General features: G+C 40.0%; 55 protein-coding genes, 6 tRNA genes, 3 rRNA genes and 2 pseudogenes (2 of these 66 only partly in view). 47 read left to right on the top strand and 19 right to left on the bottom strand.

All coding sequences use genetic code 11. The annotated features are described in order from the left end of the window. The 15 genes from rpsN to ABLC00_RS16340 form a co-directional block, all read left to right on the top strand. A protein-coding gene (rpsN, locus tag ABLC00_RS16410; protein WP_002049689.1) for a 30S ribosomal protein S14 crosses the window boundary here: on the top strand, positions 1-42 show its final stretch. It extends 264 nt beyond the left edge of the window; 42 of the gene's 306 nt are visible here — the last part of the coding sequence; the start codon falls outside the window, past its left edge; its stop codon occupies positions 40-42. A gap of 11 nt (positions 43-53) precedes the next feature. After that, complete coding sequence (gene rpsH, locus ABLC00_RS16405) at positions 54-449, top strand: 30S ribosomal protein S8 (RefSeq protein WP_002049732.1); 396 nt, start codon at positions 54-56, stop codon at positions 447-449. 13 nt (positions 450-462) lie between these two features. Then, a complete protein-coding gene (gene rplF, locus ABLC00_RS16400) occupies positions 463-996 on the top strand; it encodes a 50S ribosomal protein L6 (protein ID WP_002049709.1) in 534 nt (177 codons plus the stop codon). A 14-nt stretch (positions 997-1,010) separates the two neighbouring features. Beyond that, complete coding sequence (rplR, locus tag ABLC00_RS16395; RefSeq protein ID WP_002049741.1) at positions 1,011-1,361, top strand: 50S ribosomal protein L18; 351 nt, start codon at positions 1,011-1,013, stop codon at positions 1,359-1,361. 2 nt (positions 1,362-1,363) lie between these two features. Next, positions 1,364-1,861 carry a 30S ribosomal protein S5 gene (gene rpsE / locus ABLC00_RS16390; protein WP_001141025.1) on the top strand — a complete coding sequence of 166 codons (498 nt, stop codon included), beginning with the start codon at positions 1,364-1,366 and terminating at the stop codon, positions 1,859-1,861. A 6-nt stretch (positions 1,862-1,867) separates the two neighbouring features. After that, positions 1,868-2,044 carry a 50S ribosomal protein L30 gene (gene rpmD / locus ABLC00_RS16385; RefSeq protein ID WP_000849088.1) on the top strand — a complete coding sequence of 59 codons (177 nt, stop codon included), beginning with the start codon at positions 1,868-1,870 and terminating at the stop codon, positions 2,042-2,044. 3 nt (positions 2,045-2,047) lie between these two features. After that, positions 2,048-2,488, top strand: coding sequence for a 50S ribosomal protein L15 (gene rplO / locus ABLC00_RS16380; protein ID WP_002049750.1), 441 nt, complete (start codon positions 2,048-2,050; stop codon positions 2,486-2,488). Between the two features lie 45 nt (positions 2,489-2,533). After that, positions 2,534-3,853 (top strand): preprotein translocase subunit SecY, encoded by a 1,320-nt coding sequence (gene secY / locus ABLC00_RS16375; RefSeq protein ID WP_170318186.1) that lies wholly within the window; start codon positions 2,534-2,536, stop codon positions 3,851-3,853. 20 nt (positions 3,854-3,873) lie between these two features. Continuing rightward, complete coding sequence (gene rpmJ, locus ABLC00_RS16370; protein WP_000867907.1) at positions 3,874-3,990, top strand: 50S ribosomal protein L36; 117 nt, start codon at positions 3,874-3,876, stop codon at positions 3,988-3,990. A 107-nt stretch (positions 3,991-4,097) separates the two neighbouring features. Next, the gene (gene rpsM, locus ABLC00_RS16365; RefSeq protein ID WP_000090816.1) at positions 4,098-4,454 is read left to right on the top strand and encodes a 30S ribosomal protein S13; all 357 of its coding nucleotides are present in this window, start codon (positions 4,098-4,100) and stop codon (positions 4,452-4,454) included. Positions 4,455-4,473: 19 nt separating this feature from the next. Continuing rightward, positions 4,474-4,860: a 30S ribosomal protein S11 gene (gene rpsK, locus ABLC00_RS16360; protein ID WP_001040166.1), complete on the top strand. Its 387-nt coding sequence runs from the start codon at positions 4,474-4,476 to the stop codon at positions 4,858-4,860. Positions 4,861-4,872: 12 nt separating this feature from the next. Beyond that, positions 4,873-5,499 (top strand): 30S ribosomal protein S4, encoded by a 627-nt coding sequence (gene rpsD, locus ABLC00_RS16355; protein WP_002049716.1) that lies wholly within the window; start codon positions 4,873-4,875, stop codon positions 5,497-5,499. Positions 5,500-5,516: 17 nt separating this feature from the next. Further along, positions 5,517-6,524, top strand: coding sequence for a DNA-directed RNA polymerase subunit alpha (gene rpoA, locus ABLC00_RS16350; RefSeq protein WP_002049752.1), 1,008 nt, complete (start codon positions 5,517-5,519; stop codon positions 6,522-6,524). An 18-nt stretch (positions 6,525-6,542) separates the two neighbouring features. Next, positions 6,543-6,920 (top strand): 50S ribosomal protein L17, encoded by a 378-nt coding sequence (gene rplQ / locus ABLC00_RS16345; protein WP_002049717.1) that lies wholly within the window; start codon positions 6,543-6,545, stop codon positions 6,918-6,920. A 181-nt stretch (positions 6,921-7,101) separates the two neighbouring features. Beyond that, complete coding sequence (locus tag ABLC00_RS16340) at positions 7,102-8,592, top strand: NAD(P)/FAD-dependent oxidoreductase (protein WP_006582603.1); 1,491 nt, start codon at positions 7,102-7,104, stop codon at positions 8,590-8,592. A 48-nt stretch (positions 8,593-8,640) separates the two neighbouring features. Here ABLC00_RS16340 and ABLC00_RS16335 read toward each other — a convergent pair whose 3' ends face one another. Beyond that, complete coding sequence (locus ABLC00_RS16335; protein ID WP_348941196.1) at positions 8,641-9,813, bottom strand: acyl-CoA dehydrogenase family protein; 1,173 nt, start codon at positions 9,811-9,813, stop codon at positions 8,641-8,643. A 189-nt stretch (positions 9,814-10,002) separates the two neighbouring features. Here ABLC00_RS16335 and ABLC00_RS16330 point away from each other — a divergent pair, with 189 nt between their 5' ends. From ABLC00_RS16330 to ABLC00_RS16310, 5 genes are all read left to right on the top strand, one after another. Beyond that, positions 10,003-10,260 carry a succinate dehydrogenase assembly factor 2 gene (locus ABLC00_RS16330; protein WP_002049719.1) on the top strand — a complete coding sequence of 86 codons (258 nt, stop codon included), beginning with the start codon at positions 10,003-10,005 and terminating at the stop codon, positions 10,258-10,260. 6 nt (positions 10,261-10,266) lie between these two features. After that, on the top strand, positions 10,267-10,656 hold the full coding sequence (locus tag ABLC00_RS16325) for a hypothetical protein (protein WP_025466887.1): 390 nt from the start codon (positions 10,267-10,269) through the stop codon (positions 10,654-10,656). A 767-nt stretch (positions 10,657-11,423) separates the two neighbouring features. Next, positions 11,424-12,509 (top strand): hypothetical protein, encoded by a 1,086-nt coding sequence (locus tag ABLC00_RS16320; protein ID WP_002049690.1) that lies wholly within the window; start codon positions 11,424-11,426, stop codon positions 12,507-12,509. 83 nt (positions 12,510-12,592) lie between these two features. Further along, positions 12,593-13,159 (top strand): rhombosortase, encoded by a 567-nt coding sequence (gene rrtA / locus ABLC00_RS16315; protein ID WP_004711824.1) that lies wholly within the window; start codon positions 12,593-12,595, stop codon positions 13,157-13,159. A gap of 187 nt (positions 13,160-13,346) precedes the next feature. Then, on the top strand, positions 13,347-15,542 hold the full coding sequence (locus tag ABLC00_RS16310; protein WP_006582604.1) for a TRAP transporter large permease subunit: 2,196 nt from the start codon (positions 13,347-13,349) through the stop codon (positions 15,540-15,542). Positions 15,543-15,689: 147 nt separating this feature from the next. Here the strand turns inward: ABLC00_RS16310 and ABLC00_RS16305 are convergent, their stop codons facing one another. The 4 genes from ABLC00_RS16305 to rnr all read right to left on the bottom strand — a co-directional run bounded on the left by ABLC00_RS16305 (position 15,690) and on the right by rnr (position 20,988). Further along, positions 15,690-16,121: a hypothetical protein gene (locus ABLC00_RS16305; RefSeq protein ID WP_006582605.1), complete on the bottom strand. Its 432-nt coding sequence runs from the start codon at positions 16,119-16,121 to the stop codon at positions 15,690-15,692. 11 nt (positions 16,122-16,132) lie between these two features. Continuing rightward, positions 16,133-16,342: a YheV family putative zinc ribbon protein gene (locus ABLC00_RS16300; RefSeq protein WP_000745518.1), complete on the bottom strand. Its 210-nt coding sequence runs from the start codon at positions 16,340-16,342 to the stop codon at positions 16,133-16,135. A gap of 40 nt (positions 16,343-16,382) precedes the next feature. Beyond that, complete coding sequence (locus ABLC00_RS16295) at positions 16,383-18,437, bottom strand: M3 family metallopeptidase (protein WP_006582606.1); 2,055 nt, start codon at positions 18,435-18,437, stop codon at positions 16,383-16,385. A 133-nt stretch (positions 18,438-18,570) separates the two neighbouring features. Next, entirely contained in the window at positions 18,571-20,988 is a 2,418-nt protein-coding gene (gene rnr / locus ABLC00_RS16290) for a ribonuclease R (protein ID WP_006582607.1), read from the bottom strand. A 261-nt stretch (positions 20,989-21,249) separates the two neighbouring features. Here rnr and ABLC00_RS16285 point away from each other — a divergent pair. From ABLC00_RS16285 to ABLC00_RS16270, 4 genes are all read left to right on the top strand, one after another. Beyond that, positions 21,250-21,340 (top strand) — tRNA-Ser (locus ABLC00_RS16285). A 10-nt stretch (positions 21,341-21,350) separates the two neighbouring features. Then, a tRNA-Arg gene (locus ABLC00_RS16280) sits at positions 21,351-21,427 on the top strand. 39 nt (positions 21,428-21,466) lie between these two features. Further along, positions 21,467-21,543 (top strand) — tRNA-Arg (locus tag ABLC00_RS16275). A 107-nt stretch (positions 21,544-21,650) separates the two neighbouring features. Next, entirely contained in the window at positions 21,651-22,244 is a 594-nt protein-coding gene (locus tag ABLC00_RS16270) for an HAD family hydrolase (RefSeq protein WP_002049730.1), read from the top strand. Between the two features lie 69 nt (positions 22,245-22,313). On the opposite strand, the gene ABLC00_RS16265 is transcribed toward ABLC00_RS16270, so the two are convergent. After that, positions 22,314-25,037: a hypothetical protein gene (locus ABLC00_RS16265; RefSeq protein WP_032066787.1), complete on the bottom strand. Its 2,724-nt coding sequence runs from the start codon at positions 25,035-25,037 to the stop codon at positions 22,314-22,316. Between the two features lie 592 nt (positions 25,038-25,629). Between ABLC00_RS16265 and ABLC00_RS16260 the strand changes: the two genes are divergently transcribed. Then, a tRNA-Arg gene (locus ABLC00_RS16260) sits at positions 25,630-25,706 on the top strand. Positions 25,707-25,824: 118 nt separating this feature from the next. Here the strand turns inward: ABLC00_RS16260 and ABLC00_RS16255 are convergent. Beyond that, the gene (locus tag ABLC00_RS16255; RefSeq protein ID WP_006582610.1) at positions 25,825-26,517 is read right to left on the bottom strand and encodes a nitroreductase family protein; all 693 of its coding nucleotides are present in this window, start codon (positions 26,515-26,517) and stop codon (positions 25,825-25,827) included. A 223-nt stretch (positions 26,518-26,740) separates the two neighbouring features. On the opposite strand from ABLC00_RS16255, the gene ABLC00_RS16250 reads away from it, so the two are divergent. Then, positions 26,741-27,238: a YcxB family protein gene (locus ABLC00_RS16250; RefSeq protein WP_004711841.1), complete on the top strand. Its 498-nt coding sequence runs from the start codon at positions 26,741-26,743 to the stop codon at positions 27,236-27,238. 39 nt (positions 27,239-27,277) lie between these two features. After that, positions 27,278-27,919 (top strand): fumarylacetoacetate hydrolase family protein, encoded by a 642-nt coding sequence (locus tag ABLC00_RS16245; protein ID WP_006582611.1) that lies wholly within the window; start codon positions 27,278-27,280, stop codon positions 27,917-27,919. Positions 27,920-27,994: 75 nt separating this feature from the next. Here the strand turns inward: ABLC00_RS16245 and ABLC00_RS16240 are convergent, their stop codons facing one another. Beyond that, on the bottom strand, positions 27,995-28,789 hold the full coding sequence (locus ABLC00_RS16240; RefSeq protein WP_033847086.1) for an AraC family transcriptional regulator: 795 nt from the start codon (positions 28,787-28,789) through the stop codon (positions 27,995-27,997). A gap of 105 nt (positions 28,790-28,894) precedes the next feature. Here ABLC00_RS16240 and ABLC00_RS16235 point away from each other — a divergent pair, with 105 nt between their 5' ends. After that, the gene (locus tag ABLC00_RS16235; protein WP_033847087.1) at positions 28,895-29,806 is read left to right on the top strand and encodes a DMT family transporter; all 912 of its coding nucleotides are present in this window, start codon (positions 28,895-28,897) and stop codon (positions 29,804-29,806) included. A 20-nt stretch (positions 29,807-29,826) separates the two neighbouring features. Here the strand turns inward: ABLC00_RS16235 and ABLC00_RS16230 are convergent, their stop codons facing one another. Continuing rightward, positions 29,827-31,074 (bottom strand): YihY family inner membrane protein, encoded by a 1,248-nt coding sequence (locus ABLC00_RS16230; protein WP_002050751.1) that lies wholly within the window; start codon positions 31,072-31,074, stop codon positions 29,827-29,829. A gap of 280 nt (positions 31,075-31,354) precedes the next feature. Here ABLC00_RS16230 and wrbA point away from each other — a divergent pair, with 280 nt between their 5' ends. Then, positions 31,355-31,957 carry an NAD(P)H:quinone oxidoreductase gene (wrbA, locus tag ABLC00_RS16225; RefSeq protein WP_006582614.1) on the top strand — a complete coding sequence of 201 codons (603 nt, stop codon included), beginning with the start codon at positions 31,355-31,357 and terminating at the stop codon, positions 31,955-31,957. Positions 31,958-32,011: 54 nt separating this feature from the next. Here wrbA and ABLC00_RS16220 read toward each other — a convergent pair whose 3' ends face one another. The 3 genes from ABLC00_RS16220 to ABLC00_RS16210 all read right to left on the bottom strand — a co-directional run bounded on the left by ABLC00_RS16220 (position 32,012) and on the right by ABLC00_RS16210 (position 34,201). Then, on the bottom strand, positions 32,012-32,587 hold the full coding sequence (locus tag ABLC00_RS16220) for a xanthine phosphoribosyltransferase (protein ID WP_002050789.1): 576 nt from the start codon (positions 32,585-32,587) through the stop codon (positions 32,012-32,014). 71 nt (positions 32,588-32,658) lie between these two features. Then, entirely contained in the window at positions 32,659-33,372 is a 714-nt protein-coding gene (locus ABLC00_RS16215) for a DUF3108 domain-containing protein (RefSeq protein WP_002050776.1), read from the bottom strand. Between the two features lie 157 nt (positions 33,373-33,529). Beyond that, a complete protein-coding gene (locus ABLC00_RS16210; protein ID WP_006582615.1) occupies positions 33,530-34,201 on the bottom strand; it encodes a hypothetical protein in 672 nt (223 codons plus the stop codon). A gap of 233 nt (positions 34,202-34,434) precedes the next feature. Between ABLC00_RS16210 and ABLC00_RS16205 the strand changes: the two genes are divergently transcribed. Continuing rightward, positions 34,435-35,319 carry an energy transducer TonB gene (locus tag ABLC00_RS16205; protein WP_006582617.1) on the top strand — a complete coding sequence of 295 codons (885 nt, stop codon included), beginning with the start codon at positions 34,435-34,437 and terminating at the stop codon, positions 35,317-35,319. An 89-nt stretch (positions 35,320-35,408) separates the two neighbouring features. On the opposite strand, the gene ybeY is transcribed toward ABLC00_RS16205, so the two are convergent. The 3 genes from ybeY to miaB are packed head-to-tail and all read right to left on the bottom strand — an operon-like array spanning position 35,409 to position 38,472. Continuing rightward, the gene (gene ybeY / locus ABLC00_RS16200) at positions 35,409-35,885 is read right to left on the bottom strand and encodes an rRNA maturation RNase YbeY (RefSeq protein WP_006582618.1); all 477 of its coding nucleotides are present in this window, start codon (positions 35,883-35,885) and stop codon (positions 35,409-35,411) included. 9 nt (positions 35,886-35,894) lie between these two features. Next, entirely contained in the window at positions 35,895-36,983 is a 1,089-nt protein-coding gene (locus ABLC00_RS16195; protein WP_002050786.1) for a PhoH family protein, read from the bottom strand. A gap of 37 nt (positions 36,984-37,020) precedes the next feature. Further along, entirely contained in the window at positions 37,021-38,472 is a 1,452-nt protein-coding gene (gene miaB, locus ABLC00_RS16190; protein WP_002050781.1) for a tRNA (N6-isopentenyl adenosine(37)-C2)-methylthiotransferase MiaB, read from the bottom strand. A 287-nt stretch (positions 38,473-38,759) separates the two neighbouring features. Here miaB and ABLC00_RS16185 point away from each other — a divergent pair, with 287 nt between their 5' ends. From ABLC00_RS16185 to ABLC00_RS16170, 4 genes are all read left to right on the top strand, one after another. Beyond that, positions 38,760-40,703, top strand: coding sequence for a lytic transglycosylase domain-containing protein (locus ABLC00_RS16185; RefSeq protein ID WP_004884546.1), 1,944 nt, complete (start codon positions 38,760-38,762; stop codon positions 40,701-40,703). Positions 40,704-40,760: 57 nt separating this feature from the next. Beyond that, on the top strand, positions 40,761-41,423 hold the full coding sequence (locus ABLC00_RS16180; RefSeq protein WP_004711857.1) for a hypothetical protein: 663 nt from the start codon (positions 40,761-40,763) through the stop codon (positions 41,421-41,423). Between the two features lie 211 nt (positions 41,424-41,634). Then, entirely contained in the window at positions 41,635-42,621 is a 987-nt protein-coding gene (locus tag ABLC00_RS16175; RefSeq protein WP_002050778.1) for a malate dehydrogenase, read from the top strand. 163 nt (positions 42,622-42,784) lie between these two features. After that, positions 42,785-43,030 carry a DUF2789 family protein gene (locus tag ABLC00_RS16170; protein WP_004711858.1) on the top strand — a complete coding sequence of 82 codons (246 nt, stop codon included), beginning with the start codon at positions 42,785-42,787 and terminating at the stop codon, positions 43,028-43,030. Between the two features lie 50 nt (positions 43,031-43,080). Here the strand turns inward: ABLC00_RS16170 and ABLC00_RS16165 are convergent, their stop codons facing one another. Further along, positions 43,081-43,608, bottom strand: coding sequence for a hypothetical protein (locus tag ABLC00_RS16165; RefSeq protein ID WP_002050748.1), 528 nt, complete (start codon positions 43,606-43,608; stop codon positions 43,081-43,083). 68 nt (positions 43,609-43,676) lie between these two features. After that, complete coding sequence (locus tag ABLC00_RS16160; RefSeq protein WP_006582619.1) at positions 43,677-44,282, bottom strand: 2OG-Fe(II) oxygenase; 606 nt, start codon at positions 44,280-44,282, stop codon at positions 43,677-43,679. A 117-nt stretch (positions 44,283-44,399) separates the two neighbouring features. On the opposite strand from ABLC00_RS16160, the gene ABLC00_RS16155 reads away from it, so the two are divergent. The 12 genes and pseudogenes from ABLC00_RS16155 (at position 44,400) to ABLC00_RS16100 (ending at position 55,921) form a co-directional block, all read left to right on the top strand. Then, on the top strand, positions 44,400-45,257 hold the full coding sequence (locus ABLC00_RS16155) for a 23S rRNA (adenine(2030)-N(6))-methyltransferase RlmJ (protein ID WP_004711861.1): 858 nt from the start codon (positions 44,400-44,402) through the stop codon (positions 45,255-45,257). 41 nt (positions 45,258-45,298) lie between these two features. After that, complete coding sequence (pssA, locus tag ABLC00_RS16150; RefSeq protein WP_002050746.1) at positions 45,299-46,132, top strand: CDP-diacylglycerol--serine O-phosphatidyltransferase; 834 nt, start codon at positions 45,299-45,301, stop codon at positions 46,130-46,132. Between the two features lie 17 nt (positions 46,133-46,149). Then, positions 46,150-47,236, top strand: a pseudogene (locus tag ABLC00_RS16145) (DUF6670 family protein). Between the two features lie 442 nt (positions 47,237-47,678). Continuing rightward, positions 47,679-49,216, top strand: a 16S ribosomal RNA gene (locus ABLC00_RS16140). Positions 49,217-49,275: 59 nt separating this feature from the next. Beyond that, a tRNA-Ile gene (locus ABLC00_RS16135) sits at positions 49,276-49,352 on the top strand. Positions 49,353-49,407: 55 nt separating this feature from the next. Beyond that, a tRNA-Ala gene (locus ABLC00_RS16130) sits at positions 49,408-49,483 on the top strand. Positions 49,484-49,823: 340 nt separating this feature from the next. Next, positions 49,824-52,714, top strand: a 23S ribosomal RNA gene (locus ABLC00_RS16125). Between the two features lie 179 nt (positions 52,715-52,893). Further along, a 5S ribosomal RNA gene (rrf, locus tag ABLC00_RS16120) occupies positions 52,894-53,008 on the top strand. Together the 16S, 23S and 5S rRNA genes with 2 tRNA genes alongside form the textbook arrangement of a ribosomal RNA operon. Before the next feature lie 153 nt (positions 53,009-53,161). Beyond that, positions 53,162-53,557 (top strand): annotated as a pseudogene (locus ABLC00_RS16115) (DUF2007 domain-containing protein). 128 nt (positions 53,558-53,685) lie between these two features. Beyond that, positions 53,686-54,036 carry a GFA family protein gene (locus ABLC00_RS16110; protein ID WP_006582621.1) on the top strand — a complete coding sequence of 117 codons (351 nt, stop codon included), beginning with the start codon at positions 53,686-53,688 and terminating at the stop codon, positions 54,034-54,036. A 21-nt stretch (positions 54,037-54,057) separates the two neighbouring features. Beyond that, on the top strand, positions 54,058-54,621 hold the full coding sequence (locus tag ABLC00_RS16105) for a DUF4256 domain-containing protein (protein WP_006582622.1): 564 nt from the start codon (positions 54,058-54,060) through the stop codon (positions 54,619-54,621). 136 nt (positions 54,622-54,757) lie between these two features. Then, positions 54,758-55,921 carry an acyl-CoA dehydrogenase family protein gene (locus ABLC00_RS16100; protein WP_006582623.1) on the top strand — a complete coding sequence of 388 codons (1,164 nt, stop codon included), beginning with the start codon at positions 54,758-54,760 and terminating at the stop codon, positions 55,919-55,921. A 29-nt stretch (positions 55,922-55,950) separates the two neighbouring features. On the opposite strand, the gene ABLC00_RS16095 is transcribed toward ABLC00_RS16100, so the two are convergent. Together ABLC00_RS16095 and ABLC00_RS16090 are read right to left on the bottom strand one after the other, a co-directional pair. Further along, complete coding sequence (locus ABLC00_RS16095) at positions 55,951-56,469, bottom strand: GNAT family N-acetyltransferase (RefSeq protein ID WP_006582624.1); 519 nt, start codon at positions 56,467-56,469, stop codon at positions 55,951-55,953. Further along, a complete protein-coding gene (locus ABLC00_RS16090) occupies positions 56,466-57,065 on the bottom strand; it encodes a TetR/AcrR family transcriptional regulator (RefSeq protein WP_006582625.1) in 600 nt (199 codons plus the stop codon). The genes ABLC00_RS16095 and ABLC00_RS16090 overlap by 4 nt, the downstream gene beginning before the upstream one ends. A 185-nt stretch (positions 57,066-57,250) precedes the next feature. On the opposite strand from ABLC00_RS16090, the gene ABLC00_RS16085 reads away from it, so the two are divergent. Continuing rightward, on the top strand, positions 57,251-57,671 hold the 5' end (the start) of the coding sequence (locus ABLC00_RS16085; RefSeq protein WP_006582626.1) for an acyclic terpene utilization AtuA family protein. Its footprint extends 1,385 nt past the window's final position; 421 of the gene's 1,806 nt are visible here — the first part of the coding sequence; its start codon is at positions 57,251-57,253; its stop codon lies off the right edge, out of view.

Raw genomic sequence — 57,671 nt, 5'->3', positions numbered from 1 at the left:
ATGCAGGGTGATGTACCAGGCGTTGTTAAGGCAAGCTGGTAAGGAGCGACTAAATGAGTATGCAAGATACCGTTGCCGACATGCTAACACGTGTTCGTAACGCACAAATGGCTAAGAAACAAACAGTTTCTATGCCTTCTTCTAAGTTGAAAGTTGCAATTGCAAACGTACTTCAACAAGAAGGTTATATTTCAAATGTAGAAGTTGCTCAAGAAGAGACAAAATCTACTTTGACAATTACTTTAAAATATTTCGAAGGCAAACCAGTTATCGAAATGGTTAAGCGCGTAAGCCGTCCAGGTCTTCGCCAATACCGTGGTAAAGATAAACTTCCAAGCGTTAAGCAAGGTTTAGGTATTGCAATTGTTTCTACAAGCAAAGGCATCATGACTGATCGCGCTGCACGTGCTGCAGGCGTTGGTGGTGAAGTTATTGCTTTTGTTTCTTAATAGGTGATTCCTCATGTCTCGTGTGGCTAAAGCCCCAGTAACTGTACCTAATGGTGTAGCAGTTACTCAGAACGGCCGGCAGGTCGAAGTGAAAGGCAGCAAAGGTACATTGTCTTTCAACCTGCATGCGCTGGTCGAGCTAAAACAGGAAGAAGGTAAACTTCAACTTGCTCCAGTTAAAGAATCGAAAGATGCTTGGATGCAAGCTGGTACTGCTCGCGCTGTATTGAACAACCTTGTAAAAGGTGTTAGCGAAGGCTTCGAACGTAAGTTACAGCTAGTTGGTGTTGGTTATAAAGCTGCGGTTAAAGGTACTGTTGTAAACCTTAACCTTGGTTATTCACACCCAATTGACTACGCTTTACCAGAAGGTGTAACAGCGGAAACTCCAACTGCAACTGAAATCATTTTGAAATCAGCAAACAAGCAGTTGTTAGGTCAAGTAGCGGCAGAAATCCGTGCGTACCGTGCTCCTGAACCATATAAAGGTAAAGGTGTTCGTTATTCGGATGAAGTCATTCTTCGTAAAGAAGCTAAGAAGAAATAAGGCGCGAGGTTCTTATGAACGAAAAGAAACAATCCCGTTTGCGTCGTGCGAAAAGCACACGCTTGCACATTCGTGCATTGGGTGCGACTCGTTTGTGTGTAAACCGCACTCCGCGTCACATCTATGCTCAAGTTATTTCAGCAGATGGTGGCAAAGTTTTAGCGCAAGCTTCAACTTTGGATGCATCTTTACGTAGCGGTACTACAGGTAATGTAGATGCAGCTACTAAAGTAGGTGCTTTAATCGCAGAACGCGCGAAAGCAGCTGGTGTAACTAAAGTTGCATTTGACCGTTCTGGTTTTAAATATCATGGTCGTATCAAAGCCTTGGCTGATGCTGCTCGTGAAAACGGCTTGGAGTTCTAATCATGGCTAAAGTTGAACAAAACGAAGGTCTTGTTGAAAAGCTGGTTGCCGTTGATCGTGTAGCCAAAGTTGTTAAGGGCGGTCGTATCTTCTCTTTCACAGCATTAACTGTTGTGGGTGATGGTAATGGTCGTGTTGGTTTTGGTCGTGGTAAAGCACGTGAAGTTCCTGCTGCTATTTCTAAAGCACTTGAAGCTGCTCGTCGCAACATGATCACTGTAGACCTTGCTGGTACTACTTTACAACACCCTGTGAATGCTCGTCATGGTGCAAGCCGTGTATACATGCAACCTGCTTCAGAAGGTACTGGCGTAATCGCTGGTGGTGCAATGCGTGCCGTTCTTGAAGCTGCAGGTGTACATAACGTACTTGCTAAATGTTATGGTTCTACAAATGCTGCTAACGTAGTAAACGCAACTTTTAAAGGTTTGCGTGATATGACTTCTCCTGAGAAAGTCGCTGCGAAACGTGGTAAATCAGTAGAAGAAATTCAAGGGTAATCAATCATGAAAACGATTAAAGTTACCCAGACTAAATCTTCTTCACATCGCTTGAAAAATCACAAGCTTTGCTTACAAGGTTTAGGTCTGCGTCGTATTGGTCATACTGTAGAAGTGCAAGATACGCCTTCTAACCGTGGTATGATCAACAAAGTCTACTATATGGTTAGTGTAGAGGAATAAGCCATGACTCTGCGTTTAAATGAGCTTGCACCTGCAGAAGGTGCAAAACGTGAACACCGTCGTTTAGGCCGTGGTATCGGTTCTGGCGTTGGTAAGACTGGTGGCCGTGGTGTCAAAGGTCAAAAATCACGTAAAAGTGGTGGCGTTCGTCCAGGTTTCGAAGGCGGTCAAACAGCGATTTATCGTCGTTTACCTAAATTCGGTTTCACTAGCCAAATCGCTTTAAAAACTGCTGAAGTACGTTTGTCTGAGTTAACTAAAGTGGAAGGCGACATTGTTAGCCTTGAAACTTTAAAAGCTGCGAATGTTGTTCGTCGCGATCAAATTCGTGCTCGTATCGTGCTTTCTGGTGAAATCACTCGTGCATTCACTGTTCAAGGTGTTGCATTGACTAAAGGCGCTAAAGCTGCAATTGAAGCAGCTGGCGGTAAAGTCGAGGAGTAATCTCGAGTGTCTATGTCTCCTAGTTCTTCAGGTCATGTCAACATGATGAAAGGTCAGCCATTTCATGTGAAATACCGTGAAATTATTCGCCGGATGAGTTTTCTAATCGGTGCATTGCTGGTCTTTCGACTAGGAGCGCATATTCCAGTACCAGGCATTAATAATGCTGCGTTAGAAAATTTATTTCATGCAAACCAAGGAACTATTCTTGGGCTATTCAATATGTTTTCTGGCGGTGCTTTAGAGCGAATGTCGATTCTTGCTTTAGGGATCATGCCTTATATTTCTGCGTCTATTATTGTGCAGTTAATGTCAACAGTGATTCCTTCTCTTGAAGCCTTGAAAAAGGAAGGAGAGCAAGGTAAGCGAAAAATTAATCAATATACGCGTCAAGGTACATTATTACTTGCAGTGGTTCAGGCAGTAGGTATGTGTGCAGGCCTTATTGGTCAGGGTATTACTCTGTCTACAGGACTTGCATTCTATATACCTGCGGTTACATCACTTATAGCTGGAACTATGTTCTTAATGTGGTTAGGTGAACAAATCACTGAAAGAGGTATCGGTAATGGTATCTCAATGATTATTTTTGCAGGTATTGTAGCTGGTTTGCCTAAATTAATTATGCAATCAGTGTCATCTGTAGATAATGGTCAAACAAGTTTGATTGGTCTTGTCATCTTTGGGCTTTTGTCTCTTGGTGTATTGGCTGCGATTGTGTTTATTGAAAAAGCACAACGTCGTATTCCAGTAAACTATGCGCAGAAGCAGCAAGGTCGTCGTATATTTACAGCTCAGCAAACACATCTACCATTAAAAATTAATATGGCTGGTGTGATTCCTGCGATTTTTGCAAGTTCTTTACTATTGTTCCCAGCAAGTCTTGGACAATGGGTGGGTAGTGCAGATCCGAATGCTGGTTTAATTAAACGTAGCTTACAAGATTTAGCTTTGGTATTGTCGCCTGGACAGCCTTTGTATTTGGTGCTCTTTGGTGCGTTAATTATCTTTTTCTGTTACTTTTATACGGCTTTAGTATTTAGCCCTAAGGAAGTATCAGAAAATCTAAAACGCAGCGGAGCTTATGTGCCTGGTATTCGCCCAGGTGAGCAAACTGCTCGTTACTTAGATCATATTCTTAATCGTTTGACGTTTATTGGTGCGATTTATATTACAGTCATTTGTTTGATGCCAATGATTTTACAAAGTTCTTTTGGTATTCCATTCTATTTGGGTGGTACCTCATTACTGATCGTAGTCGTTGTTGTTATGGACTTTATGGCTCAGCTACAAGCGCATTTAACATCTCATCAATATGACAATCAAACATTAATGAGAAAAACGACTGCTCATCCTAAGGGATAAGCGCACTTAGAGGTTTCATCATGAAAGTACAAGCTTCTGTAAAGAAAATTTGTGGTAGCTGTAAAGTTATCCGTCGTAATGGGGTTATTCGCGTGATTTGTAGCGCAGAACCTCGTCATAAGCAGCGTCAAGGTTAATCTAATCAAGACCTGTTGATTTCAGTAGGCGAATTGGGTTAATATCCGCCCCTCAAGATTTTTGTGGGGCGGTTGATTATCTCTACTGCCTTTTTGGAGAAAAGTGAATGGCTCGTATTGCCGGTGTAAACATTCCGGATAACAAGCATGCTGTTATCTCCCTCACTTACATCTTTGGTATCGGTCGCCACACTGCTAAGAATATCTTAGCTACAGTTGGTATTACTGAGACTACTAAGATCCGTGAGTTGGACGATGCTCAGCTTGATGCGATTCGTGCAGAAGTTGCTAAGGTTCCTACCGAAGGTGACTTACGTCGCGAAATTTCCATGAACATTAAACGTTTAATGGATTTAGGTTGCTATCGTGGCCTTCGTCATCGTCGCAGCTTGCCTGTCCGTGGTCAACGCACCAAAACTAACGCACGTACCCGTAAAGGTCCGCGCAAACCGATTAAAAAGTAAGATTTCTGGAAGCTAAAAGATGGCTAAAGATACTCGCACACGCAAGAAGGTCACTCGTACCGTCTCTGAAGGTGTTGCACACATTCACGCGTCTTTTAATAACACCATTGTTACGATTACCGATCGTCAAGGTAATGCATTGGCTTGGGCCACCTCAGGTGGACAAGGCTTCCGTGGTTCACGTAAATCAACTCCGTTTGCTGCTCAGGTAGCTGCTGAAGTTGCTGGTAAAGCAGCTTTAGATTACGGTTTGAAAAACCTTGACGTCCTTGTAAAAGGTCCTGGTCCAGGTCGTGAGTCTGCGGTTCGTGCATTAGGCGCAGTGGGTTATAAGATTAACAGCATTACCGATGTGACTCCAATTCCTCACAACGGTTGCCGTCCACCTAAAAAACGTCGCGTGTAAGGAGAAACATTCATGGCTCGTTATATTGGTCCAAAATGCAAACTCTCTCGCCGCGAAGGGACAGACCTGCAACTTAAATCTGGCGTTAAACCATTTGACGTCAAAACTAAAAAAGCTAACAAAGCACCTGGTCAACACGGTCAGGCTCGCGGTGGTAAGCAATCTGAGTATTCACTACAATTACGTGAAAAACAAAAAGTCCGTCGTATTTACGGTGTGTTAGAGCGTCAATTTAGTAACTACTATAAAGAAGCAGCTCGTGTAAAAGGCGCAACTGGTGAGAACTTGTTGAAATTGCTTGAAAGCCGTCTTGATAACGTTGTTTATCGCATGGGTTTTGGTTCTACACGTGCAGAAGCTCGTCAGTTAGTAAGTCACCGTAGCATTACTTTGAATGGTCGTCGTGTAAACATCGCATCTATTCAAGTTAAAGCGGGTGATGTAATTGCGGTTCACGAAGGTGCTAAACAACAATTGCGTATCAAAAACGCGATTGAATTAGCTGCTCAACGTGGTATTCCAGCTTGGATTGATGTTGATCATTCTAAACTTGAAGGTACGTTTAAAGCTGCACCAGATCGTTCTGATTTACCTGCTGAAATCAACGAAAGCTTGATTGTAGAATTGTATTCTAAATAATCCTTGAGGTAGCAATAATGACGCGTACTGCAAACGAGTTTCTCACTCCGCAAGCGATCAAGGTCGAAGCGGTAAGCGGGACCTCGGCAAAAGTGATTCTAGAACCTTTAGAGCGTGGTTTTGGCCATACTCTAGGTAATGCTTTACGTCGCATTCTATTGTCTTCTTTACCTGGCGCTGCTGTGGTTGAAGTAGAGATAGAAGGTGTCGAGCACGAGTACAGTACTTTAGAAGGCTTGCAGCAGGACATCGTCGAGCTCTTGCTGAACCTAAAAGGATTGTCTATTAAGCTGTTCGATCAAAATGAAGCTTATTTAACATTAGAAAAACAAGGTCCTGGCGATATTACTGCTGCCGACCTTCGTTTACCTCATAATGTTGAAGTGGTTAACCCAGATCATTTAATCGGTACTTTGAGTGCTTCAGGTTCATTAAAAATGCGCTTGAAAGTTGCTCAAGGTCGTGGTTATGAAACTTCTGATTCTCGTTTCCCTGAAGGTGAAACACGTCCTGTAGGTCGTTTGCAATTAGATGCTTCTTATAGCCCAATTAAACGTGTTTCTTACACCGTTGAAAATGCGCGTGTTGAACAACGTACCGATTTAGATAAGCTGGTAATCGACCTTGAAACAAATGGAACGGTTGATCCTGAAGAAGCAATCCGTAAAGCGGCAACAATCTTGCAACAACAAATTGCAATTTTTGTTGATCTTCAGAAAGACCAAACTCCAGTTGCTCAAGAGCCTCGTGAAGAAGTTGACCCAATCTTGCTTCGCCCAGTAGATGATCTAGAGCTTACTGTTCGTTCTGCTAACTGTTTGAAAGCAGAAAATATTTACTACATTGGTGATCTCGTTCAACGTACTGAAGTTGAGTTGTTAAAAACTCCTAACCTTGGTAAAAAATCGTTAACAGAGATCAAAGATGTTTTGGCATCGAAAGGCTTACAACTCGGTATGCGTCTTGAAAACTGGCCACCAGCTAGTCTTCGTATGGACGACCGTTTTGCCTATCGTAGCCGTTAATTAAGTAGGACTATCACCATGCGTCATCGTAATAGTGGTGTGAAATTAGGCCGTACAAGCAGCCATCGTAAAGCGATGTTCCAAAACTTGGCTAATTCTTTATTTGAACACGAGTTGATCAAAACAACTGTTCCTAAAGCTAAAGAATTACGTCGTGTTGCTGAGCCTTTAATCACTCTAGCAAAAAACGATACTGTAGCAAATCGTCGTTTAGCATTTGCTCGTACTCGTAATGCTGCAACTGTTGGTAAATTATTTACCGTACTCGGCCCTCGTTACAAAGAACGTAACGGCGGTTATCTACGTGTTCTTAAAGCGGGCTTCCGTGCTGGTGATGCAGCACCGATGGCTTACGTTGAGCTTGTAGATCGTGAAGTGAACACTTCAGCTGAATAATTGATATTATTCGAAAAAGGCCGGCTTTATGCCGGTCTTTTTTATGTTTTGAAAAATGGAAAATTTAAAAATTGTCCTCAAGTGACATAAAAAAACGGATAAACGGTCAAACTTGACATTGTGTATTGTCAAAATTGTGCTTTAATAAAGTCATATTCTCAACAATGGGTATAAAAATAAAATGGAAAAGCAAGTTGATATTCTAATCATTGGTGCCGGCATTTCAGGAATCGGAGTGGCTGCCCATTTATCTAAAAATTCTCCACAACGTCAGTTTGAAATTTTAGAGCGTCGTGAATCTTTTGGTGGGACTTGGGACCTCTTTCGTTATCCTGGTATTCGTTCAGACTCAGATATGTCAACTTTTGGTTTTAACTTTAAACCATGGCGTAAAGCAAATGTATTGGCTGATGGAGCTTCTATTAAAGGATATTTAGGCGAAGTTATTGATGAATTTAAATTAAAAGAAAAAATTCATTTTGGTCATCGTGTACTTTCTGCAAATTATGATTCTTCATCTAAGAAGTGGAATGTTGTTGTCGAAGACAGTAATAAAAAACAGCAGACTTGGGTAGCCAACTTTGTTGTAGGTTGTACAGGTTATTATAATTATGATCAAGGCTATGCGCCGACATTCCCAAATCAAGAAGCGTTCAAAGGTCAACTTATTCATCCGCAGCATTGGCCAGAGAATTTAGACTATACGGGTAAGAAAGTAGTAATTATTGGTAGTGGAGCTACTGCAATTACTTTAGTACCAGCTATGTCAAAAGGTGGCGCAGGTCATGTGACGATGCTACAACGTTCACCGACTTATATTGCTTCTGTTCCGTCTATTGACTTCATCTATGAAAAAACACGTAGATTTATGTCTGAAGAGGCGGCTTATAAATTTACACGTGCACGTAATATTGGTATGCAACGGGCAATTTATGCATTGTCTCAAAAGCATCCGAAGACAGTTCGTCGTTTACTCTTAAAAGCAATTGAAATGCAGCTTAAGGGTAAAGTAGATATGAAACATTTTACACCTTCATATAACCCTTGGGATCAGCGTTTGTGTGTGGTACCTGATGGTGATTTATTTAAAATTCTTCGTGAAGGTAAGGCGAGTGTTGAAACTGATCAAATTGAAAAATTTACTGAGACCGGTATTCAATTAAAATCAGGTAAACATCTTGATGCAGATATCATTATTTCTGCAACTGGTTTACAGGTTCAAATCATGGGTGGTGTGCAGGCAACTATTGATGGAGAGCCAGTTAAATCATCTGAACACATGCTTTATAACGGCGTGATGCTCAGCGATGTACCAAATATGGCGATGATTATTGGCTATGTAAATGCTTCGTGGACATTAAAAGTTGATATTGCAGCAGATTATATCTGTCGTTTATTAAACTATATGGATAAGAATAATTATGATGAAGTCATCCCATCTGGTGATAAGACTGTGATGGAAGAGGACACAGTCATGGGTAGCTTATCATCTGGTTATATTAGTCGTGCTGCTGACGTGATTCCTAAACAAGGTAAACAAGCACCATGGCAGGTAACCAATAATTATCTTGAAGACCGAAAATCATTAAAAAATGCAAAATTTGATGATGGTGTTCTACGCTTTCATAAGCATTCAGAAGTTACTACACGTAAACCCAAATTAGTATCTTGATATTCAAATATAAAAAGGAGGCTATAAGCCTCCTTTTTATCGTGAAGATTAAAGAGTTCTAGAAATTAACTCTTTCATAATTTCATTGGTACCTGCATAGATACGGTTTGCTCGGTGGTCAATATAAGCACGAGCAATTGGATATTCCAGCATGTAACCATAGCCTCCATGTAATTGAAGACATTCATCAACCACTTTTGAAAACATATCAGAAATTTTATATTTTGCGGCAGCAGCAGCTTCGACACTTAATTTTTCATCAAGTTGTAATTCCATACAACGATCTAAATAGGTACGACAGAAATCAATTTCTGTGCGTAATTCTGCGAGTTTAAAGCGTGTATTCTGGAAAGCACTAATTGGCTTGCCAAATGCTTTACGATCTTTTGTATATTGAACAGTATGTGCAAACGCTGCTTCTGCACCAGCTTGGCAGATAATTGCAACCAACATACGTTCCCATGCTAATTCTTTCATGAGCATAATAAAGCCCATACCTTCCATGCCTAAAAGATTTTCTTTAGGAACACGAACGTTATCGAAGAAGAGTTCACATGTATCTTGGCCTTTCATGCCAATTTTGTTGAGTGGCTTACCTTTAGTAAAACCAGCACGGTCAGCTTCAACAATAATAAGTGATAAATTGGCAGAGCCTTTATCACTGTTACCTGTTTTACAGACCACGATGGCCATATCGCACAAATAGCCATTGGTAATAAATATTTTTGAACCATTAATGACATATTCATCGCCATCAAGGACGGCTGTTGTTCGAACAGCTTGTAAATCTGAACCCGTTCCTGGTTCTGTCATGGCAATTGCGGTCACTGTTTCACCAGTCGCCATCTTAGGGAGCCATTTTTGCTTTTGTTCTTCGTTTCCAAAGTTATTGATATAGTTCGCGACAATATCGGAATGCAGTGAAAAACCTGTACTTGAGTCCATAGCATAGGCTTGTTCTTCAATAAGAATCATACTGTATAGGCGGTCAACACCTGAGCCACCGTATTGTTCAGGCATGGTTGTGCACAGTAAGCCTAAGGCACCAGCTTTATTCCAAAGATCTCGGTCAACATGTTGTTGTTTTTCATATTTTTCAGTATTTGGTACCACTTCATTTTCATAAAACTTGCGTACAGTTTCTCGGAAAGCTTCATGTTCTTCATTTAATAGACGGCGAGGTAACATATTTGGAATGGGACGAATAGCACCAGATTGCATTGTATTTCTTCCTTGGTTTGGGCTTGATGTTATAAGTCTAAACATACGGGAAGCTTACTAGGTCTAACAATGTGATGAATGCTCATTTATAGCTATGAAGTGATAAGTTTGGTCAATTTGAGATTTTTAGCGAACTTTCTTATGTGATCAGGTAAACTAGGCGCACTATCAACGCAGATGGGGAAATAAATGTCTGAAGAAATGACCTTGGAAGAACGTAAAGTAGTTTATCGCGCACGCCGTGGTTTAAAGGAAATTGATGTCTATTTTGACCCGTATGTGAAAAATTATTATTTAAAGGCAGATCCAGCAGAAAAAGCATTATTTGCTGAATTAGTAGAGCAGGAAGATCCTGATTTACTTGACTGGTTTATGGAAGTATCTGAACCGCCGCGTACAGAATTACGTGATTTTATTCATAAATTAAAGCATTATGTTCATGGCTGATTAGTTTTGGTCAACCATTTGAATTTCAAACTGAAATATAGCCGTTTTGCGATTATATTTCAGTTTTTTATTGGCTTAAGTTTGGTAGTTCTATTTTATCAACTCCTACCAATATTATGGTGGTTGGTTACGGTCAGTTTACTATTCATAAGTTTTATTTTCTTTTTAAAGCGGCCACAGCTCGCTCAAATTGCTCATTTAGATCAAAAATTATGGTCACTTAGCTTTCATTCAGAACAAACAATTTCTCGGGTAGAGATTTTAAAAATAATTGATTATCAGATTTTCATAGTGGTCTATTTTGAAGGGCATAAGACATTAACTTCTGTTATTTGGTTTGATCAAATGCCTCTATCTCAGTGGAAACAACTTAAAACCTTAGAAAAATTTTATTAATTGTTAGACAATTCTACATTTGTATATTTATTTAAAAGCATTAAAAATCAAATAATTAATATTTATTTCTTTTCAGGAAATTTAAATTGTCTAGTTAAAATACAGAAAAAAGAGCAAGAAAGTTAATTGTCGGACAATTTCTCAATATGGTTATTATTCTATCGGTTAAAGTACAAACACCAACGTAAAGTGTGTCGGAGGTCTCAAATGGAGATGCCAACATGGTCGTTCTTGGTCATTGCCATCATTCTGGCAGTGGTGATAGGAAGAGCAGGAACTTTACTCAGGGAACATCTTAATAAAGCTAATTATAGCAAAGTTAAGAGACAGAGGATGCAAAGGTCGTCGGTCAGTCAATAGTTTAATTGGTTAATCGATTAATTTCATCAAGTGTCCAGTTTTACTGGGTGCGAATGTAGTAAGGAGGTCTCTCATGGAGATTTCAATGTGGATGTTTCTGTTAATTGCAGTTGTGATGGCTGTAGTAGTAGGAAGAGCAGGAACTTTACTCAAGGATTATATAGAACAACAATAATATAAGCCGTTAAAAGCTTATCCCAGTTAATAAGTAGCATGTGCTGAACCGTCGCAATGCTACTTTTTTTTGCCTAAAATTTTTGTTTGCCTGAAAAACTGTCAATTTTATCTGCTGTGAAGTGTGTCAAAGTATAAGCGCTACAATTAGAGTAATTACTCTTTTATTCAAGATATGCATCTGCTAATGTACATCTGAAAAGGAAAAAACAAATTACATCGAGGACAGGAAGATGTCTAAAGTCCAAAAAATAAGCCAAGGTTTGGCGATGAGTTTTCTTGCAGCTTCAGTTTTATCAGGTTGTTCATACGTCGTGAAAAGTGGAGCAAATGTTGCTTTAGGTTTTACGGAAAAGCACGTTGTTCCACCTATTTTAGCAATGCAAGATGCGGAAATGGTTTGTAATACTGGTAGTGCCTTAACTCCTGCAATCATGTCGACTAAGGGTATGGGTGCAGATCCTACTCGTGTTGCTGTCTTAATGTATGCTGCTTCAGGTGTATGCGCGGAAAACCAAGCATTAGAACAGGAGCTACGTTACTTGCGCGCTTCAAAAGCAGGACAGGTAACAGAAGCTCAAGATGCACGTATTGCGCAGAAGCGTTGGGCTGCTATTGCTGCTGAACGCCAATATACCGGCTATAAATTATTCGCTGATCGTTGGGAATCTAAATATAAGTACCATTTAGGTGACTCATGTCCAACTATGCGTAGTGATACTGATCAGACTGTATATCTACTTGGAATGATCAGCGGTCTTCAAGCGGTGACGAATGATATTAACTCAGGTGGTTCTGTCAATGTTCCGAAAGATATCGCTGCTATTGTAGAGCGTGGTATGGTCTGCCTTGATAACCAAAAGTTCTGGGGTGCACCAAATGCAACACGTGCGGTGATCTGGACTTTATTACCAGGGGCTAACGAAGGTAAGCCTGATCCGTATGAGACTTTAAAACAGTCAGTCCAAATTGGTGAACAAAAAGGTGTTCGTTTGTCTCACGCACTCTATGCTGTAGCTGCTCAGGCGAGTGGTGACGATGCAAAAATCCGTGATGCATTAAAAACATATGCAGCATCTCAAGCAGATGATAAACCAGTTAATCCGAACTTTAAGTTAATTGATAGTATGGCTGGTTTAATCGTTCGTGGCATTTCTGACCGTTACTGGACTGAGCATACCGGTGTTCGTACAGGCGATGGTGGTATGTCTCATTTCTGGGATGAGAAAAACGAAGGTTCAGCAGAACTGGATGAGTTATTTGATGGTGGGGCTGCATCAGAAGTTCCAGCTGACTCAACAACTGCACCTGCACAGTAAAAAGATCTGAAGAAACTCACTCCTTGCGTTACTACTGATTTTCGTATTAATCGTAAGGAGTTCAGTTTTAAAAGGAGTGTGCTATGAAAGATCATGTACTCAATAAAAAAGTGCTTTTGGTCGCAGGGTGCATTTCTGTTTCTGCATGTCTGCAGGTATTTCCAGACTATTTTATTTATTGGCGCGAAAGCTTACTTGGTGAATTTTGGCGTTTGTGGACAGCACACTGGGTACATGTCGGCTGGATTCATTTTTTATTAAATATGATGGCATTTGCATGTTTGCCCTTCATATTTCCGCATACCAAAGTGTGGCATATTTTAAGTCTTCTTTTTCTTCTGCCGCCTTTTATTAGTTTGGTTTTCTATTTTTATTTGCCTTATATCGATGCATATGCCGGTCTATCTGGAGTGCTCCATGGGCTGTATACGGCTGTTGCTTTAGTTTATTTGCAATACCGTAAAGAACGGAATTTTGCATTACTGGTTTTAGGTTTAATTATCGCCAAGCTAATTTGGGAAAATACATTTGGTCAAACAGGCACAGCACAGCTGATTGGAAGTCCTGTTTTAACTGAAGCTCATTTATATGGGGCGATAGGCGGTGCAATCTTTGGAGGATGCTATTGGCTAATACAAAGATTCAAATAGAAAGATTGACAATACAAACTGTTAAAAAAGAGATTTTAGTCATTCTTTATTGATAAAGTTTGATGCAAATTTGATCGTTGAATAAAGGGATTGGTAGAAGGGGAATGGACGATACCCCTGACCAAGGAAATTGCATGACTCAAAGCCTTTGTTATGAGGGATTTGAGAGAACAAAATTGGAATATTTATGCAAGAATATCAAGAAAAAAGATCTGGATTAGGTCTGCTGGGTTATGTATGGAACGAATGGATCTCAACATTCGTGATCCTCATTTTGTTATTAATGACGCTCATAATTGGTACCGGGGAAATGATCCACGGACAATTATTACGTATCGGGGAACGCCTTTATGGTGACCCTGCTTCAGGCATGCAATATTCGTTTTTGCGTGCTGAGCCTGAAAAGCCATCTTGTGATCGACACCCAAATATTGATGCTCAAGTAAAAGAGCAAATGAAAGCGAATGCATCTGATGATTTCGCAAGCTTCTTTGGTGCAGCTTCAGAAAGTGATGTCCGTGCATCCTTACTAGCAGCACAGCAGCAATGTGAAGATAAATATTTGGCTTATGATAAAACCATTAAATATATTGAAGCACATCCAGGCGTACGTACATACCGTACGATTGAAACGGGTTTCTTTGGTATATTTAAATTTGGTACAGAAAATCGCGCAATTTTGCTGGTCTTTATGGTTTTGATTTCAGCGATTACTGCATCGTTAAAGTTTCACCATATTGGTTTACGTAACCCTGCAACAAAGCTGGACTACAAAGTGTATGCCTTCTTTATGTTGCTTGGTAATGCATTGCTCAGTTCGTCAGTAATTAGCCAGTACCGTTCTGTGATTAATTCAGGGGTTTCTCCAACTCATGAAACAATCATTATTTATTGGTTATGGATGATCTTGTTTGTCATTCTGACCTTAATTAGCCTTTATCAGCTATTTGTTTCCCCTGCGCCAAAACGTGAGGGTGGCAATATTGGCTTAGCTTTATTATGTGTACCTTTGTATGCGTATATGGCTGTGATTACAGGTGTAGCTTTTACGTTCTTTATGGATTATCCAATGGGCCAAGGGATTTACCTAGGTCAGTTGGTAGAATTCTCGGGCATTTTCTTAAACCTTGCCTTATTTATTTGGGCGGGTATGTTACTCACGCAAACACGTGTTATGGATTTATTCCTAAACGTACTTCGTCCATGGAATCTGGCACCAGAAACTTTAACTTGGTTAATTTTAATCGCTGCTGCTGTGCCGACTGCTTATACGGGTGCGTCTGGAATTTTCGTTATCGCAGCTGGTGCGATTATTTATAAAGAAGTTTGGAATGCTGGTGCTCGCCGTCAATATGCACTCGCTGTATCTGCAATGTCTGGTTCACTAGGTGTAGTGGTGCGTCCTTGTCTTTTGGTGGTTTTAATCGCCATGTTGGACAGCCGTCATGTTACATCTGATGAATTATTTGGGCATGGTATTTATGTCTTCTGGCTAACAGCATTTATTTTCTTGGGTGTTTCTCTTTTCTTGGCAGAAGAGAAGTTCCGCGTGAACTCGCCGAAAGTAGCACTTCCAGGTATGGCGCGTGCTTTTGTACCTGTTATTCCATACATCTTGATCACTGTAGTTGTTCTTGTATTTTATAAATATGCATTAGATACAGGAATGAACGAATTTACTGCACCAGTGATTCTGCCTCTCGTGCTTATTGCGATGATCTTGTACGATAAAATGGTTATGCCTAAAGAGGCACCAGCGTTAAATATTCATGAAGCAATTGTTCGTGAACATGAGAAAAAATCTCCATTTTTACAGTCACACGATCCGCATAGTTCACAGTTCCGTCTAGGTTTTGGTGGAGCATTACGTTTTGCAACATCAGAAACAGTTGGACATATTGGTGCACTTATTATTTTGATGGCATTGTCAGCAAGTGTGGGTGGTTTAATCGAGCGTACCGAAATTGTTGAAATGTTGCCGACTCATTTGGGTAATATTTATATTTCGCTCGCATTTATTGCATTACTACTTGCCATTATTGGTATGTGTACCGATCCATTTGGTGCGGTAATTTTAGTAGCAGCAACGATTGCACCTGTAGCCTACGAAAATGGTATTCATCCAATTCACTTCTGGATGATTGTATTGGTTGCATTCGAATTTGGTTATGTAACACCACCAGTTGCCTTGAACCATCTATTAACGCGGTTATCCGTTGGTGATGATGAGGTGAATGCTGCCGATGCAGAAGCGAAAGAGAAGTACACAAGTTTCTATTACCGTTATGAACGTTGGTTATTACCAATTATTGTTTTGTTCTCATCATTGGTATTAGTCACTTATGCTCCATTAGTACTCAAACTATTTGGTTGGTACCAATAGTCTAAATATGTAAGCTCAATAAAACACCCTCTTTAAGGAGGGTGTTTTTTTATGTGGTAGTTATTTTGATATAAAAATTCTTAATAAATAAAAAAGCTAGTTCAGAGTGAACTAGCTTTTTGCATCATAATAAGATTTAAATAAATACTATTGCTGTTTAACCTGAGCTTCAAGGAGTTTTACTTGCTCTTCTTTTAATTTAATGAGTTGGTCTGCATCGGCATGCTGGGCTTTTAGTGTTGCTTCCTGATCTTGCAGCTGCTGATGAATGTCATTGAGTTTAGACACTTCTTCTTTAGCTAAAGATTCTTGAGCAGGGATTGGTTGCTTGAGCACATCTTCATTCACAAGTTGCTGTGAGTTAGCGGTTTGTGTTTGAACTACGGGTTCAGAGCTTTCAGATGGTTTGGTAGTTTTTTCAGGAACTGGTACCGAGGCTGGTTGTGGATCAACCATTGGCGCTGACGATTCAGTTTTTTTGAAAAACCATTGTGCTGCGAAAAAAAGCACGACGAGAATGCTTAAGCCCCCAATTAAAATCCACAATAGTTTTGAGTTTTGTTTTCTTTGTAGTGTCATGTCTAAGACCTTTAGTCAGAACGACGAGGCTTGAACTGTATTACCCCAATTTCATCAGGTATAGCAGGTGTTTCAGGCTCATCAATATGAGTCGGACGATTTTCGCTATAACCGCATTCGATACATTCAATCCATTCGTCTTCAGCGGTGGTTAGCATGACAATCCGATCTATGGCTTCACATTTTGGACATTTAGCCCCAGCAATGAAACGTTTCTTCATCTTTATCACCCTAACCACACGATCAATTTAGGCCCATAGTTTAAGCGGTTTTGTTATCGTTCGTCCAACCTTGATGACGTAACAATGCATCAATTTTTGGCTCACGACCGCGGAAATTCACAAATGCTTCAAGAGCAGTATCTTTCCCGCCCACCGCTAAAATTGCTTGGCGGAATTCTTTACCTGTTTGAGTATTGAAAATACCTTCATTTTCAAAACGGTCAAAGGCATCACTTGCTAAAACTTCCGCCCATTTGTAAGAGTAGTAACCCGCTGCGTAGCCACCTGCAAAAATATGACTAAAACTATGTTGGAAACGGTTGTAGTCGACGGTTGGAACTACTGCATACTGTTTGCGAATATCATCTAAAGTCTGTTGAATTTGCTCACTATTTAACGCAGGTGTTTTGGTATGAATAGTTAAGTCAAATAAGGCAAATTCTAGCTGACGTAAAGTTTGCATACCAGACTGGAAGAAACGTGCATTTAATAAAGCATCAAGTAACTCTTGGGGTAAGGTCTGCTTGCTCTCAATATGCTCACTTAAAACATCAAGACTTTCTTTATCCCATGACCAGAATTCCATAAACTGACTTGGTAACTCAACTGCATCCCAAGCAACGCCGTGAGTACCTGCAACCGAGATATTATCTACTTCAGTAAGCATATGGTGTAAGCCATGACCAAACTCGTGGAATAAGGTGATGACTTCATCATGGGTGAGTAAGGCTGGTTGGTTACCTACAGGTGGAGTGAAGTTACACACCATATAGCAAATTGGTTTTTGTAAACCATGAACAGTTTGCATACGTGAGCGGAAACCACTCATCCATGCACCGCCTCGTTTCCCTGTACGTGCATATAAATCAAAGAAGAAACCGCCAACAACTTCACCTTGATCTTCTAACTCAAAATAACGTGCATCTGGATGCCAAACAGGAGCTTCACGTTCAACGATGTTAATACCATATAAACGCTGCACGATCTGGAATAATCCCTGAATCACTTTTGGTGCAGGAAAGTAAGGTTTTAAAGCTTCCTGTGATAAGTTGAACTGTTGTTGTTTAAGCTTTTCGGAATAGTAAGTGGTATCCCAAGGTTTAAGCTCATCAATACCATCTTGTTTGGCAATAGCTTGGAGTTCGGCAACTTCCTGAAGTGCAGGGGTACGTGCATGCTCAGCTAGGTCAACCAAAAAGTCATGAACTGTTTTGACATCGGGAGCCATTTTGCTGGCAAGAGAATATTCAGCATAGTTATTAAAACCGAGTAGTTTTGCCATCTCTTGGCGAAGACTCAGGATTTCTTCCATAATTTTGCTGTTGTCAAATTCTGTTTGCTCAGACTGATCTGATGCACGTGTGACATAAGCTTTATAAAGCTCTTCTCGCAAGGCACGGTCATCGGCATAGGTCATAATGGCAAAATAAGCTGGGAAATCTAAAGTTGCGACCGCTTGATCAAGCTCTCGCTGTTTGCCGTACTGTTTTAATAACTCAACATTACTTTCTGGAAGACCTTTTAATTGATCTTCTGTCAGTGGTTTAAAATAAGCCTGTGTCGCATCAAGTACATGGTTTGAGAAGTCAGAAGAAAGCTGTGAAAGACGTGCAGAAATTTCAGCGTAACGTTTTTTCTCTTCACCCTCTAAAGCAACACCAGAAAGTTTAAAATCACGTAAAGCGAGACGGATAGCACTTTGTTGCGCAGGGCTTAGCGTTGAATAGCTCTGACCATCATGAATAAGTTGATAGGTCTGATATAACGCCGTATGTTGACCAAGCTGAGTGTAATATTCACTTAAAGCGGGTAATAGTGATTGATAGACTTCTCTGGTTTCAGCATTGTTCATCACAGCATTTAAATGTGACAACACTCCCCATGATTCACTGAGGTTATTTTCAAGTGCATCAATTTGTTCAAGCACGGCAAGTTGCTGGTCTGTCTCGGATGGTGCAGCCGTAAGGGTATTTAAGAACTCTTGTCCTGCTTGAATCGCTTGTTGAATATCTTGTTTTAAATTATCTAATGTAATTTGGTCAAAGCGGGGAGTAGGTAGAGTCGCTTGCTGTAAAGTCATTGCTAATAGCCACATTATTTTTTAAACATAGTATTAGATGTAGGTATTGTTAAGCAGGAAATCAAGCTTAATTTAAAAAATAAACGTTTTAAAAACATTAAGCCCCCATTTTGGGAGCTTAATCATAATTAATGCAAATACCTATGAATTAGTCAGCCTTAGACTTGGCGTTTGACTTTTTCTTTTTAGGTTTCGCTTTTTTCTTTACTTTTTCTGGTTTAGCCTCTGCTTTTGTAGAGGTTTTCTTACCAGACTTTTTACTATATGAGCTTGGTTTACCTTTTTCCTTCTTTTTACGGACAGGTTTTTCACCATCAGTTGATACAGACGGTTTACCAAAAACTTCTTCTGTTGCTTGGGTGCTAGTTTTGGTTGTGCGTGGAGCACGACTACGCACTACACGTCCAGCATGAGTCACTTGTTTAATGAGTTGGAAATCGATTTTACGCTCTTCTAGATTTACACCAGCAACTTGAATTTTAACTTCATCGCCTAATCCGAAGACTTGACCACGATTTTGTCCAATGAGGTTTTGGCTGGCTTGATCGTAAATAAAGAAATCATCGCCAAGTTGGCTAATGTGAATCATGCCATCAACATAAAGATCTTTAAGAGTAACAAATAGGCCAAATTCAGTTACCGCACTCACAATACCAATGAACTCATCACCTAAATGTTGCTGCATATAGTGGCATTTCAACCAAGTCGTTACGCTGCGAGATGCTTCATCCGCACGGCGTTCTGTTTGAGAGAAATGTTCACCAGCATCATCTAAAGCCGCACCAGAAAGCGGATAAGGCTTTTGTTTAAGATGCGCTTTAATGGCACGATGTAACAATAAATCTGGGTAGCGGCGAATTGGTGAAGTGAAGTGTGTATAAGCTTCATAAGCTAAACCATAGTGACCGGCATTTTTTGCACCATAGTAAGCTTGCATCATTGAGCGTAATAACACTGCATGAATGCTTGGCGCATCAATGCGGTCTTTAGTTGCCTCAATAACTTTTTGATAATCTGCTTGAGTTGGTTGGTCGGGGAACGGTAAGCCAAGAAGTTTTACAAAGTCTTTTACTTTCTGAATACGTGAGAACTCAGGCGCTTCGTGTACGCGATATAACATTGGAATATCATGTTCTAATGCATATTCAGCCGCAGCAACGTTAGCAAGCAACATACATTCTTCAATCAGTTTGTGTGCTTCATTACGTGTACGTGGCAAAATTTCTTTAATTCCGCCCAGCTCATCAAAAGTCATGTACGTTTCAATGGTTTCAAACTCCATTGCATGACGATCAGCACGTAAATTTTTCAAAATCTGATAAAGCTGGAAAAGCGTATTTAGCGATTTGTGAATATCACGATCTTTTGGAATTGCGTCAGTTGCACCGTCAAAGTATTGCGCCACCTGTGTATAGGTCAAACGCGCTTTTGAATGCATTACCGATGGATAAAACTCATAACCAGTTACGCGGCCCGTACGTGAGAGCTTCAAGTCACAGACCATACATAAACGATCTACGTGTGGGTTAAGTGAGCACAATCCATTTGATAATGCTTCTGGTAGCATTGGTAAAACAAAATGAGGGAAGTAAACTGAAGTACCACGTTCTTCTGCTTCTTCATTTAGTGCCGAGCCTAGGCGTACATAGTGGCTTACATCAGCAATTGCTACAACAACGCGATAACCGCCCCCAGGACGTTTTTCTGCATACACAGCATCATCGAAATCTCGAGCATCTTCACCATCGATTGTGACGAGTGCTAAATCTCTTAAATCAACTCGACCTTCACGGTCTTGTGCAGAAGGTTCCTTAAAACTTTCTGCTTCTTTTATAACTTCATCTGGGAATTCATAAGGCAAGCCAAACTCAAGAATGGTTTGTGGGATAATAATTTCTGTATCCGCTTTATCGGCCATAGATTGAATAATATGCGCCGTAGCAAACTCTTCGCGGGTTGGATAGGTATCGATAGCAACACGAAGCATATCGCCAACATTTGCTTTGGCATGTGCAACTAATTCTTTTTCTAATGGGATAGGTTGATGCTGATTTGGATTATTGGGTTGAATAAAGTATTCACCCTCGTGTATCGACAATTTACCAATTAACTGTTTTACACGGTGTTGGAGAACCTCGGTAATGAAACCCCACGGTTTACCTTTTCGGTCTACTGAGGTCTGCCGAACTCGGACGCGATCGCCGTTAAAGACTAAACGTAACTCGCGCTCAGGAAGCAAAAGATCATCTTGGCCATCAATATGTGCAGTGCCTAAACCTTTACTATTAATATAGACAGTGGCTTCATAGGTTGGTTGGTCTGCCACTAACTGAAACTTGAACCCTTCTTTCATGATTTGGCCATCACGAACCATTGCACTTAAGCGATGGCTTAAAGCTTCGATACTTTTTTGGTCTTGAATATGAAAATGGTCAACAAGTTCTGCATGAGATTGCGGCGTTTGCAATTGTTCCAACGTATCTAATATTAGAGTACGGCTTGGAATAGGATTGTCATAACGTTCAGCTTCAGCTTTCGCTTCGGGATCAGCCCAGTTTTTTGTCATGTCTTTTGGTTTCACGCTTGGCAGATAAGTTTAGCATAAGTCATGCAGACCCGAACTGCACGTTTAGGTTTGCAATAATGTGTTATGCGCTAATGTATTTTAATGAAGAAATAATATCTATCTTAACAAGCGTTTGATCGAAAAAGACGAAAATAATAAGGAAATTGCTTAAAAAATAATTCATTGAACGAAAAAATAAGAAAATTTCAGTATGATGACTTGAATAATAAGGTTTTAGTTTGTATTATGGCGGCTCGTTCCGGTGAGGTGGATGAGTGGCTGAAATCACTTCCCTGCTAAGGAAGCATACCTATTACTGGTATCGAGGGTTCGAATCCCTCTCTCACCGCCATTTACTTAATGCGCTCATAGCTCAGCTGGATAGAGCACTTGGCTACGAACTAAGGGGTCGGGAGTTCGAATCTCTCTGAGCGCACCAAGTAAAACAGAACAAATCGCTGAAAAGCACACAAGTTACGCGCTCATAGCTCAGCTGGATAGAGCACTTGGCTACGAACTAAGGGGTCGGGAGTTCGAATCTCTCTGAGCGCACCAACTTGAAGAATTAACCGCTTTTATAGCGGTTTTTTTGTGCCTGTTATTTAGTAAAATTTTAAAAATCTAAATTTATAACTTTTTAATTATATTAGAGATAATGATAAATGAATCTGGCTTTATTTGACTTTGATGGCACGATCACTCATAACGATACTTTTAGTTTATTTCTTAAATTCTCTTTGAGTAGAAAAACTCAAATATTAGGTGGTCTTCGGCTTGCGCCTTATATTGCAGGATATAAGTTCGGATGGGTAACGGATAAAACCATACGAACTAAGCTCTGTCAGGTGGGATATATAGGCTATGATGCAAACTCTCTAAAATATATGGGACAAGAGTTTGCTAAAACGGTAATTCCTACCTGTATTCGTGAAAATGCTTTAGAACGTATTCACTGGCATAAACAGCAAGGAGATCAGGTTGTTGTGGTATCCGCTTCATTGGGTGTTTATTTAGAAAGTTGGTGTCAGTCTTTAGGTTTGGATGTTATCTGTAATCAACTTGAAATAGATAATGGTATTTTAACGGGTAATTTTATTAATGGTGATTGTGGTTATTTAGAAAAAGTAAATAGAATAAAAAATAAATATGACCTAACCCAATATTCTACAATTTATGCTTATGGAGATACTCCTAATGATTATGCAATGTTGGAGCTAGCACATAAGAAATATTATAGATGGCAAGAGATGAATTAATTATTAATTAATATTTAAAAATATATTTAAAAAAGAAAGCCACTTTATCAGTGGCTTTCTTGAAAATTATTAAACAGTATGTACAGAGATATTTAAGAAGTGGTCAGTAAGTAGTGACTGAGGTACTAAAGTATGAACCGTGTCTGTTGCGTTAGATACTGTAGAAGTTACTCCGCCTAAGTTACCAGTTACTCCACCTAATAAGTTAGAAATAACATCTGTGCCACCTGTACCAGTTACGCCACCAGTTAAGCTACCTACGATATCTGTTACGACACCGATAGGGTTGCTGCCAGCTGTGCCCCCAGTCACACCACCAATAATATCGGTAACTGTGCCAAGAGGGTTACCACCAGTAACACCACCAGTTAAACCACCGATGATATCAGTTACAGTACCAAGCGGGTTACCGCCAGTGGTACCACCAGTAACACCACCAATAGCACCAGTTACGCCACCAAGAATGTCGGTTAAAATGCCAGTCGCAGTTGTGCCATTTGAAACGAGAGTGTTGACAATACCAGTCGCATGATCAGTTGCACCTTGGATATTGCCGCCAACTAAATCAGATACAACTTCAAGCGCACCATTTACAGTATCGCGAGAAGTTTCAAAAGTTAATGTACCGAGGTGAGCAATATCAGTAACAGGGTGTTCAGTTTGAGGAAGTACGCCAACTACAGTGTCCGCAACAGTATTAATGCCTGTATTAATAATGCTAGTTTTTAAACTTTCCACACCTTGAAGAACATCAATACCACTTTGAACGGCATCAACAACTGGGGAAATAGGAGATGTACCACCACCAATAATCCCGCCCGTTACACCACCGATGATATCAGTCACAGTACCAAGCGGGTTACCGCCAGTAGCGCCACCAGTTAAACCACCGATGATATCAGTCACAGTACTAAGAGGATTACCGCCAGTAACACCGCCCGTCACACCACCGATAATGTCAGTCACAGTGCCAAGCGGGTTACCGCCAGTAACACCACCAGTTAAACCACCGATGATATCAGTCACAGTACCAAGCGGGTTACCGCCAGTAGCGCCACCAGTTAAACCACCGATGATATCAGTCACAGTACCAAGCGGGTTACCGCCAGTGGTACCACCAGTTAAACCACCGATGATATCAGTCACAGTACCAAGCGGGTTACCGCCAGTGGTACCACCAGTAACACCACCAATAGCACCAGTTACGCCACCAAGAATGTCGGTTAAAATGCCAGTCGCAGTTGTGCCATTTGAAACGAGAGTGTTTACAATACCAGTTGCATGATCAGTTGCACCTTGGATATTGCCGCCCACTAAATCAGATACAACTTCAAGCGCACCATTTACAGTATCGCGAGAAGTTTCAAAAGTTAATGTACCGAGGTGAGCAATATCAGTAACAGGGTGTTCAGTTTGAGGAAGTACGCCAACTACAGTGTCCGCAACAGTATTAATGCCTGTATTAATAATGCTAGTTTTTAAACTTTCCACACCTTGAAGAACATCAATACCACTTTGAACGGCATCAACAACTGGGGAAATAGGAGATGTACCACCACCAATAATCCCGCCCGTTACACCACCGATAATGTCAGTCACAGTACCAAGAGGATTACCGCCAGTAGCGCCACCAGTAACACCGCCGATAGCGCCCGTTACACCACCAATAATGTCAGTTACAGTACCAAGCGGGTTGCCACCAGTAGCGCCACCAGTTACACCGCCAATAGCACCAGTTACACCACCGATGATGTCAGTCACAGTACCAAGAGGATTACCGCCAGTAGCGCCACCAGTAACACCGCCAATAGCACCTGTCACACCACCGATGATGTCAGTCACAGTACCAAGCGGGTTGCCGCCAGTAGCGCCACCAGTAACACCGCCGATAGCACCAGTTACCCCACCGATAATGTCAGTCACAGTACCAAGCGGGTTGCCACCAGTAGTACCACCAGTTACACCACCGATAGCGCCAGTTACACCACCAAGAATGTCAGTTAAAATACCAGTTGCAGTTGAACCATTATGAACAAGTGTTCCAAGAATACCTGTTGCAGATTGGGTAGCTCCTTGGATGTCACCACCTACTAAATGAGAAACTGTTTCTAAAGCACCATTTACAGTATCGCGAGAAGTTTCAAAAGTTAATGTACCGAGGTGAGCAATATCAGTAACAGGATGTTCAGTTTGAGGAAGTACGCCAACTACAGTGTCCGCAACAGTATTAATGCCTGTATTAATAATGCTGGTTTTTAGACTTTCGACACCTTGTAGCACGTCAATACCGCTTTGTACGACGTTAACAACTGGTGCCAGTGGAGAAGTTCCGCCTCCGACTACACCACCAGTGACACCGCCAATAATATCGGTCACGGTACCAACAGGATTGCTACCAGTAGCACCACCAGTTACACCGCCAATAGCGCCAGTTACACCACCAATAACGTTGGTTAATCCACCAACAGGGCTACCGCCAGTCACGCCACCAGTTAAACCACCTACCACATTGGTTATGGTTCCTAATGGATTTGTTGAGCCTGCAGTACCAGTTACGGTACCCACTACATCAGAAACTAATCCTGTTGTAGCATGCGAGACTGTATTGGTTACAGTTGAAAGTACATTAGAGAGTAAGCCTGATGTTGAAACATTTCCATTAGCAATATTTATGTCAGAAACGTTTACATTAACAGGAGAACCTGTGTTTACAACAGGATTCACCGATACAACATTACCCAGGTCCTGAGTAACTTTTGTTATCGAAGATACGAGATTTTTCAGTAAGAACATGATGGTCTATTTCCTGTATATTTATGTATTTTTAAGTAAGTATTTATTTATTGCGTTAGGCAATTATTGAGATATGTTTCTCAATAATTAAAATTTAGTATTGGGTAGATCTCAAAAAGTGTCAATGCATATTTCTACTCAAATAATTTGATACTTATAATATTTTGACAATTAGTTATTCATTCTGATTTAGACATAAAAATAATAATTTTTTTTATAATATATAGTTTGAGGATGAATGTATGTTTCTCTCATTTTATTATTATTTTTTATAATTATTAATGCTAAATAATTTTATTTATAAAAATACTTTTGCATAAGTAGAAATATATTATTTATATAATCCTGACTAAAAAGCTAGGCTTTTATTTCTGTCAATTTGGCCAAAATGCCCAAATTGGATAGATGAAGACAGAAAACTTTAATTGCAAAAAAATATTTCAAATACATTTTATGGGCAAACAATCCTTTTTTGGACAGCTATGTTACTGAGGTATTTTATTATGGCTAAGAACTAGACGCTTGATGACAAAAAGATGAAAAAGGTCTTTCTAAAATGAAAAAACTGCGTATAATGCCCTCCATCAAGTACGCGCTCATAGCTCAGCTGGATAGAGCACTTGGCTACGAACTAAGGGGTCGGGAGTTCGAATCTCTCTGAGCGCACCACTTGAAGAATTAACCGCTATATAGCGGTTTTTTTGTGCCTATTTTATATGGATTCTAATAAAAAAAGCTGGTGCACATGGCGACCAGCTTTAAAAAGTTCTAAATTCAAAAAAAACTATTATCCGAATGTTTTAAAACGACTTTCATCATCAATAAAGGTTTTTTCACCAGCTTTAGCTTCAATAGAACCAAAAACTAACTGAGCTCTTAGCTTCCATTCAGATGGAATATTAAATAAAACATTAATTTTTTCATCAATAATTGGGTTGTAGTGTTGCAATGAAGCGCCAATACCTTGTTCAGTTAAAATGTTCCAGACCGCAAATTGTGCGATTGCTGTTGAATGCTCCGACCAGATTGGGAAATTATCAGCATAAGCTGCAAACTGTTCTTGTAAACCTTTAACCACGTTCTGATCTTCATAAAACAAAACTGTGCCTGCACCAGCAGCAAAACTTTGAATTTTTTGTTCTGTTCCAGATACAGCTTCAGCTGGAACAATACTTTTTAAAACTTCAAGAACTGTATCCCAGAATTTATGATGTGATTGTCCAAATAAAATGACAGCGCGAGATGATTGAGAGTTAAAAGCAGAAGGGCTGTGACGGATTGCTTCTTGAATTAACTTTTCAATTTCATCATTTGATTGGCTTAAGTTATTTCCAATTGCATAAATAGAGCGGCGGTTCTTAATGAGTTCTAAGAAAGAAACTGCATTTGAAGGCTCTAGCTCTTGAGCTGCTTTTAAAGCCACATCTTCTTGAGCTGTCGTTTTTTGATTTAAGCCAAATAGTTTTGCAAAGAAAGACATGACGTATTCCACTAAAGAGACAATAGAAGTATTTTATAAATTTAAAGATATTGAATAAGCCTTAAAAATATGAATCTACGTTCTATATATGAAACGAGTAAGCAGCTTGTATGAGTGAAGGCTTTATAGTTCGAGCAAAAATAAAAAATCACTTTTGATTCATTTTAAAGCGTAGATGAATATGCTCTAATAGTTTCGATTTATTCAATATTGATACATAGTGATGACCGAGCAAAAAAGCGCTTTATCTTTACGTTATTATTTAAATTTAGAAGAGTCTCAAGACGGGTTTGGCTTGGTGACATTCGGAAAGAAACAATTCACACGTTTTTTAACCCCTGTTATTAGTATTGCAATTGTTATTTGGGGTTTTTATTTAGGCTTATCAGGCGTTGGTCGTTACTATGTTGCTTTGGGTATTTTTTTCCTGATTATGCAAGGTTTAATGCGCTATTGGCTTTTACCTATGATGTTTAAACGTCAATTTGTTCGTTATCAATTTGGTAAGAGCGAGCAGGGGATCGATTTATACCAAGATTACTTTGAGCTTTATGCCGCTGGCCGTAAACAAGTTGTACAGTATGGTGATGTACAGACTTTTGCCAAAGGTAAACTAACTTATATGCTTGAGTTAAAAAATAAAACGGTCATTATTGTACCGAAACGTGCCTTTGCTCAAGCTTCAGATCAAACTATATTTGAAAATACATTCAAGAAGTAAGTTATTGGAATTATTAGCCGCAACAATAAAGGAAGCCTCATGAAAACACGTCCTTCAAAAATCGTTTGTGTGGGCAGAAGTTATGCTGATCATGTAAAAGAGCTGAACAATGCAATGCCGGGACGACCAGTATTGTTTATCAAGCCTCCAAGTAGTTTGATTGGTTTAGATGAAGGTATTTCATGGAATCCTGCTTGGGGTAGCTGTCATTTCGAATGTGAGTTTGTTTTACGTATTGATCAGCCACTAAAAGGAGAAACCGATCCGCAAAAAGTATTGCAGGCCATTGGTGCAGTGACTTTAGGATTGGATTTAACATTACGTGACTTACAAAATGAATTAAAAGATAAAGGTCAACCTTGGGAAAGAGCAAAAGCATTTGATGGCTCATGCGTACTTGCGGACTGGGTAGATGTAAGTGAAATTACGAATTGGGAAGAAACTAAATTTACTTTCCATATTAATGATGAACTGCGTCAAGATGGTAATACCGCCTTACTCATGTTTAATATAGCTTATCTATTAACAGATATTAATCAGGTGTTCTCACTTGAACCGGGCGATGTCATTATGACTGGCACGCCAGCGGGTGTAGGACCATTACATGCTGGTGATCAGTTAAAAATGACTTTGAAAGGTGCGACTCAGGATTTTATTTGGGAAACCTTTGTGAAAGCATAATTTGATTTACCTCACTAAGTTTTGAACCCTATTATTAAACAGATAATAGGGTTTTTTATTATACTCAAAATTAATTTATTGATAGAGCTTTCGGAACTGGTCTGGGGTAAAACCCATCCAACGTTTAAACATATAAATAAATGCCGATGCGCTGGCATAGCCCAAATCAAAAGCAATACTTTCGATGGTTTTTCCTTCATTAAGCATAGTCATTGCTTTCATTACTTTTAATCGTTGCCTCCATTCATGTAAGGACATTCCCAACTCTTTTTGACTGTAACGCGCCAAGGTTCTTTCAGTCATATTTATTCGTTCGGCTAATTCTTGCAAAGTGCTGTTATCGGCAGGGCATTGGTGTAAATCATTTAGAATTTTTGCTAAAGCTGGATGATCTGTTGTAGGTAAATAACTACCCACTAATTCAGCCTGTATCAGTTGATCTAATAAAACTTGGAGTAGGCGTGTATATTCGACTTGGGTTTCATCTTGTGGGTTTTGCCTCAAGTGATCGAGTAAAGCAGGTACAAGTGGGGACGTTAATAGGATACCGGCTTTCTGCGGTAACTTTTGGCACAGACTTTCATGAACATATAAAGTTGCATGAGTCACTTCATTGCGGTTAATACCACTGTGTTTGGTATAAGGAGGAAGCCAAATACCATAAGGTGGCGGGGTTAAATAATTAATTTGATCAATATTAACTTCGAGTGCACCACTAAATGCATAAATAAACTCACCCCATGCATGCGCATGTTGAGGATAAACCGTTTCTGCGGGTGCATTACGAACACGGAACCAAAGCAAATCAGGAATTGCGTTATGAGCCGGAATTTCCTGAAAATCCTGCACACGTTGAGCTGATTTTTTCATCTTTGAAAATTGCCTGAAATTGCTTATGTATTGTCTGTTTTTCACTATATCATGTAAATAAGACAGTTCTATAGTCAGATTTTTCGCTATAAATAAAGGTGCTAAATGGAAGAGCGCAAAAATCTGGATACCAGAGCTTCGGCTTTAATGGTGCTTTTATGTATGGTCTTAGGGCTGCAACAGGTAGTTCTGAAAATAGCAGCATTAGATATTGCGCCGATTATGCAAATTGCTTTACGTTCCGGGTTATCGGCTGTTTTGGTTTTACCTTTATTATGGCGAGATCAGATTCATCTATTTTCTTATCAACAATGCAAAGCTGGTGCTCTTGTCGCTTTATTTTTTTCATTAGAATTTTATTTTGTCACTCAAGCCTTAAAGTTTACTTCTACCTCCCATACAGTAGTTTTACTGTATACCGCTCCAATTTTTGTTGCTTTAGGGCTTCATTGGAAATTTCCTACTGAACGTCTGAACCGAGCGCAATGGGGAGGTATTGCTCTAGCTTTTATGGGGATCATTATTACATTTTACCCAACAACCACGACTACAAATGCACCAGCTCTAACACAAGTTTTATTAGGTGATTTATATGCACTTATGGCTGGGCTTGCATGGGCACTCAGTACAATTATTGTTCGTTTATCTCCTTTAGCTCAAGCACCGGCAACTCAAACATTGTTTTATCAACTGTTTGGCTGTTTTGTTCTACTCTTATTAATTGCTTTTTTAACAAATCAAACAACAATTCATTTCACCACTTTAACGATCCTAAGCTTAAGCTTTCAAACTTTAATCGTATCTTTTGCAAGTTTACTACTATGGTTTTGGTTATTAAGAAATTATCTTGCATCACGATTAGGAGTATTTTCTTTTTTAACCCCGTTATTCGGCGTGCTATTTAGTATTTTGTTATTAGAGGAAAAATTAGAAATTAAATTTATTTTTGGAAGTATTTTAGTGTTGTCAGGAATAGTCATCATGAGTCTAAAGCAGGGCAAAGCTAACAGCAGCTAAGCCCTGATGTTAATTGAGCATTATTTCTCTTCAAAAATTGTTGAAAGTGGAATAGAGAGTTTCGCAGCTAAATAGTCATTTGATTCTACTAAAGCAGGACCAATTCTTTCCATCCATTCATCATCATCATGCACATTTAATACATCTGGACGTAAAGGAAGTGGATAAGGCAATGCAGTAAAGAAGCTCCAAAAATCGACTTGAGATAAATTACGTACTAAAACATATTCATCTTTATCTGTACGTTTCACTAAATTTTGCTCTTCAAGCAAAACAACATAAGCGGGCCAACGGCCAATCTCTCCACGGCCTAAAATTGCCAATGCTTCTTTATCACTTACACTTTCACCAAGTTTTTGCTTTTTATAAAATAATTCTAAAATATCAAGTAGCATGAGTACGGGATGTCTTTTTTGTTCTTTACCCGAATGAAAAGCAGTAAGCGCAAAACTCACCTCGACACCGAGCAACACAATATTCCAAGATAAGAAGACCCATAATAGGAAAATAGGTACTGCTGCAAATGCGCCATATATGATTTCATAACTGGTAAAGTTTGACATCACAAAGCTAAATAAATTTTTGAGTATTTCAAACAGTACAGCACTCAAACATGCGGCAATTGCTGCTGAAAATAGAGGGACTGTGCGGTTGGGAATAGTCCAATATAAAATGAAAAAACCTAGAACAGTAAGAACAAAAGAAATAAGCCAGAGCAAGAATGCACCATCAAGTTGATAGCCCGTGAAGTTATTACTCAATAAGTTCATAGATGCAACAGTTGATGAAATAACAAATGCACTGCCTAAAATAATCGGACCAAGTGAGATAATGGTCCAATAACGCATAAAGCCAACAATGCCGCTACGGGTTTCTTTTACTCGCCATATACGATTAAAAACAGTTTCAATTGTGGTCAGCATTAAAACTGTGGTGACAAATAGAAATAACACGCCAATCACAGTTAAATTGCTAGATTTTTCAGTAAAAGCATTAAGTGCTTTATCAAATGCAATTGTGCTTTTAGGTAAAAAATTACTATAAATTAAGTGCTGTAACTGTTGTCTGGCTGGTTCTAACGCTTTAATTGAAGAAATAATAACTAAAAATACCGTTAGCATCGGCACAACGGCAAAAAGAGTTGTGTAGGTGAGGGAGCCTGCCTGTTCCCGGCAGCGATCAGCTTCGAAACGCTTAATTACGAATAAAATAAATTGAAACCAGGTCTTGTTATAAAAAGGAAGTCTCTTCAAAAAACGTTCTAACATGCGTCATCTATCCCGATTTTTTTAATCATGATGTGGGTGATTGATATTCACCGGTGTATTCGGTTGAGAACACTATGGTTGGTGTGAGGAAAACTTTAACCTAAAGAATAAAAAAGTATTCTGAAAGTTCCCTATGTATCATGGTAACAAAAGGTAGTAAAAAGCTTTTACAAATATTTGTTACGGTTGCCTTTAAAAATCAATCACCTTTAAAATTTCATAAAATTGGCTAAGCCAAAAAAATAAAAAATACCGTATAGTGTTCTTTTTAACAAAATTCATGAAACCGATGCAACCTTACATTCTTGTGCTTTATTACAGTAAATATGGTTCTACTAAAGAAATGGCGCATCTTATTGCGAATGGTGTTGAATCTGCAGGTATCAGCGTAAAAATACGAACAGTACCCAATATTGCAACAGTTGTAACTGAGGCTGAACCGAGCATTCCCGAAGAAGGCGATATTTATTGTACTTTAGAGGATTTAGCCAATTGTGCAGGCTTGGCTCTAGGGTCTCCAACCCGCTTTGGTAATATGGCGAGCGAAATGAAGTATTTTTGGGATCAGACCACAAGTCTTTGGTTAAATGGTGCTTTGCATGATAAACCAGCATGCGTTTTTACTTCTTCTGGTTCAATGCATGGTGGACAAGAAAGTACTTTGTTGACGATGTTACCTCCATTATTTCATCACGGCATGATGATTTTAGGTTTGCCAAATTCTATTCCTGCGTTGTCGAATACGAAAACTGGCGGAACTCCTTATGGTGCAAGCCATGTGAGTGGTCCTAGACATGACCAAAGTTTAAGCCAAGATGAAAAGCTTTTATGTGAAGCACAAGGTAGACGTTTAGGTGAAATGGTAAAAAAGCTTTGCCTATAGTTTTATAAAAATAAAAAAAGAGCGAAAGTCCGCTCTTTTTTTATTGAAACAATTTTATTCTTTAACAAAAGTTACTGTGCCATCAGTAAGTGATTTAACACGTGCTAATGACTCAACGCGGTAACCTTTCTCAAGCAATAAATCACGGCCAGGTTGGAATGATTTCTCAATCACAATACCAACACCTACAACCTCTGCGTTTGCTTGGTGAATTAAGTCAATCAAACCGAGTGCAGCTTGACCATTTGCCAAAAAGTCATCAATTACTAAAGCTTTATCGCTTGAGTTGATGTGTTTATTTGAAATAGCAATAGTACTTTCTGTTTGTTTAGTAAAACTAAACACTTTGGCGCGATATAAATCGTCTTTCAAAGTCAGCGATTGATATTTACGAGCAAAAATCACAGGTACACCAAGTTCTAAACCTGCCATGATTGCTGGCGCAATACCTGAAGCTTCAATGGTAATAATCTTGGTAATCCCTGCATCTTTGAAGCGAGCGGCAAATTCTTTACCAATCTGCTGCATGAGGACAGGGTCAATTTGGTGATTTAAGAAAGCGTCGACTTTCAACACTTGATCAGATAGAACGATACCTTCTGTTAAGATTTTCTGTTCTAGTGCGTGCACGGGAGAATCCTCTAGACGGATGCTTTTAAAGCAAATGCGTATTTTAAAAAGCATCCGAAAAAATGCAAGCTTTAATTCGTTTTACCGCTATAACTTGTTAATAACAAACCATAAGATGTTTTGCCATCAATATGACTTACCTTAACCGGTAAGTAGTCTAATTTAGGCGCTAGCCAGAAAATCGTACTACGATCTGGTCGGCCATGTTCTAAGACAACTTTTACAGTATCAAAAGTGCCATAAGAAGTTTTAATTTTTTCGCTGCCTTGTTTTACAAAACGGCGGTTTTCAACTTCTTTTGCATCGGCAAGAGGGTACGAAGACTTAAGTGAACCATTTTTTAAATCTTCACGCACTTGCAATTCAGCATTTAGCTCGTCAAGTACGCCCGGCTGCCAAGCAAATGTTCGTGCTTTATCATCTTTCTTGGTGCTAATTGTCTTATTGCCAGGGTTAAAATTAATATTCATAGTATTGTTATGAATTAAAATTTTACTGGTACGGCTAAAGCTTTGTGATCCGATTTTGCCATTTGCAAAACTAAATTTACTTGTTTCGCTCGCAGAAGCAATACCGCCTGCTTTTGCAGTGAATAGATAAGTCCAGTTATTGCCTTGTTGACTAAGTGCGCGTGTTGCTGAACCCATGCCTTTATTATTATAGGTAAACTGATAATTTGCCTGAAATGGGCTCATGGCAAGTGCATGGCTAGAGAAACTTGCAATAAGCAAAGTTGTCGAAATACCAGTTGCGATGCTGAATGATTTCAGAAATTTTGTTGCCATAAGTAAATATCCTTGTACAGACTGAAAGGTCAGTGCTGATGCATCTATGACTTTTGCATATTATGCCTGTTGATCATGGAGAAAAAATCAGGATTTATGCTAAATATGTAATCTCTTTGTGTTTTTTAACAGTGAATTACTTTGGCTCATACAGTTGTTATGCATCTTTTTGCTGTATTGGCGTAATTTCAGTGTCTTCAAGATCATCTTCAAAGTCATCTTCTTGGTCTCGGAAAAGTAACGCGGTAAGATTGACGTTACCAAAGACGACTAATTCTGCTTCACGTACTCGAGCATAGTTGATATGCACCTTTCCTAAAGTTTCAATAATGCTGGCTTTTTTACCGAACCAACGATTTAGGTCTAGAAAGATAAGGTCGTCTTTTTCTTGGGCTACGTTAAAACGCTCTAAAATCATGCCCAATGGATCTTTTTTTAGAATTTTGTGATAGTAAAAAATAGCAGCTTTTACAGCAATTTTTTGCCAGAAATTTTTATATTTAGCTTCTACAATTTGTGTATTACTAATTTGTTCAAATACAATAAGTTGCTGTTCTTTGTTGAATTCCATCTGTATCAATTTTAAGTCGACAGATAAAGTTGTCTCTAAACCTTTAACATGCATTGTGGCATATAGCCTTAACCAGTCATGATAAAGGTCTGCATGTAGATCATCTAAAAACTCGACATTATTAGTCACGTAACGTTCTAAGGTCGCATTTAGAAAAGTTTGCGACAATGTAAAATCTCTTTCTTCCTCAATGAAGGCTTCAGCTTTTCGGTAGACTTTATGAAGACGTTTGACTAATGAGGAAAATAGCGTTTGCATAAAAGAACTTCCAGAAGATGAATTATTAAAGAAACAACACACTCTTTATTATGTTAAAAACAGGTTTTGATATTGCAGTGTAACAAATTTAATTGATACATTTTCACAAAATGAAAATGGATAAAAACCTATATTTGAAGTGAATCACACTTTTATCCATATTTGAATATCAGTTTGTATTTTGTTCGGTTATTAATACTCTGGGGAAAAGGCATTTATATGCTTTTAAGATTATGTTGAAAAAAAGAAGTCTTTCTATAGAGCCTTTTCATTATTGGTGGCAAGACCGAGTTTTTATTGTCGCGATAATACTCGCAATCTTATTGCATACTTTTGTGCTGCTCATCCATTTTGCGATGCCTGCACCATCAGAACAATCGACTAAAGAAATTGCGATATCGGTTCGTCCTACAGAAGAGATCGTTAAGCATGCAGACTTTTTAGCTCAAGCAGACCAGCAGGGTTCGGGAACTTTTCGAGCGGCTCATCGAATGTCCAGTAATTCTCCGACGCCTATGCCGACTGATGCTTCAACTGGCGAAGCTCAGTTAGACACTTTGGAAAAAGTGCAGCAACAAAGAGAACTTAAATTTGAAGAAAAAGTATTAATGACTGTGTTGAGTTGGCAGAAACAAGCAGAGGAGAGCCAAAGGAAAAAAGCACTTGAACAGTTACAGAGCCAATTTCAAGCAAAAGCCGCAATGGTCGCGAGCCTTGAAGCTCAATATTTGCAACGTCAGCAAGATTTCAGCCGCCAACAAAAAATAAAAACGGTAGATGGTATTCAAGCCAAGAAAGATGCCTCAGCAGCTTATCTAGATAAATTCCGTGAAAAAGTAGAGCTTTACGGTAACCGCTATTATCCAGAAGAAGCCAAGCAGCAACAGCTAAAAGGTGAAGTCCGCCTTATGGTGATTTTAAATGCTCAAGGGGGAATTCGTGCAATCCGTTTACTTGAAAGTTCAGGACATCCAGTTTTAGATGAGGCAGCAAAGGCATCAGTACGTCGTGGAGCACCGTTTGGTCGTTTTGATGCAAATATGAAGGATATTTCCGAGCTACGTATTGTGCGTACTTGGCGTTTTGATCCAGCTGAAGCCGAGTTTGAAGTTCATTAATGAAAAAATGTGGATAACTTTTAGGATATCCACATTTTAAAAATGAATTAAGAAGCTATTTGCGTTCTTAATGGTTTGAGAAAAATTGATTATTCCTGATAAGGATTAGCAATATTGAGTTTAGCTAAAATTTCGATCTCTAAACCTTCCATTTCTTCTGCATCTTCATCACTTATTTCATGGTCATAGCCGAGTAAGTGCAGAACACCATGTACTAAAAGATGTGCAAAATGATTTTGTGCAGTTTTCTTTTGTTCCAGAGCTTCTTGTAATACCACTGGAATACAAATCACCAAATCACCTAGTGGTAATGCATCAAGCATTGGTAGGACTTCTTCGGGAATGTCGCTTGGAAACGAGAGAACATTGGTGGGTTTATCTTTCTCACGATATTGCAAGTTAAGTTGATGGCTTTCTTCCAGATCAACACAGGCAACACCAATTTCACACTCTTCGTTGTAGCCAACGTGGCGTAAAGTTGTCTCAATAATTTTTTTGAGTTGAGCTCGTTTGAGCTCTAACTCAGGGGATTGAAAGTCTTGTTGTAAACTTAAACTGATTTTCAAAGTGAATCCTTAGGCATCCTGATGTTGCAGGTCTGCTGCTGTATCGTTTTCAGCGACTAATGCTTCTTGGCGTGCTTTACGTTCAGCGCGTGCTTCAGCATTAAGACGCTGTTGTTCACCATCCCAACCTTCATACGCTTCAACAATTTTTTGAACAAGTTGATGACGTACAACGTCGCGAGAATGGAAACGGGTAATATGAATTTCTTTAATGTTCTCAAGTACACGAAGGGCGTGTGCCAAACCGGATTGTTGGCCTCGAGGTAAATCTACTTGGGTAATGTCACCTGTAATCACTGCACGAGAGCCAAAACCTAAACGGGTCAAGAACATTTTCATTTGTTCAGGCGTAGTGTTTTGCGCTTCATCCAAAATTACAAATGAATGGTTAAGTGTACGGCCACGCATATAAGCAAGAGGTGCCACTTCAATCACTTGACGCTCGATTAACTTGGCAACTTTTTCAAAGCCAAGCATTTCGTAAAGCGCATCGTAAAGAGGACGTAGGTATGGATCAATTTTCTGGGTGAGATCACCAGGTAAGAAACCGAGCTTTTCTCCTGCTTCTACTGCAGGGCGAACAAGTAAAATCCGCTGGATTTCATTACGCTCTAACATGTCGACTGCGGCGGCAACTGCTAAATAAGTCTTACCTGTACCAGCAGGGCCTACACCAAAAGAAATATCGCTTTGTAAAATACGTTGTACATAGCGTTTTTGATTGGCACCACGTGGATTAATGCGACCTTTTCGAGTCTGGAAATAGACATCCATTGGCGCATCATGCTCTTCCATCTCTTCACCAACTAACTCGAAATTACGTTCAGTTTGTGAAGATTGAATCAAGAGATGTAATAGATCAGCACTGATTTGCTGAGACTCTTCAGTTTCTTCGTAGAGTCGTTGCAATAACGCTTCGGCTCTCCCAACAGCATCTATCTCACCATCTATGTGAAAAACATCTCCACGATGAGTAATTTTGACATCTAAACGCTGTTCGATTTGCTTAAGGTGCCCATTATAGGCACCCAAGATGCTCTTTAAACGTTCCATTGAAATTTCAGGAAATGTTACGGTACGTCGAATCGCTGCAGTCAAGAGAAAACCTTTCAGTAGACTTTAGAATACCTCTACATTACGCCACGTCAGGCTCAAGATTCAAGAGTTCACCGTAAACTAAATTTAAAGTTTTAATTTCAGTAATCTCGATCTCGGCAAAACGGCCAACCCAAGAAGCATCACCTACAAAAGTTACTAAGCGAGTATTGTCTGCTGTACCTACTAAAATATTAGGGTCTTGATCAGAAACTTTCTCGATAAGTACACGTTCAATTTTGCCAAGCATTGCATCAGTTTTTTCAATACTAGATTGCTTAATGACTTGTTGAACTTGTGCTAAACGTTCTTTTTTAACATGTTCAGGAGTTGTATCTGGTAAGTCAGATGCTGGTGTGCCAGGGCGTTTTGAGTAAACAAAGCTATAAGAGTGATCGAAGTCTAAATCTTTGATAAATTGCAATGTTTCTGCAAAGTTTTCGTCAGTTTCGCCTGGGAAACCAATAATAAAATCGCTCGATAAATGCATATCCGGGCGTATTTTACGTAACTTGGCAATCTTGTCGATGTATACATCAATAGTGTGATTTCGCTTCATTGCTTTAAGTACATCATTTGATCCACTTTGTACTGGCAGATGTAAGTGTGAAACCATTTGAGGTAAATCTTCATAACACTGAATAAGTTCATCGGAGAACTCAAGCGGGTGTGAAGTTGTATAACGTAAACGGCCAATTCCAGGAATTTCTGCAACGAGTCGTAACAATTCAGGGAAGGTACAAATACCACCTTCGAATGTTTCACCACGATATCCGTTTACATTTTGACCAAGTAAGCTAATTTCACGAACGCCTTTTTCAGCAAGACCCGCGATTTCTGCAAGCACATCATCAAGTGGACGAGAAACCTCTTCGCCACGAGTATATGGAACCACGCAGAAAGAGCAGTATTTAGAGCAACCTTCCATAATAGAAACGAATGCTTTGAAACCTTCTACGCGCGGTTCAGGTAAGAAGTCGAACTTTTCAATATCAGGGAATGAAATATCAACGAGCTTAATTTTTTCTTTTTTCGGCTTTTCCACTTGTGCATGATGTTGGTCAAGCATTTGTGGTAAACGGTGTAAGGTTTGTGGGCCAAAAATCATGTCGACATATGGCGCACGTTTTTGAATGTTGTCACCTTCTTGAGATGCAACACAACCACCTACACCAATCACAAGATCAGGATTTTGTTCTTTTAACTTACGCCAGCGCCCTAATTCACTAAATACTTTCTCTTGTGCTTTTTCACGGATAGAACACGTATTCATGAGCAGAATGTCTGCTTCATTAGGGTTAGTTGTTAAAACATAACCGTGAGAATCCCCTAAAAGGTCTGCCATACGGTGACTGTCATACTCATTCATCTGACACCCTTGAGTTTCAATATATAATTTCTTTATTGAAACATCAGTGGTGTGCGTTGGCTGGGTAACAGTGTTTTCTGAGGCAGCTTTGGCACCATTGGGAATGAAGGTTTGAACCGTCATGTAGGCTCCTAACAGATCGATCTAGATAAATAATAAAATGACCCAAAACGGGTCAAACCGATCATTATAGCAGTATTTGAGCCAGACAGATAACAATAAACTGCCATAAGCTGCACATGATTTATGAAGACAAATGACATAAATTTTAATGATGTCGAATCAGATAGTTACATAACACAACAAAAGAATGTACGAAGAATAATTAAACTATGCCTAAAGGTGGATAGTCAGGGTTTAGCACATTTATGAGACCAGGTAAAAAGAGCTCATCAAACAAGAGTCGTGTGATGAAAAATAAATATGCACATCGTAGCTGGTTAGGAGCTGTGTGTTTACTTGGTTGTTCATTGTCTTATGCCGCAGAAGAACAATTTAACGATGCATTAAATGCCGCCAATAGTGGTAATACTGCTTTATTAGATCAATATCAGGCTGCAATGCAAAATGATGTGTTGGGCTATTATCCTGAATACTGGAAGTTAAACAGTAATTTAGGATTTCAATCTCCAACATCAATTGTAAGTTTTGCCCAGCGCTATCCACAATCTGCTATGGCAGAGAAGCTTGCAGCGGATTATGTTGAAGAAAAAGTTAAACAAGCTGATTTTGTATCTGCACAGCCATTGTTACCTTATGTCTCTAACCCTGACCCAGCCGAAAATTGTGCTTTGGCGCAGGTACGAGCTAAAAGTGGTGATGCATTGGTATTTGCAGAATATAAAGATGTTTGGTTAGCCACTGAGTCACAACCAGACTCTTGTGTTGGGCTAGGCCGTATGATGCTTACCAGTCCATTAATGAGTACCCAAGATAAGCAACAGCGTCTGTGGGTACAGCTACGTTCAGGCTTATCAGGACAAGCTCTTGCAACTGCTCAAAGTCTTGGAATGAATCTTTCTTTGGCTCAGCTCAACCAGATTCAGGCGAATCCTCTTAATTATTTATGGACTGCTCCAAAGACCAATGATGTAGATTATGCCTATTTGATTTTCGCATTAGGTCGTTTAGCGAATAATGATTTAGGTAATGCTTTTGCAAATGTACAGCGTGTAGCGCAAGGTACTCCAGAGAGCGTGCAAAAGTATCTTTATCGAACCGTGGCTTATATCGGTGGCACGACGGTGATGAAAAATAACTTTAACCGTGAAGTACTTCAATATTTTGATGCCAGCTATGGTTATCCGCTAAGTCCTGAAGAAGCTGAAATTTATGCACGACAAGCTATTCGCTTTAGCGCATGGGAAAGCTTAATTCGTGCGATTGATAGCATGTCAGTTTCCCAGAAACAAGAAGATCGCTGGCAATATTGGTTAGCCCGTGCGACAGAACAACGTGGCGATAGTAACTCTAAAAACACGGCACAGCGTATTTATAAAAAATTAGCTGAAAGTGGGGATGATTATCACAATCTTCTTGCAAAAGACCGGTTAGGTGTACGTTATAACCATCAGCCATATAACGACGAGCCGACTGCAAGCGATTTACGCCGTCTAGATCAAAATATTCACTTTAATCGTGCATTTACTTTAAGACGTATTAACGCAAATCCAACGTATACCAACCGTGAATGGAACTGGGCAGTCCGTCAAGCATATCTTCAGCATGACGATGGATTATTATTGGCTGCGGCAAAACGTGCTCACGATATGGGATGGTATGATCGTGCAATTTACGCAGCAGATCGTACAACGAATAAACATAATGATACGTATCGTTATGTGACTCCGCATAAGACTAATGTCGTAAGTCATAGTTACAATGCTGGAATTGATCCTGCGTGGGCTTATGGTTTAATGCGTCAAGAAAGTCGGTTTGTTACCTCGGCACGTTCTCATGTAGGAGCTGGTGGCCTTATGCAAATTATGCCTGATACAGCAAAGTTGATTGCTCGTCAGATGGGGGAGACATATAATCCGGCGGCGTTAAGTGAAATGAATACCAATATTCGTTATGGAACATTTTATTTATCAATGATTCAAGGGCAGTTAAGCAATAACCCTGTTTTAGCGACAGCAGGCTATAATGCTGGCCCAAATCGTGCAAGACGTTGGCAACCCGATTACCAACCGATTGAAGCTGATCAATATACAGAAACCATTCCATTGCTTGAGACTAGAGATTATGTCAAGCATGTCATGACAAATGCGACCCATTATGGAGTGGTGTTGGGGCAAGGCGCTCAGTCGCTAATACAGCGTATGAAAGTCATTCCAATGCGATCATCACCTTAATTTTAGATGATGAATGATGGAACATTCTTTTAATTGGCATAACCAAGTTTTAATTAAATGAAATATAGATATCTAGGACTTCATCCAATATCGCAACTTGCATGGTGGCTCATCTGTGCAAGCATTGGATTGATGAGTTCTGTTTTACATGCGGAACCTGTAAACGTGCAAGGTTATGTCATGCATGTTCAGATGACGCCTGCTGTCTGTTCGTTAGATCCTTCTAAACAGAAGCAGCGTAAATGTCTTGAAGGGTACTCACTCACAATTACGGGTTTAATGCCTGAAACAACTAGAACGGACTGTTCAACTGAAAGTTCTGCCACCCTTTCGCCCTTGCAAGCTAAAGTTGTTGCTCGAGTGATGCCAGACAACAACGCTCGTGTGCAACTTTGGAAGAGTGTTGGTGGCTGTGTACCTATGAACGCCAGTCAGTATTTCCGTACAATTATTAACTTCGCTGAACGATTAAAAATACCTGCCAATTTAACCAGTTCTAGTAATGTAGAAATGCAACAATCTACATTACGTCAACAATTTACAAAGCTTAACCCGAGTTTGCCACAAAATGGCATTCGTTTTTCGTGCCAACTTTCACGTTCCGATGTTGTACTTACTGAAGTTAAAGTTTGCTACACAGTAAATGGCCAATATAAGCAATGTTCAAATCATGTAGTCTCTAATTGCCCAAGTGAAATTACAATTAAAGGTAGCTATTAAGAGTAGCTACCATTTCACAGAAAAATGCTCACCATACATTGAATCTATTTGTAAAGGTTAATTTGTATTTTCTATCAGACTTTTGGTGAAAATGAGTCGCTTTTACATGCATCTGCAACTTCTTTAGAGTACAATCTTTGCCGTTTATGATGATTTGGTTAAGTAGAATCGCTATTTAGCCCGATTAAGGACACTCATTGGAGACAATTACATGAAGCAACCCGTTCGTGTTGCCGTGACTGGCGCTGCAGGTCAAATTGGTTACAGCTTATTATTCCGTATCGCAAGCGGTGAAATGTTAGGTAAAGATCAACCTGTTATTTTACAATTGCTTGAAGTTCCAGTTGAAAAAGCACAACAAGCGCTTAAAGGCGTAATGATGGAACTTGATGACTGTGCTTTCCCTTTATTGGCTGGCATGATCGGGACTGATGATCCTAAAGTTGCATTTAAAGATGCTGACTATGCATTATTAGTTGGTTCTCGCCCACGTGGTCCTGGTATGGAACGTGCGGACTTGTTAAAAGTTAACGGCGAAATCTTCATTGGCCAAGGTCAAGCATTAAACGAAGTTGCTAGCCGTGACGTTAAAGTATTAGTTGTAGGTAACCCTGCAAATACAAACGCTTACATCGCAATGAAATCTGCTCCAGATCTTCCAGCGAAAAACTTCACAGCAATGTTACGTCTTGACCACAACCGTGCATTGACTCAAGTTGCTCAAAAAGCTGGTGTTGCAGTTGCTGACATCGAAAAATTAACAGTTTGGGGTAACCACTCTCCAACAATGTATGCTGACTACCGTTTTGCTACTGCAAATGGTGAAAGCTTAAAAGATAAGATCAACGATCCAGCTTGGAACAAAGACGTATTCCTTCCAACTGTTGGTAAGCGTGGTGCTGCGATTATCGAAGCGCGTGGTTTGTCTTCTGCTGCTTCTGCTGCTAATGCTGCAATCGACCATATGCGCGATTGGGCACTTGGTACAAACGGCAAGTGGGTAACTATGGGTATTCCATCTGATGGTTCTTATGGTATTCCTGAAGGCGTTATGTTCGGTTTCCCTGTAACAACTGAAAACGGTGAATACAAAATCGTTCAAGGTTTAGAAATCGATGAATTCAGCCGTGAGCGTATCAACTTCACTCTAAACGAGCTTGAAGAAGAACGTGCAGCAATTGCTGACATGCTAAAATAATTCATTAGTTAAATGAATTGGAAAAGCACTCTCTTGTAGGGTGCTTTTTTATATTTGAAATTTAATAAGAACACACAAAAAACAACAAGAAAATATAGACCTAGATATACAACTAACATCTATTGTTGCTAGATTATTGAAAAGAAGCCATGGGAGAATAACAATGTTTGAACAGCAACCGACATTACAACTTTTATTCGAGCAATTGGGTTTGGATGCTGATGACGCGAGTATTGAAAATTTTATAAAAACGCATCAGTTACCCGCTGAGCAGAAGTTACATGAAGCATCTTTTTGGTCCCAAGGTCAAAGTGATTTCCTAAAAAGCCATTGGGAAAAAGATGATGAGTGGATTGTCGTCATTGATGAACTTAATGAGCAGCTACACGAAGATAGTGTAAAAAAATAACCAAATAAAAAGGCCTGTTTATAAATAACAGGCCTTTTAAAATTCACACTTTAGTGAGTTTTGAATTTTAATAATTCTTTATACCATGGCTCATGGCGTATTGGATGAAATACTGGATGTTCATGAACCAACTCAAGATCACATTGAGCAGTTGATAAATATTTTGTAAGCCAATGTCGGGTAAGAGCTGGTTTTTCCTGCGCTGCCGAAGCATAAGCCAAGAAAAAGTATATATCACTATGGTGATGGTGAGCTAAGGGCTTTAAAATTTGCTGTGCAATGAGCGCAAAGCGTTTTTCTTTATTTAGCTCAAAATAAATCATATACGCTTTAGCTAAATGAAGAGATAAATTCAAATACAAACGCATTGGCATTTCATCGTATTCCATACGAGCTTGCTCAAGCAAAACAATAGCTTCTTGCAAAAAATGAATTTGCTCTTGACGAACACGGCTTAATACAACGAGCTGCATACGTAAATCTGCACGTTCCAAAGCAAGTTCGGGCGTATTCTCAGTTAAATAGAGTTGGTCTGTTTCACCAATTCTGCTCACAATCATTTTTGTTTCAATAGACATACGCCTTCGCCCTTTTTAATCAATAGCTCTTATATCGGGTTTATTTAAGAAATTTAAAGAGCACTTATCTAACTCCAAATCGAGTTTCCACTACGAAGCCAAGCTGTAATTGATAAACGCTGCTGTTTAGAAACTAAAACTTCATGAAGCAAATTACTTTGGAAAATAACTAGGCGATTAGGTTCTGGCGTAATAATGTGCCAAATATCATTTTTGTCCTGCAAGCGTAATTGTCCTCCCCAATCATCCTGCCATTCAGGATGTAAATAATAAACAGTAGAAATAATACGGTCGTTTTTTTGTTGAGGATTATCTCGATGTAATGCATAAAATTCACCTGCGTTATAACAGGCAAAATGCGCTTCAACCTCTTTAATTCCTAAAAAGAAAGCTTGATTTAGATGTTGGCAAAATGAAGTTAGGGTTTCGACATGTTGTTCGGCAATAGGAAGTGACTCATTAATCCATAAAATATGATCGCTTCGAATAGTACTCACTACACCATTTTGAATCCCTGCTTCACGGAACTCATCAAAGTGATGACTACACTCTGTGGCAACTTGAGCAAGATACTCAGTAGAATAAGCATGGTTTACAATTGCAAAACCATGTGCATTTAAGTCATCTAAAATCTGGTTCAGATTCCAACTGTCAGGAAGTGGTCGAGAGCGCATATAACCTCATATCGATCGTAAGAAAATCAAGCAGCCTTATTTTAGATGATCACAACCTTACGAAAGAATATTTTTTTCATGTTAAACTATTCGTTGAATTGAGGAATTAAAGTCAACATGAATTACCGTCACCATTTCCATGCGGGCAACTTTGCAGATGTTATGAAGCATGTGCTTTTGCTACAGCTTCTCAACCGTTTAAATGCTAAAGATAAACCTTATCGTTATATCGATACGCATGGAGGGGCAGGAAAATATGATCTATCTCAAGCACCTGCACAAAAGTCAGGAGAATTCCTAACGGGTATTCATCGTCTTGTACAGCTTTCTGAAATGGAAAAACGTCAAGCTCCTGAAGCAATCCAGCAATACTTAAAACTTGTAGAAGAATTACGTACTGAAGAAGGTAAAGGTAGCTATCCGGGTTCTCCTTGGTTTGCTTTGCAAGGTATGCGTGAAATCGACAAAGCGACTATATTTGAAATGCAGCGCGATGTTTTTCAGCAATTACGTCATAACATTCGCGATAAACGTGCAGGTTTACATGAGCGTGATGCATATGAAGGCTTGCTCGGTGTAATTCCACCGAAAGAAAAGCGCGGTCTGGTTATGATTGACCCGCCTTACGAATTAGAACGTAAAGACTTTCCACAATTGGTTGAGCTCTTGCAAAGCGCTTATAAGAAATGGCCAACAGGTGTCTTTGCAGTTTGGTATCCAATCAAAGACCGCGCAATGATTGAACGTTTTGAAAAGAAAATGTTCAAAACTGGAATTCGCCGTCAATTAATTTGTGAAATTTGTGTATGGCCAGATGACACACCTGTAGGTCTGAATGGTTGTGGTTTATTGGTAATTAACCCACCTTGGCAGTTCTCTGAGCAAGCAGACCAAGCCCTACAATGGTTATTTCCTCACTTACGTATGCAAGAAACAGGTGGTCACGCTGCTGTTCGCTGGTTAGTGGGTGAGTAATAATTAATCTAAATCAATGCACATGTTTGGAATAGAAAATAATGACAAATGCGCCTAAACCAGAGCAAGATTTAACTCATAATGAACATTCTTTTGATGGGATTACGTTCGAAGTGGTTGAAGAAGAAGATAATCCGGAAGGACAAAAAGTGAAGCGCCGAGGTATTTATCTTTGGCCTAACTTAATCACGACAGCCGCTTTGTTGTCTGGTTTCTATTCCATTATTGCAAGTATGAATGGCGAATTTACACAAGCGATCTATGCCATTTTTCTTGCTGCTTTGTTCGATGGATTAGATGGACGTGTTGCCCGAGCTATTGGTGCTCAAAGTGCTTTTGGTGAGCAATATGATTCTTTATCTGATTTGTTAGCATTTGGTGTGGCGCCAGCAATGCTGATGTATAGCTGGAGTCTCCATGATTTAGGTCGCATCGGCTTAGCATGCTGTTTTGTTTATACGGCTTGTGCAGCATTCCGTTTGGCGCGTTTTAATGTTCAAATTGGAGTAGTTGATAAACGCTATTTTATTGGTATTGCAAGTCCATTAGCTGCAATTATCATTATTTCGCTTGTATGGGTGGCTCGTGATTATCCGTTTATTTTCGATTTGCGTGATATTGCGATTCAGGTCATTAATGCGGTAATCATGGTTGTTGTTGGTTTACTTATGATTTCCAATATAAAATATTATTCATTTAAGCAAATGGACCGCAAACGTGTTCCTTTTGTAGTTATGTTGCCGGTAGTACTGATTTTCGCAGCAATCACTTATAATATCCCAATGGGTATTCTGATTGTTTCAATCATCTATGCTCTATCAGGTTTTGTTACCACACTTTTAGCTAAAAAAAATAACGAGACTATCAAAACATAAATTAGATGAGGTTCAGTATGCCGAAGTTGATGAGTCCAATAAATCAATTACAGCAACTGAGCCTCAACTCAAATGAGGGTGTTGTTTATCAACCCGCTAGAGGCTTCTTTAAAGTTGTCTATCAAGGCTTAATCCTTCCAAATTTACCGGCCCCACTTCGTTATTTTAATTATATTAGTCTAATCGGGCAGCCTAGAATTCCACTTTGCTATAACGCAAACAGTATTGTGACTTCAGCAATTGATACAGCAACAGTACTGGTGAGTAACAGCCTGCACAGTGTAGGTCACTTAAAAACCTATTCTATTCGAAGACAATGTCAACTTACTCCTAATAGTTACCAATTTGATAAAACAGATCTTATTGAATGGCAAATTCCAAGAGTTCAGCTTACACGAACAGATTCTGAAATGAGTTGTGACTTAGTTGTCCAAACACCTTCTGATATTTCCAATTCTTCAGCACTACAGTGGGGAATATCTGACTATTGGTCTGTTTTATGTCATTGTGAAGGAGAGATTTTATATAAAGGGCAGAAATATGAAGTCAATGGATTAGGACGTTTTAAACATGCTCGGGCCTTGCATTTACCTTTCTTATCTTTATGTTTTTATACCTGTCAGATTATTAATTTAAATGAAACAACACAAATCACACTTTCTCAAATAAGAAATCAATGGAATATTATTCTGTTTTCACGTTTAGATATTCAAGAGCTAGGCAAGCCTGCTGTCACATTTACGGAAGATGTTAATTTCCATATCCATCGGGTTTATCCAAAGGTTGAAACACCACATGGACGTGAAATGTATTTACCTCGAGAGTTTTCTTGGCAATGTAAAAAAAATGGAAAAGTAATTTTCGAACTCTATGCAGAAAGTCGTGGTGATTACAAATTTGGATTCGCTGCTGGATATATTGGAAGTTTCCGTTACCAGCTAAGTTGGAATGATCAATGCCTTCAAGGAGAAGGTGGATATTGTGAATATATCGATTGCCGTCCATTAAGATGGCAAGAGAAGAATCAAGATGAGAAAATCCTAGATAAATTGATGCTTTTACAACCGTGTTTATATAAAAAATGAATATTTTTATCATTTTTGATCAAAAAGCGAACTGTCGTTGCGCTAATATTAAAAAAGGTATTGCAAAGGGATTTGGATGGTCTATAATGCACATCCATCGGCGGTGATGCAGATAGAAACTTGTTGAAAAACAGTTACTTGAGATTAAGTTGATTGCTTTAAGTGATGAATTTGATGTTAAGTTGGTTTAAAAGACAAGTTTTAAAAATATCGAAATTACCTGTTGACTTTTAAGAGATTAAGAGTAATATAGCCGACCTAGCTTGCTGGTGACGAACCAGGAAGAAGATCATTAAGAGAATTGAAGAACAACTTGTGTGGATTTTTACTGATTGATTAATCGAAATAATTTTCATTGATTGATTGGTTTAAATTACTCGAAGTTTATTTGAGCGAAATTTAAGTCAGTAATTGATGAGCCAGAATTGGCACCTTGTCTATAATAAGGTGCAAAATGATTTTAACTGAAGAGTTTGATCATGGCTCAGATTGAACGCTGGCGGCAGGCTTAACACATGCAAGTCGAGCGGGGGAAGGTAGCTTGCTACTGGACCTAGCGGCGGACGGGTGAGTAATGCTTAGGAATCTGCCTATTAGTGGGGGACAACATCTCGAAAGGGATGCTAATACCGCATACGTCCTACGGGAGAAAGCAGGGGATCTTCGGACCTTGCGCTAATAGATGAGCCTAAGTCGGATTAGCTAGTTGGTGGGGTAAAGGCCTACCAAGGCGACGATCTGTAGCGGGTCTGAGAGGATGATCCGCCACACTGGGACTGAGACACGGCCCAGACTCCTACGGGAGGCAGCAGTGGGGAATATTGGACAATGGGCGCAAGCCTGATCCAGCCATGCCGCGTGTGTGAAGAAGGCCTTATGGTTGTAAAGCACTTTAAGCGAGGAGGAGGCTACTTTAGATAATACCTAGAGATAGTGGACGTTACTCGCAGAATAAGCACCGGCTAACTCTGTGCCAGCAGCCGCGGTAATACAGAGGGTGCAAGCGTTAATCGGATTTACTGGGCGTAAAGCGCGCGTAGGCGGCTAATTAAGTCAAATGTGAAATCCCCGAGCTTAACTTGGGAATTGCATTCGATACTGGTTAGCTAGAGTGTGGGAGAGGATGGTAGAATTCCAGGTGTAGCGGTGAAATGCGTAGAGATCTGGAGGAATACCGATGGCGAAGGCAGCCATCTGGCCTAACACTGACGCTGAGGTGCGAAAGCATGGGGAGCAAACAGGATTAGATACCCTGGTAGTCCATGCCGTAAACGATGTCTACTAGCCGTTGGGGCCTTTGAGGCTTTAGTGGCGCAGCTAACGCGATAAGTAGACCGCCTGGGGAGTACGGTCGCAAGACTAAAACTCAAATGAATTGACGGGGGCCCGCACAAGCGGTGGAGCATGTGGTTTAATTCGATGCAACGCGAAGAACCTTACCTGGCCTTGACATAGTAAGAACTTTCCAGAGATGGATTGGTGCCTTCGGGAACTTACATACAGGTGCTGCATGGCTGTCGTCAGCTCGTGTCGTGAGATGTTGGGTTAAGTCCCGCAACGAGCGCAACCCTTTTCCTTATTTGCCAGCGAGTAATGTCGGGAACTTTAAGGATACTGCCAGTGACAAACTGGAGGAAGGCGGGGACGACGTCAAGTCATCATGGCCCTTACGGCCAGGGCTACACACGTGCTACAATGGTCGGTACAAAGGGTTGCTACACAGCGATGTGATGCTAATCTCAAAAAGCCGATCGTAGTCCGGATTGGAGTCTGCAACTCGACTCCATGAAGTCGGAATCGCTAGTAATCGCGGATCAGAATGCCGCGGTGAATACGTTCCCGGGCCTTGTACACACCGCCCGTCACACCATGGGAGTTTGTTGCACCAGAAGTAGCTAGCCTAACTGCAAAGAGGGCGGTTACCACGGTGTGGCCGATGACTGGGGTGAAGTCGTAACAAGGTAGCCGTAGGGGAACCTGCGGCTGGATCACCTCCTTAACGAAAGATTGACGATTGGTAAGAATCCACAACAAGTTGTTCTTCATAGATGTATCTGAGGGTCTGTAGCTCAGTTGGTTAGAGCACACGCTTGATAAGCGTGGGGTCACAAGTTCAAGTCTTGTCAGACCCACCATGACTTTGACTGGTTAAAGTTATAGATAAAAGATACATGACTGATGATGTAAGCTGGGGACTTAGCTTAGTTGGTAGAGCGCCTGCTTTGCACGCAGGAGGTCAGGAGTTCGACTCTCCTAGTCTCCACCAGAACTTAAGATAAGTTCGGATTACAGAAATTAGTAAATAGAGATTTCGGTCTTGGTTTATTAACTTCTGTGATTTAAGTATCACGGTATTAAGCATGACCTGACGAAGGCGTGTTTATTCATTAACAGATTGGCAAAATTGAGTCTGAAATAAATTGTTCACTCAAGAGTTTAGATTAAGTAATTAATCTGAATGAATTGAGAACTAGCAAATTAACTGAATCAAGCGTTTTGGTATATGAATTTAGATTGAAGCTGTACAGTGTTTAAATACACAGTGCTCTAAACTGAAATGTTGAAGTTACTAACTTGTAGGTAACGTCGACTGTTTGGGGTTGTATAGTCAAGTAATTAAGTGCATGTGGTGGATGCCTTGGCAGTCAGAGGCGATGAAAGACGTGATAGCCTGCGAAAAGCTCCGGGGAGGCGGCAAATATCCTTTGATCCGGAGATGTCTGAATGGGGGAACCCACCTACTTTAAGGTAGGTATTGCAACATGAATACATAGTGTTGCAAGGCGAACGAGGGGAAGTGAAACATCTCAGTACCCTTAGGAAAAGAAATCAATTGAGATTCCCTCAGTAGCGGCGAGCGAACGGGGATCAGCCCATTAAGTTATGTGTGTTTTAGTGGAACGCTCTGGGAAGTGCGAACGTAGAGGGTGATATTCCCGTACACGAAAGGGCACACATAATGATGACGAGTAGGGCGAGGCACGTGAAACCTTGTCTGAATATGGGGGGACCATCCTCCAAGGCTAAATACTCCTGACTGACCGATAGTGAACCAGTACCGTGAGGGAAAGGCGAAAAGAACCCCTGTGAGGGGAGTGAAATAGATCCTGAAACCGCATGCATACAAGCAGTGGGAGCACCTTCGTGGTGTGACTGCGTACCTTTTGTATAATGGGTCAGCGACTTATATTCAGTAGCGAGGTTAACCGTATAGGGGAGCCGTAGAGAAATCGAGTCTTAATAGGGCGTTTAGTTGCTGGGTATAGACCCGAAACCAGGCGATCTATCCATGAGCAGGTTGAAGGTTGGGTAACACTAACTGGAGGACCGAACCCACTGTCGTTGAAAAGCCAGGGGATGACTTGTGGATAGGGGTGAAAGGCTAATCAAGCCTGGTGATAGCTGGTTCTCCCCGAAAGCTATTTAGGTAGCGCCTCGGACGAATACCATAGGGGGTAGAGCACTGTTTCGGCTAGGGGGTCATCCCGACTTACCAAACCGATGCAAACTCCGAATACCTATGAGTACTATCCGGGAGACAGACTGCGGGTGCTAACGTCCGTAGTCAAGAGGAAAACAATCCAGACCGCCAGCTAAGGCCCCAAAATCATAGTTAAGTGGGAAACGATGTGGGAAGGCATAGACAGCTAGGAGGTTGGCTTAGAAGCAGCCACCCTTTAAAGAAAGCGTAATAGCTCACTAGTCGAGTCGGCCTGCGCGGAAGATGTAACGGGGCTAAAACTATGTGCCGAAGCTGCGGATTTGACATTAGTCAAGTGGTAGGGGAGCGTTCTGTAAGCCGATGAAGGTGTATTGAGAAGTATGCTGGAGGTATCAGAAGTGCGAATGCTGACGTGAGTAACGACAAAACGGGTGAAAAACCCGTTCGCCGAAAGACCAAGGGTTCCAGTCCAACGTTAATCGGGGCTGGGTGAGTCGACCCCTAAGGCGAGGCCGAAAGGCGTAGTCGATGGGAAATTGGTTAATATTCCAATACTTCTGTGTAATGCGATGAGAGGACGGAGAAGGTTAAGTCAGCCTGGCGTTGGTTGTCCAGGTGGAAGGATGTAGGTATGTATCTTAGGCAAATCCGGGGTACTCTATACTGAGATCCGATAGCAAGCTGTACTTGTACAGCGAAGTGGCTGATACCATGCTTCCAGGAAAAGTCTCTAAGCTTCAGTTACACAGGAATCGTACCCGAAACCGACACAGGTGGTCAGGTCGAGTAGACCAAGGCGCTTGAGAGAACTCTGCTGAAGGAACTAGGCAAAATGGTACCGTAACTTCGGGAGAAGGTACGCTGTTGTTGGTGATGGAACTTGCTTCCTGAGCTGATGACAGCCGCAGAAACCAGGCCGCTGCAACTGTTTATTAAAAACATAGCACTCTGCAAACACGAAAGTGGACGTATAGGGTGTGATGCCTGCCCGGTGCTGGAAGGTTAATTGATGGGGTTAGCGTAAGCGAAGCTCTTGATCGAAGCCCCAGTAAACGGCGGCCGTAACTATAACGGTCCTAAGGTAGCGAAATTCCTTGTCGGGTAAGTTCCGACCTGCACGAATGGCATAATGATGGCGGCGCTGTCTCCAGCAGAGGCTCAGTGAAATCGAAATCGCTGTGAAGATGCAGTGTACCCGCGGCTAGACGGAAAGACCCCGTGAACCTTTACTGCAGCTTGACACTGAACTTTGACCTTACTTGTGTAGGATAGGTGGGAGGCTTTGAAGTTGGAACGCTAGTTCCAATGGAGCCGTCCTTGAAATACCACCCTGGTAATGTTGAGGTTCTAACTCTGTCCCGTTATCCGGGACGAGGACCGTGTCTGGTGGGTAGTTTGACTGGGGCGGTCTCCTCCTAAAGAGTAACGGAGGAGTACGAAGGTGCGCTCAGCGTGGTCGGAAATCACGCGTAGAGTATAAAGGCAAAAGCGCGCTTAACTGCGAGACCCACAAGTCGAGCAGGTACGAAAGTAGGTCTTAGTGATCCGGTGGTTCTGTATGGAAGGGCCATCGCTCAACGGATAAAAGGTACTCTGGGGATAACAGGCTGATACCGCCCAAGAGTTCATATCGACGGCGGTGTTTGGCACCTCGATGTCGGCTCATCTCATCCTGGGGCTGAAGCAGGTCCCAAGGGTATGGCTGTTCGCCATTTAAAGAGGTACGCGAGCTGGGTTTAGAACGTCGTGAGACAGTTCGGTCCCTATCTACCGTGGGCGCTGGAAATTTGAGAGGATCTGCTCCTAGTACGAGAGGACCAGAGTGGACGAACCTCTGGTGTACCGGTTGTGACGCCAGTCGCATCGCCGGGTAGCTATGTTCGGAAGGGATAACCGCTGAAAGCATCTAAGCGGGAAGCCTACCTCAAGATAAGATTTCCCTAGGAATTTATTCCTCTAAAGAGCCGTTCGAGACTAGGACGTTGATAGGTTGGATGTGGAAGCATAGTGATATGTGAAGCTGACCAATACTAATTGCTCGTGAGGCTTGACTATACAACACCCAAGCAGTTGTATATAAAGCATCAATCGATTCATAAATCTACAAAGCAACTTGATTTAGTTATTCCACTAGATAAAATGAACACAGCCAGATTCAATCAGCCCAATCTGTAAAGATTTGGAAAACGCTTCGGCAGTCAATAAGACCAAAGCAAGTATCCATAAACAGTTGTGCTGGCGACCATAGCAAGAGTGAACCACCTGATCCCTTCCCGAACTCAGAAGTGAAACCTCTTAGCGCTGATGGTAGTGTGGGGTTACCCATGTGAGAGTAAGTCATCGCCAGCTCATTATTCTAAACACCCCCATTCTAAAGAGTGGGGGTGTTTTTTATTGCGCAGGAATTTTATGTCCAATGCTTTAGATATTAAATTTAATTCAATTTATAAAAAAATAGAGCTAATCTAAAATTATTCACCTAATTAGAAATTTAATATGTATATGCAATGGATTTTAGTTAAAACTTTTTCATTTCCTTATGAGGCACAAATTGCAAAGACTCAATTAGAGGCTTTTGGAATTCCCGTTCGTATTGAAAATGAACATACAATTAACATGGACTGATTTTATTCAAATGCATTGGGTGGAGTCCGATTATTAGTACTAGAAAAAGACCTCAATGATGCGAAAGCACTTCTTGAAAAAGATTTTAGTGAAGACTTAGAGCAAGAGTTTGGAAAAAATAAAGGACGATGTCCTAACTGCGGAAGTTATGATATTGAACCTTACACAAAAAGAAAAAAATCAGCCTTTATGGCACTCATGTTCTTAGGTTTACCTTTATTTTCTTTTAAAAATGGTAATAGATGTAAACAATGCCAATATTTTTGGAATTAATAATTATCTATTATCTTAATTTATTAAAGTTTTTATAAAGAGAAGGCCCAAATCTAAAATAAGATTAAAAAACGATCTATAATAGAGGGTATTATAAAACTATAAAAAATTATAAAAGGAAGAAGGTTATGGAATATAAAGGAAGTTGTCATTGTGGACAGGTGAAGTTGGTCGTAGAAGGTGAGCTAACAGAAGTTTTATCTTGCAATTGTTCCATTTGCCAGAAGAAAGGATCTTTACTTTGGTTTCTACCGACTAATCAAGTTAAAGTTACTTTGGACACTCCTGATAATTTGGCGAACTATACTTTTAATAAACATGTGATTAACCATCATTTCTGTAAAAATTGTGGTATTCATCCATATGCCCAAGGTATAGATAATCAAGGTAATTCAATCTTTGCGATTAATGTACGATGTATAGATGGTATTGACTTAGATAAGATAAAAATAAATTATTTTGATGGGCGTTCAGTTTAATCGCTATTAGGGGTTTATCCAATGAACACTAAAAAACAGTTAACTTCAACACAATTAGATTTACTGCTTGAACTGTTAAAGGCGAGATTTGAAAAGAACACACATCGTCATAAAGAAGTCGATTGGTTGAATGTACGGGATAAATTAATAAAATCTCCAGACAAACTATGGGCATTGCAAGGAATGGAAAATACTGGAGGAGAGCCTGATGTTATTGTTTTTGACCAGCAGAAAGATCAGTATTTATTTGTAGATTGTTCTCCTGAAACCCCAAAAGGCCGTAGAAGCCTTTGCTATGATCGTGAGGCTTTAGAATCTAGAAAAGATCATCCTCCTAAAAACAGTGCAATAGATCTTGCTAATGAAATGGGAGTTGAGCTTTTAACAGAAGAGCAATATCGTCAGTTACAGCAAATTGAAGAGTTTGATCTTAAAACTTCGAGTTGGCTCGCAACCCCAGTCGAGATTCGTAAATTGGGTGGAGCACTTTTTGCTGATCGTCGTTATGGCCGGGTCTTCATTTATCATAATGGAGCACAGTCTTATTATGCTGTACGTGGTTTTCGTTGTTGTTTAAGAATATAGGTGTTGTACTTAAATAAAAATAATTCTATTTGATGTTTTATGCCAAGAAATTGAAGATTCTTGCAACTTTTGATTAACAATAAACATGACAAGATATGTTCAGGAATTAAATAAAAACATCAGGAAATTTCTAAATATGCAACTCAACCCAATTTACTATAATGAACAACACATTGCTTTTGCTGACAATGTTCGTCGATTTGTGCAAAAAGAAATGGCACCTTTTGTTAATGAGTGGGATGAGGCCGAGACATTTCCTAGAGAGCTTTATAAAAAGGCTGCTGAAATTGGCCTATTGGGTCTAGGTTTTTCTCAAGAATATGGTGGTATTCCTGATGCAGATCCATTCTATTCATTACTCGCTGGTATTGAAATGGCAAAGGCGGGTTCTGGTGGAGTACATACTTCACTCATGGTGCACACAATTGGTGCCCCTCCAATTCAACATTTTGGAAGTGAGGAGTTAAAAGCTAGAGTCCTCCCAGAGATTATTTCCGGTGAAAAAATTTCTGCATTAGCAATTACAGAACCAGGTGGTGGGTCTGATGTGGCAGCGTTACAAACTAAAGCTGTTCGGGAAGGGGATTATTATATTGTCTCAGGTGAGAAGACTTTTATCACCTCAGGAATTCGTGCAGATTACTACACTGTTGCAGTACGTACAGACCCCATAAAAACTGGAGCTGAAGGCATTTCAATGTTGCTCGTTGATGCGCATAGTGAAGGAATTACTAAAACGCCTTTAAAGAAAATGGGGTGGTGGGCTTCAGATACGGCTCATTTGCATTTTGACCAAGTACGAGTACCTGCATCAAATCTACTTGGCAAAGAAAATGCCGGTTTTAAAGTTATTATGAATAACTTTAATATGGAGCGCTTTTTCTTAGGAGTAGTCGCTTATGGCTATGCATTAGTTTGTTATGAAGAAGCTTTGGAGTGGGCGCAGCAACGCAAAACTTTTGGTAAGCGATTAATTGATCATCAAGTAGTACGTCATAAATTGGTAGATATGGCAACGCAATTAACCACAACACGGGCATTACTTGAAGAAACAGCTTGGAAAATGACTCAGCCGAATTTACAGGGGCCGGAATTGGTGGCACAGATTTCGATGCTTAAGAATGTGGCAACACGTGCTATGCAATTTTGTGCTGATGCTGCTGTGCAAACTTTAGGTGGTATGGGCTTTATGCGTGGGACAAAATCTGAGCGTATTTACCGTGAAGTGAAGGTGAATATGATTGGTGGCGGTGCTGAAGAAATTATGAAAGATTTGATTAGTAAGCAGCTCGGTTACTGATGTTATAGATTAGGTGGTTTTTGTGCCACCTAATCTTCTTCAAGTATTAGTTGTAACGGATCAACCCATTGTTCGTTTAAAATTGCCCATCTCTCATGATCTTTCCAAGTTTTTCCACCAATACGAAGATATTGGCGAGAAAAGCCTTCTTTTATGAAACCAGCGTGGGCTACTAATTGAATTGAGGCAATATTGTCAGGTTGTATATTCGCTTCTAACCTATGTAAATTTAAATTTTTAAATGCTTCATTGAGTAATAATTTGAGGCCTTGCGTCATATAGCCATGATCTTGATAGGGATGAAATGCTTCATAACCCAAATAGGCTGAATGAAAGTGACCGCGTATAATATTTGAAATATTAAATGTTCCGGCAATCGAATGACTAGTGATTAAGCAGACAAAATAGCGATGCTCTTGTTCTAAATATGTTTGAAAGTCAGCTGGTGGATATGCCCATGGTTGATGTAATTCAACACTACGTGCATAAGCTTCTTTAATTTCTGCAAGGTCATTTTTCTTGGGTTTACGTAAATAGACTAGACTCATTTTAATGCCATCTCCCAAACCATTTCAGTTAACTCATCAATTTTGACTTTACCCTCAGCTTTATACCAAATTACGGTCCACGAAATTGCCCCACCAACTAATCTTCGCCAAATAAAGGCATCATGCTTTACCTTGCCTTCAGTGCGTAATTTTTCAATAACATCCAACCAGATTTGCTCATATTCATTACGCATTTTTAAAAGATAATCTTGTTTTTCTTTTGACAGGGCAAACCATTCATAAACCAACACAGCCATGGCTGCACCTGTATCGCCAGTAATTGAAATAAGCTCAGCTTTAATAAGGGCTCGTAATTGTTGTTCTGGATCAGTAGATTGATGTGCTGCCTCTTCTAAACGAGCAAGATTGTAAATAATGGTTTCCTCCATTACATGAGCGAGGATGTCATCTTTACTTTTAAAGTGATGAAATAAACTTCCCGATTGAATTCCAATAAATTGAGCAAGTTCACGTACAGTCGTTTTGTCATAGCCTTGCTTGTGAAATAAATAGGCAGCCCCCCGTAATAAACGACCACGCGGGCTATCGTCAAAGCAAGAAATATTTGGAATTTGTTCAATTGAAGTGGCAATCATGTGTTCAGTTTGTTCCCTTATCTAAAAATCCATAACGGAAATTTCTCTAAATTTCATCACATTTCAGATTGTTTTCTGAATTTGGAAGATTTGGTCAACATCACAATAACATTTTGCGCTTTACAAACCAAGCGCTTGCTTGGTAATGTTGAGGCTGATTTTTAGACAAAATAATGAGAAATAAGATGGCAAGTAATCAACAGGGTGATGAGCGTGTCGTAAAAATAGGTTGTGCCTCAGGTTTTTGGGGAGACACCAATACTGCCGCTTTCCAACTGGTACATCTAACCGATATTAATTATTTGGTTTTTGATTATTTGTCTGAGATTACCATGTCGATTATGGCAAAAGCGAAGATGGTAGAACCGAAACATGGTTACGCTTTAGACTTTGTCAGCCGAGTCATGGCACCTTTGCTGAAAAAAATTGCTGAAAAAAAGATTAAAGTGATTAGTAATGCCGGTGGTGTTAATCCATTAGCTTGTCGGGATGCCTTACAAAAAATTATTAAAGAGTATGGTCTAGATCTGAAAGTGGCTGTGGTGTTAGGTGATGATCTTTTGCCAAAACATGAGCAGTTAAAATCACAGAATATTCAAGAAATGT

This window comes from Acinetobacter nosocomialis, assembly GCF_041021905.1.
Lineage (GTDB): Bacteria > Pseudomonadota > Gammaproteobacteria > Pseudomonadales > Moraxellaceae > Acinetobacter > Acinetobacter nosocomialis.
This window is presented reverse-complemented; position numbering and strand designations above follow the sequence as displayed.

Bases quoted from the DNA above. Each gene is read 5' to 3' on its own strand.
- rpsH (WP_002049732.1), top strand. From the start codon at position 54: ATGAGTATGCAAGATACCGTTGCCGACATGCTAACACGTGTTCGTAAC.
- rplF (WP_002049709.1), top strand. From the start codon at position 463: ATGTCTCGTGTGGCTAAAGCCCCAGTAACTGTACCTAATGGTGTAGCA.
- rplR (WP_002049741.1), top strand. From the start codon at position 1,011: ATGAACGAAAAGAAACAATCCCGTTTGCGTCGTGCGAAAAGCACACGC.
- rpsE (WP_001141025.1), top strand. From the start codon at position 1,364: ATGGCTAAAGTTGAACAAAACGAAGGTCTTGTTGAAAAGCTGGTTGCC.
- rpmD (WP_000849088.1), top strand. From the start codon at position 1,868: ATGAAAACGATTAAAGTTACCCAGACTAAATCTTCTTCACATCGCTTG.
- rplO (WP_002049750.1), top strand. From the start codon at position 2,048: ATGACTCTGCGTTTAAATGAGCTTGCACCTGCAGAAGGTGCAAAACGT.
- secY (WP_170318186.1), top strand. From the start codon at position 2,534: ATGAAAGGTCAGCCATTTCATGTGAAATACCGTGAAATTATTCGCCGG.
- rpmJ (WP_000867907.1), top strand. From the start codon at position 3,874: ATGAAAGTACAAGCTTCTGTAAAGAAAATTTGTGGTAGCTGTAAAGTT.
- rpsM (WP_000090816.1), top strand. From the start codon at position 4,098: ATGGCTCGTATTGCCGGTGTAAACATTCCGGATAACAAGCATGCTGTT.
- rpsK (WP_001040166.1), top strand. From the start codon at position 4,474: ATGGCTAAAGATACTCGCACACGCAAGAAGGTCACTCGTACCGTCTCT.
- rpsD (WP_002049716.1), top strand. From the start codon at position 4,873: ATGGCTCGTTATATTGGTCCAAAATGCAAACTCTCTCGCCGCGAAGGG.
- rpoA (WP_002049752.1), top strand. From the start codon at position 5,517: ATGACGCGTACTGCAAACGAGTTTCTCACTCCGCAAGCGATCAAGGTC.
- rplQ (WP_002049717.1), top strand. From the start codon at position 6,543: ATGCGTCATCGTAATAGTGGTGTGAAATTAGGCCGTACAAGCAGCCAT.
- ABLC00_RS16340 (WP_006582603.1), top strand. From the start codon at position 7,102: ATGGAAAAGCAAGTTGATATTCTAATCATTGGTGCCGGCATTTCAGGA.
- ABLC00_RS16335 (WP_348941196.1), bottom strand. From the start codon at position 9,813: ATGCAATCTGGTGCTATTCGTCCCATTCCAAATATGTTACCTCGCCGT.
- ABLC00_RS16330 (WP_002049719.1), top strand. From the start codon at position 10,003: ATGTCTGAAGAAATGACCTTGGAAGAACGTAAAGTAGTTTATCGCGCA.
- ABLC00_RS16320 (WP_002049690.1), top strand. From the start codon at position 11,424: ATGTCTAAAGTCCAAAAAATAAGCCAAGGTTTGGCGATGAGTTTTCTT.
- rrtA (WP_004711824.1), top strand. From the start codon at position 12,593: ATGAAAGATCATGTACTCAATAAAAAAGTGCTTTTGGTCGCAGGGTGC.
- ABLC00_RS16310 (WP_006582604.1), top strand. From the start codon at position 13,347: ATGCAAGAATATCAAGAAAAAAGATCTGGATTAGGTCTGCTGGGTTAT.
- ABLC00_RS16305 (WP_006582605.1), bottom strand. From the start codon at position 16,121: ATGACACTACAAAGAAAACAAAACTCAAAACTATTGTGGATTTTAATT.
- ABLC00_RS16300 (WP_000745518.1), bottom strand. From the start codon at position 16,342: ATGAAGAAACGTTTCATTGCTGGGGCTAAATGTCCAAAATGTGAAGCC.
- ABLC00_RS16295 (WP_006582606.1), bottom strand. From the start codon at position 18,437: ATGTGGCTATTAGCAATGACTTTACAGCAAGCGACTCTACCTACTCCC.
- rnr (WP_006582607.1), bottom strand. From the start codon at position 20,988: ATGACAAAAAACTGGGCTGATCCCGAAGCGAAAGCTGAAGCTGAACGT.
- ABLC00_RS16270 (WP_002049730.1), top strand. From the start codon at position 21,651: ATGAATCTGGCTTTATTTGACTTTGATGGCACGATCACTCATAACGAT.
- ABLC00_RS16265 (WP_032066787.1), bottom strand. From the start codon at position 25,037: ATGTTCTTACTGAAAAATCTCGTATCTTCGATAACAAAAGTTACTCAG.
- ABLC00_RS16255 (WP_006582610.1), bottom strand. From the start codon at position 26,517: ATGTCTTTCTTTGCAAAACTATTTGGCTTAAATCAAAAAACGACAGCT.
- ABLC00_RS16250 (WP_004711841.1), top strand. From the start codon at position 26,741: ATGACCGAGCAAAAAAGCGCTTTATCTTTACGTTATTATTTAAATTTA.
- ABLC00_RS16245 (WP_006582611.1), top strand. From the start codon at position 27,278: ATGAAAACACGTCCTTCAAAAATCGTTTGTGTGGGCAGAAGTTATGCT.
- ABLC00_RS16240 (WP_033847086.1), bottom strand. From the start codon at position 28,789: ATGAAAAAATCAGCTCAACGTGTGCAGGATTTTCAGGAAATTCCGGCT.
- ABLC00_RS16235 (WP_033847087.1), top strand. From the start codon at position 28,895: ATGGAAGAGCGCAAAAATCTGGATACCAGAGCTTCGGCTTTAATGGTG.
- ABLC00_RS16230 (WP_002050751.1), bottom strand. From the start codon at position 31,074: ATGTTAGAACGTTTTTTGAAGAGACTTCCTTTTTATAACAAGACCTGG.
- wrbA (WP_006582614.1), top strand. From the start codon at position 31,355: ATGAAACCGATGCAACCTTACATTCTTGTGCTTTATTACAGTAAATAT.
- ABLC00_RS16215 (WP_002050776.1), bottom strand. From the start codon at position 33,372: ATGGCAACAAAATTTCTGAAATCATTCAGCATCGCAACTGGTATTTCG.
- ABLC00_RS16210 (WP_006582615.1), bottom strand. From the start codon at position 34,201: ATGCAAACGCTATTTTCCTCATTAGTCAAACGTCTTCATAAAGTCTAC.
- ABLC00_RS16205 (WP_006582617.1), top strand. From the start codon at position 34,435: ATGTTGAAAAAAAGAAGTCTTTCTATAGAGCCTTTTCATTATTGGTGG.
- miaB (WP_002050781.1), bottom strand. From the start codon at position 38,472: ATGACGGTTCAAACCTTCATTCCCAATGGTGCCAAAGCTGCCTCAGAA.
- ABLC00_RS16185 (WP_004884546.1), top strand. From the start codon at position 38,760: ATGAAAAATAAATATGCACATCGTAGCTGGTTAGGAGCTGTGTGTTTA.
- ABLC00_RS16180 (WP_004711857.1), top strand. From the start codon at position 40,761: ATGAAATATAGATATCTAGGACTTCATCCAATATCGCAACTTGCATGG.
- ABLC00_RS16175 (WP_002050778.1), top strand. From the start codon at position 41,635: ATGAAGCAACCCGTTCGTGTTGCCGTGACTGGCGCTGCAGGTCAAATT.
- ABLC00_RS16170 (WP_004711858.1), top strand. From the start codon at position 42,785: ATGTTTGAACAGCAACCGACATTACAACTTTTATTCGAGCAATTGGGT.
- ABLC00_RS16165 (WP_002050748.1), bottom strand. From the start codon at position 43,608: ATGTCTATTGAAACAAAAATGATTGTGAGCAGAATTGGTGAAACAGAC.
- ABLC00_RS16160 (WP_006582619.1), bottom strand. From the start codon at position 44,282: ATGCGCTCTCGACCACTTCCTGACAGTTGGAATCTGAACCAGATTTTA.
- ABLC00_RS16155 (WP_004711861.1), top strand. From the start codon at position 44,400: ATGAATTACCGTCACCATTTCCATGCGGGCAACTTTGCAGATGTTATG.
- pssA (WP_002050746.1), top strand. From the start codon at position 45,299: ATGACAAATGCGCCTAAACCAGAGCAAGATTTAACTCATAATGAACAT.
- ABLC00_RS16110 (WP_006582621.1), top strand. From the start codon at position 53,686: ATGGAATATAAAGGAAGTTGTCATTGTGGACAGGTGAAGTTGGTCGTA.
- ABLC00_RS16105 (WP_006582622.1), top strand. From the start codon at position 54,058: ATGAACACTAAAAAACAGTTAACTTCAACACAATTAGATTTACTGCTT.
- ABLC00_RS16100 (WP_006582623.1), top strand. From the start codon at position 54,758: ATGCAACTCAACCCAATTTACTATAATGAACAACACATTGCTTTTGCT.
- ABLC00_RS16095 (WP_006582624.1), bottom strand. From the start codon at position 56,469: ATGAGTCTAGTCTATTTACGTAAACCCAAGAAAAATGACCTTGCAGAA.
- ABLC00_RS16090 (WP_006582625.1), bottom strand. From the start codon at position 57,065: ATGATTGCCACTTCAATTGAACAAATTCCAAATATTTCTTGCTTTGAC.